A 57,671-nucleotide genomic window follows, 5' to 3' on the forward strand; every position below is an offset into this window, starting at 1 on the left:
GATATGTCCCATACGCTCTCTTCTTACTTTCTTTTCGGTAACCTCAACACCACATCTGTCACAGATGATGCCTTTATATCTTATGCGCTTATATTTCCCACAATGACATTCCCAGTCTTTAACAGGACCGAAAATTCTCTCACAGAACAATCCGCCCATTTCAGGCTTGTAAGTTCTGTAATTGATGGTTTCGGGCTGCGTTACTTCACCATGTGAACTATCCAGAATGGATTCTGGAGAGGCCAAACTAATAGTGACTCTGGAAAAGTCGTTGTTTAGTTTTTTGTTTTTTCTGAACGCCATAATTGTTGAAGGGTATGTAAAGGGCCTTTCGGCCCATTTGATTAAAATTAGTCAAGGGTAATTTCAAGAGCAAGACCTCTAAGCTCATGCACCAATACGTTGAAGGATTCCGGAATATTAGGTTTCGGAAGGTTTTCTCCTTTAACTATCGCTTCATAAGCTTTGGCTCTACCCACCACATCATCAGATTTCACGGTAAGGATTTCTTGAAGAACATGGGATGCACCAAATGCTTCCAATGCCCAAACCTCCATCTCTCCAAAACGCTGACCACCAAACTGAGCTTTACCACCCAATGGCTGCTGCGTGATCAAAGAGTACGGTCCAATAGATCTTGCGTGCATCTTATCATCTACCAAGTGACCTAGTTTTAGCATATAGGCAATACCTACAGTAACAGGTTGGTCAAATCTCTTTCCAGATAGACCATCGTACAGGTAAGTCCTGCCATAAGCTGGTAAACCTGCTGCTTCCAATTCTGCTGAAACCTCTTCCATAGTGGCTCCATCAAAGATTGGCGTAGCATATTTTTTACCGAGTTGCATACCTGCCCACGCAAGAACTGTCTCATAGATCTGACCAATGTTCATCCTTGAAGGTACACCTAGTGGGTTCAATACGATATCCATTGGCGTACCGTCCTCTAAGAATGGCATGTCCTCATCCCTAACAATCCTCGCAACGATACCTTTGTTACCGTGACGTCCTGCCATTTTATCACCCACTTTGAGCTTACGCTTCTTAGCGATGTATACTTTGGCGAGCTGTACAATACCTGCAGGTAATTCATCACCTACTTCAAGTGTGAACTTATCTCTCTTGAATCTTCCTGATATTTCGTTTCTGGAATTCACGTAGTTCTTCACCAATTTCTGGATTAGGTTATTGGTGTGTTCATCTTCAGTCCAATCATCAAGAATGATATCGGAAATTAGATTAGCTTCTTCCGGAACGTTATAATTGGATTCATCTCTGTAAGGGTTCTTCGCAGGGAATAAGTTTTGTTCAATGTTTTTGGCATTGAATTTAACTCCCTTGCTGATGATCTCATCTCCAAATTTGTGCTTTACACCCTGAGAAGTTTTGCCATCAAGCAAGGTGATCAATTTGTTGATCATTTTTGCCCTGATACCAAGTAGATCTTTTGAGTATTTGCCTTTTAGTTTTTCAACTTCGGCTTTAGATTTCGCTCTTAGATCTTTGTCTTTCTTAGGTCTGGAGAACAATTTGGTCTCGATCACAACACCATTTAAAGAAGGAGAAGCTTTCAAAGAAGCATCTTTCACATCACCTGCCTTGTCACCGAAGATTGCTCTTAAAAGCTTCTCTTCAGGAGTAGGATCAGTTTCCCCTTTTGGTGTAATCTTACCAATAATAATATCACCTTCTTTTACTTCAGCACCAACTCGGATAATACCGTTTTCATCTAGGTTTTTAACCGCCTCTTCGGAAACGTTAGGAATCTCTGAAGTCAATTCTTCTTCACCCCTCTTCGTATCCCTAACTTCAAGTTGGAATTCTTCAATGTGAATGGAAGTAAAGATATCCTCTCTTACAACTCTCTCAGAGATTACAATCGCATCCTCAAAGTTGTAACCCTGCCAAGGCATGTAAGCCACTCTTAGGTTTTTACCTAAAGCTAACTCACCTTTATTGGTTGAATATCCCTCAACCAAAACCTGACCTTTATGAACTTTCTCTCCTTTAAGTACTAAAGGGGTAAGGTTAATGGTAGTATCCTGGTTGGTTCTTCTGAATTTAATCAGGTCATATGTTTTATATTCATCGCTGAAATTCACCAAAAGTTCATCATCTGATAGATCATATTTAACGGTGATTTTCTTGGCATCAACATAATCCACAACACCATTAGCTTCGGCAATTACCAATGCTCTGGAGTCGATCGCAGCTTTTCCTTCGAGACCAGTTCCTACGATAGGAGACTCCGGTTTCAATAAAGGAACTGCCTGACGCTGCATGTTAGATCCCATCAAAGCACGGTTTGCATCATCATGCTCAAGGAAAGGAATCAAGGAAGCTGCCACAGATACAATCTGATTGGGAGCTACGTCCATATAGCTGATCTCATTTGGATCAAGTACAGGGAAGTCACCTTCGAATCTTGCTTTCACCTTCTCATTGATGAAGTTTCCTTGCTCATCTAATGGGGCATTTGCCTGGGCAATGTTATTATCATCCTCTTCTTCTGCAGTCAAGAAAACAATATCATTGGCATCCATGCTTACTTTTCCTTCTTTCACTTTTCTATATGGAGTCTCTAAGAATCCCATAGAGTTCACTTTAGCGTGAACGCAAAGAGAGGAGATCAAACCAATGTTTGGACCTTCCGGCGTTTCGATAGTACAAAGACGGCCATAGTGCGTATAGTGAACATCCCTAACTTCGAAACCTGCTCTTTCTCTTGAAAGACCGCCTGGACCTAAAGCTGATAACCTTCTCTTATGAGTCAGTTCCGCAAGAGGGTTGGTCTGATCCATAAACTGAGAAAGTTGGTTGGTTCCAAAGAAGGAATTGATAACCGAAGAAAGCGTACGGGCATTGATCAAATCAACAGGTTTGAAATCTTCGTTATCTCTAACGTTCATTCTTTCCCTGATTGTTCTTGCCATTCTGGCCAAACCAACACCAAACTGACTGTATAATTGCTCACCTACAGTCCTTACCCTTCTGTTGCTCAAGTGATCAATATCATCAACGACAGCTTTAGAATTGATCAAACCGATCAAATACTTTACAATACTGATAATATCTTCAGTGGTCAATACGATTTTTTCAGGATCGATTTCAAGACCAAGCTTTTTATTGATTCTATATCTACCTACTTCACCCAAATCATACCTCTTATCCGAGAAGAATAGACCGTGAATAACTTCGCGGGCTGTAGCTTCATCAGGAGCTTCAGTATTTCTCAATTGACGGTAAATAACTTCTACCGCTTCTTTCTCTGAGTTGGAGTTATCTTTTTGAAGGGTATTATAGATGATGGAGTAATCTGCCACATTTACATCTTCTCTATGAAGAATAATAGACTTGGCGCCTGCATCAAGAATCAATGCAATATCTTCATCTGTTAGAATGGAGTCCCTTTCTAACAATACTTCATTTCTATCAATAGAAACAACCTCACCAGTATCCTCGTCAACGAAATCCTCTACCCAAGTTCTTAGCACACGGGCAGCCAATTTTCTACCGGTAATTTTTTTAAGGTTATTTTTAGTAGCTTCAATTTCTTCGGAAAGACCGAACAAATCCAAGATTTCCTTATCAGATCCAAAACCAATCGCCCTCAATAGGGTGGTAACAGGGAACTTCTTCTTACGGTCAATGTAAGCATACATGACATTATTGATGTCAGTAGCGAATTCAATCCAGCTACCTTTGAAAGGTATAATTCTGGCAGAATATAACTTTGTACCGTTAGTGTGCTTACTTTGAGCAAAGAACACACCTGGGGATCTGTGAAGTTGTGATACAATAACCCTTTCAGCTCCATTGATGACAAAAGAGCCTTTCTCAGTCATGTAAGGAAGATTACCAAGGAATACTTCCTGTTCGATAGTTTCAAAATCCTCATTGTCCTCGTCATGGCAGAGCAATCTAAGCTTTGCTTTCAATGGAACAGAATAGGTCAATCCTCTATCAATACATTCTTCAACACTGTATTTTGGAGGATCTACCGCATAGTCAATAAATTCAAGGGTGAAATTTTCTCTAGAATCCGATATTGGGAAATTTTCGGAGAAAACCTTGAATAGACCATCCTGTCTTCTTTTTTCAGCAGGAGTATCCAACTGGAAGAAATCTTTGAAAGATTGCAGCTGGATATCTAAGAAATCAGGATAGTCTTTGACTACCTTAATAGATGAGAAACTTTTCCTTACGGTTTGATTCTGGATAGCCAAGGCAGTATATGTTTTTAGTGAAAATAAATAACAAAAAGCGACAATTTACGCTTCGAATAGTACAATTTTATACCTGTGCACAAACAGGAAAAGACCTGACTATTCAGTCAGGTCTAAGCTCATAACCTTATCCTAAAAGGAAAGGTTATCCAAATTACTTAATTTCTACTTCAGCACCAGCTTCTTCTAGAGACTTCTTCAATGCGTCAGCCTCATCCTTAGCGATACCTTCTTTAACTGCTTTAGGCGCACCGTCAACTAGTTCTTTAGCTTCTTTCAGACCAAGACCTGTCAATTCTTTAACAAGCTTAACAACAGCTAGTTTTTGACCGCCAGCAGCTTTCAAAATAACGTCAAAAGAAGTTTTCTCTTCTTCAGCAGCAGCTTCTCCAGCACCAGCAGCACCACCAGCTACCATCACAGCACCAGCTGCAGCAGGTTCGATACCGTACTGATCCTTAAGGATATCTGTCAATTCTTTTACTTCTTTTACAGTCAAGTTAACCAACTGTTCTGCAAGTTGTGTAAGATCTGCCATTTTATTACTATTTTAATTTGTTTTTTGAATGATTTGAAACGATTGATTTTATTCTTTCTCAGCAAGGGTTTTAAGAACACCAGTGATATTGTTTTGACCACTTTGCAATGCTGACAAGAGGTTTTTAGCAGGAGACTGAAGCAATCCGATAAGATCACCAAGCAATTCCTGTTTGGATTTAAGGCTAGAAAGCATTTCTAAGTTAGCTTCACCCACGAATGTATCCGAGTCGATGTAAGCTCCTTTGAAAACTGGTCTAGTTTCCTTTTTACCCAATTTTTTTCTAAAATCCAACAAAACTTTTGCTGGTAGATTTCCTGTCTCTTTTGAGAAAATGATTCCGGAGAATCCTTTTAAGGTTTTGTCAGCAAAAGAAGTATAGTCACCATCAAGGTTTTCCAATGCTTTTGCGATCAAAGTGTTTTTGTACACTTTGTATTCAACACCTTTTTCGAAACAGGTTCTTCTGAAAGCGTTTACCTGAGCTACTGTGAATCCAGAGGCATCTGTGATATAGAAGTAGGGAGTTTCCTTTAACTTCTCGGTAAGACTTTCGATTATTTCTAATTTTTCTTCTCTAGTCATGATTAAATACCTTGAATACTTCCTTTATCAACTTTAACTCCAGGAGACATTGTGCTTGACAGGTGAATGCTCTTGAAATATGTACCTTTTGAAGAAGCAGGCTTCAATTTGGAGATAGTGTTAAGCAATTCTTTTACGTTGTCCTGAATTTTCTCAGGGTCAAAAGAAACTTTACCCACACTTGTATGAATAATACCGAATTTATCAACTTTAAAGTCAATTTTACCGGCTTTCACTTCTCTTACTGCTTTACCTACTTCCAAAGTAACAGTTCCGGATTTTGGATTTGGCATCAAGCCTCTAGGTCCCAAAACCCTACCTAGTCTACCAACTTTTGCCATTACGTTAGGCATGGTGATGATGACATCAATGTCAGTCCATCCGCCTTCGATTTTAGCAATATAATCATCTAGACCTACATAATCTGCACCAGCTTCTTTAGCCTCTTCCATTTTGTCAGGGGTACAAAGTACCAAAACCTTAACATCTTTACCTGTACCATGAGGTAAGGCTACAACACCTCTAACCATTTGATCTGCTTTACGAGGATCAACGCCCAAACGAACGTCAATGTCTACAGAAGCATCAAACTTAGCGTTAGTGATGTCTTTTACGATGGAAGAAGCTTCCTCTAGGGAGTACTGCTGGCTTGGGTCGTACTTAGAAAGAGCTTCTTTTTGCTTTTTTGTTAACTTAGCCATAGTATTTTTAAATTATTCCTCCCAAGGAGCTTTACCAGAAACAGTGATACCCATACTTCTAGCGGTACCTGCGATCATTTTCATGGCAGATTCCACTTTGAAAGCGTTTAAGTCAGGCATTTTAACCTGCGCAATTTCCTTTACTTGATCCCAAGTAACGGAACCTACCTTTTTCCTGTTTGGCTCAGCTGAACCGCCTTTAACCTTCGCAGCCTCAAGCAACATATTAGCAGCTGGAGGAGTTTTTACTACGAATTCGAAAGACTTATCAGAGAAAACAGTAATCAAGACAGGCAATACCTGACCCATTTTATCCTGGGTACGGGCATTAAATTGCTTACAGAACTCCATAATGTTCAAACCCTTGGAACCAAGAGCTGGACCTACTGGAGGCGATGGATTTGCCTGGCCACCTTTCACTTGTAATTTCACATAACCAGTGATTTCCTTAGCCATTTCTTAATCTTGTTTTTCTACTTGTATAAAGTTTAATTCTACCGGTGTATTTCGACCGAAGATCTTGACCATAACATTCAATTTCTTCTTGTCTTCAAACACCTCTTCTATTGTACCCGAGAAACCACTGAAAGGACCATCCATTACTTTTACGGTCTCTCCGACTATAAATGGCGTATCTAGCTTCTCCGCAAACTCATCAATCTCCTCAACACGACCTAAGATCCTGTTGACTTCTGATTGTCGTAATGGCTCAGGGGTTTTGGAAGCTCCCCCCTGGTTTGAACCTAAGAAACCGATAACACCCGGGATACTTGTAATTACGTGATTCGCTTCACCGTGGGACAAATCCGCATTAACTAAAACATAGCCAGGAAAGAAGTTTCTCTCTCTGACTCTTTTCTTGCCATTGCGCATTTCGTAAACTTTTTCGGAAGGTATCAAAACCTCAGGAATGTATTCCTCAAGTTTCGCACGGACAATTTCATTATCCAAGTAAGACTTGGTTTTCTTCTCTTGTCCAGCTACCACCCTAAGTACGTACCACTTATGTTCAGCCATCAGTAATTTAATTCAATTAGAATAGATCGTAAAACCATTTCATAAGATTCTCGAACCCTAAATCAATTACGCCTATCACTAGTGCGAAAATGATTGAAGCAACAATTACCAACACGGCACTGTTTTGCAGAAACGAATAAGAAGGCCAAGTAACCTTGTTTTTCATTTCGTCTATAGATTCGATGACAAAACTTTTAATATTCATGGTTTACTTCATTATTAGCACGGGCAGAGAGATTCGAACTCCCATCAACGGTTTTGGAGACCGCTATTCTGCCATTGAACTATGCCCGTAGAAAATTAGGTTCCCAAAAGGAACGCAAAAGTAGCTAGATTTGGATTAAGAAACAAATGCGATCCCAAAAAAACCATTCAGGATCGCATTTGGATATATAATAATCTTGAAGATTAGTCAAGAATTTCAGTCACCTGACCAGCACCTACAGTTCTACCACCTTCACGGATAGCGAAACGTAGACCTTTTTCCAAAGCAACTGCGTTCAACAAGTTCACTTCGATAGTAACGTTGTCACCTGGCATAACCATCTCAACGTTCTCAGGAAGTTTGATCTCACCAGTCACGTCAGTAGTTCTCAAGTAGAACTGAGGACGGTACTTGTTGAAGAATGGAGTGTGACGTCCACCTTCTTCTTTAGAAAGAACGTAAACTTCAGCTTTGAAGTGAGCGTGGGGAGTTACAGATCCTGGCTTACAGATAATCATACCTCTCTTGATCTGAGACTTTTCAATACCTCTCAACAACAAACCTACGTTGTCACCAGCTTCACCTCTATCAAGGATCTTACGGAACATTTCCACACCAGTTACAGTAGATTTCAAGCCTTGAGCACCCATACCGATGATATCTACAGGCTCACCAGAGTTGATGATACCTCTTTCAATTCTACCAGTAGCAACAGTACCACGACCCGTGATAGAGAATACGTCTTCAACAGGCATCAAGAAATCTTTGTCGATAAGACGCTCTGGAAGAGGAATGTAAGTATCAACTGCATTCATCAATTCCATTACTGTTTCTTCCCACTTTGGCTCACCGTTAAGTGCACCAAGAGCAGAACCTGCAATCACCGGAATATTGTCACCGTCAAACTCGTAGAAAGAAAGCAATTCTCTTACTTCCATTTCAACTAGTTCAAGAAGTTCTGGATCATCTACCATATCCACTTTGTTCAAGAAAACAACTAGAGCTGGTACACCTACCTGACGAGCAAGAAGGATGTGCTCTCTTGTCTGTGGCATTGGTCCGTCAGTAGCAGCTACCACTAGGATAGCGCCATCCATTTGTGCAGCACCAGTAACCATGTTCTTAACGTAGTCAGCGTGACCAGGACAGTCTACGTGAGCGTAGTGTCTTTTTTCAGTCTGATACTCTACGTGAGAAGTGTTGATGGTGATACCTCTTTCTTTTTCTTCTGGAGCGTTGTCGATAGAAGAGAAATCTCTTAATTCAGAAAGACCTTTTTTGGCCAATACTGTAGTAATGGCAGCAGTCAAAGTTGTCTTTCCATGGTCTACGTGACCAATCGTACCGATGTTAACGTGCGGTTTGGAACGGTCAAAGGTTGCTTTTGCCATGCGTGAAAATCCTCTGTTTTAGTTAAAGATATAAATTAGTTAAATTATTCTGATGTTTCAGAGCCAACGACGGGATTTGAACCCGTGACCCCTTCCTTACCAAGGAAGTACTCTACCCCTGAGCTACGTCGGCTAATAACATGCCAATGCTATAAAAGCATAGAGCGGGAGACGAGGCTCGAACCCGCGACCTGCAGCTTGGAAGGCTGCCGCTCTACCAACTGAGCTACTCCCGCTTTTAAAATACTGCGCTTTCCTTAAAAGATTACGCTTCATATTTAGTGGGGGAAACAGGATTCGAACCTGTGAAGACATAAGTCAACGGATTTACAGTCCGTCCCAGTTGGCCGCTTTGGTATTCCCCCAACTGTTTATTTCACATTAAAAATTCCTAAGGATTTCCCTTTTAGTATTCTTAACGGATGGCAAAATTATACCCTTTTCGTAAACATTCAAAATTATGTCAAAAAAAATCAAAGTATTTTTTCATAACGCATTTTAATCCCATAAAAATCAAGTAATTAATTTTCCTCCAGATAGGTTGAAAGGAAAAATTCCTGGTACCTTTTTGCCAGTTCATCAGTTTCTTGCTGCCAAATCTTTTTTGCTAAGTCCAGTACGCCAGGCTCGTCAATAAATCCAAACAAGCCCATAAATGCAGCAATCCTTACATAATTGGCCCTATGACCAGACGCCAATGCAGAGAGGTTTGCAATCGCTTTATCTTTCCCCTCAGATGGCATCTTAACGAAATAATCGCCATAGTACCCCAAGAAGTAATACAAAGACTGCCCCGACATGATGTCAAGTTTCTCATGGAACCATTCCCCTTTCCCTTCAATATCATTACTTATATAGTAGTCAGACAAAGCCACGACCATCCGGATGTTTTTTTCTCCTGCAAAACGCTCCGCTATCTCATCTCTATTGAAGCTTTCCTCATTTTCCAAATAGGCACTCAGTGCTGTCCCTGCCACATAATAGGAAGGATCATTCATCCATCTTAAAAAAGCAGGGGAATATTTATCCCCATCTATTAAAGACAATAGTTCAATGGCTCCTAGCCTGACAGTATTCTTGGGGTCATTCTCTGCAATATCAAATAAGGTGGACTCCAGGTCATCAATGGCCAATAACCATTCCGGATGCTTAGCGATGTTCATTAACGCAAGTTCCCTGATGGCCCAGAAAGGATCCTTTAACCCGGCCCCCACCAAGGAGGCTACATCCATCTCCTCTCCAAACATGCTAGACAAACTATCCAGTGCTTCATACCTTGCTACTCCTAGCTCCGAAACTCTATATTGATTGATAAAGTGATTTTTCCCCCGAAACGACTTTTTCTCAGCCAATATTTCTACTGCTTCATCCACATACAGTTCCGAAACTGGGGTTCCATTCTCAATGGCAAATTGCTGCCATGCCTTATCCAAAATCAATTCTTTTTCAAACCTCTTCCCTTCTGCATACCAACTCACTTTAAAAGGCAGTCTATACAACGGCGTATTGGAAAAATCCTGTCTTTGGGCCACAGACAGCAATAAGTTGTCAGGTTGACTATAATCTACTTCATATTCCAAAACAGGATGTCCTGAAGCCAGAAACCATTGATTGAAAAACCAATTCAAATCCATCCCGGTCACTTCTTCAAGTGCAATTCTCAGGTCATGTACTTCTACACTGCTGAAAGCATGTTTGGTCAGATAGTGCTTGAGTCCGGCAGAAAAAGCATCATCTCCAAGATGCCTTCTGAGCATATGTAAAATCCTGCCTCCTTTGGCATAAGAGTGGCTATCAAACATATCTTCCCCATCTTCATAATAAAAACGGATCAGGTCAACTTGCTTTTCTTCAGCCTCTCCAAAATATTGCTCCATTTCAGACACATGATGCATGTCTGCATCATCCCTACCCTCTTTGTAATCATACCATAGATACTCTGAATAATTGGCAAAAGCCTCGTTCAGAGTAAGGTTAGACCAAGATTCATTCGTTACATAATTCCCAAACCACTGATGAAACAATTCATGGGCAATAATTCCATCCCATTCCGAATCTATGGCTTCCCTTTCATCCAGATTCAATTCCTCCATAAAAACAGAAATGGTGGTATTCTCCATCGCTCCTGAAACAAAATCCCTCACCACTACTTGGTCGTATTTTTGCCAAGGATACCTCAGCCCTAATAAATCAGAAAAGAACCCAATCATTTCTGGTGTATTTTGGAACACCTTCTTGGCTCCTTCCTCATATTCTTTTTCCACATAATAGTTCACCTGCATCCCCTCCCATTCATCCTTGACCTCCACATAATCCCCGACAATCACCGCAGCCAGATACGGCGCATGTGGCAGATTCATTTCCCAATGGTCTGTCCTCGTACCATCTCCATTCATTTTACTGGACTTTAACTCACCATTACTGATGGTCCGGTATTTGGCATCCACGGTCAGCTTGATATCCTGAGTAGCCCTTTCATTTGGAGCATCAATAGTTGGAAACCATTTGGAGTTATGCTCGGTCTCTCCCTGAGTCCATATCTGAATAGGCTTATTTGGATCCTCTCCTTTTGCATTGATAAAGTAAAGCCCTTTGGTGTCCGTAATGGCCTGACTACCTTCCCCTGAATTTTCATTAGGCTTTGCGGTATATTTGATCAATACCGTCAAGGTGTCATTTGCACTGAAGTGTTTAGACAAATAAGCGGTCACCTTTTTCCCATCATAACGAAAATTCAAATCCTGACTTGTTTCCTTCCCTATCAAGGCAAATGAATGGATGTCAAAATCCTTGGCATCCAATACCAGGGTATTCTGCGGAAAAAAATATGGCTTAAGTTCCAGTTGTGCGATTCCATTGACCCATTCATTTTGGTAATCAAAAGAAAGCTCCAAGGAAGTGTGTAAAAGATCAAAATCCCTTCTTCGGCTTTCCTGGTACTCAGAGATTTTATATTCCAGCAAAGGGATTAACTTTTCACGTTCTGAGGACAGTGCTTCCAAGGTGTCTATAGGCAATTGTTCGTTAGTTACTTCCGGCAGAAAAACAGTATTGGAACTCTTGCAAGACCAAAAAATCACAATGAAAAGGGCAAATAGTATTTTGGGTGTATCCAATCTCATGAAAATGGTTTTTAAAGATTAATCCTATATCTTAGCGCAAAATAATAGAAATGTATTCAGTAAGCATTAAAAATTCCGTATTTGAGGTAGAAAAGTCCAAGGACCGGATTTCGGTCAATGGGAATATACTCGATTGGAGTATTTCCAAAATTTCGGACAGACATTTTCATGTGCTTTACAAAGACCAATCTTTCAACCTTGAAGTTGTCGAATTGGATCTTGAATCAAAAACCATCAAGCTGAAGCTGAACAATAAACCATGCGAAATCCAGCTCAAGGACAAGTATGATCTTTTACTGGAAAAACTGGGCATGAACAATCTTCAGCAGAATTCTGCCAAGGACATCAAAGCGCCAATGCCAGGATTGATTTTTGATATCAAGGTAAAAGAGGGAGACACCGTACAAAAGGGAGATCCTGTCCTGATTCTTGAGGCCATGAAAATGGAAAATATTCTGAAATCTCCGGGTGATGGGGTAGTAAAAACCATTAAGATCAAAAAAGGAGAAAGCGTAGAAAAAAATCAGGTATTGATCCAATTTTAAACCCTACCTCTTCAGATTTCTAGGGGAAGGCCTTATATTTGTCGGGTTTATACCAATTAAAAAAAATCAGAAAAGCACCTTTTTCAATTACCATTATCTACAATGAAATACAACAGAATATTACTCAAACTGAGCGGAGAAGCCTTAATGGGAGAAAAAAATTATGGCATAGACTCCAATAGGCTGGAACAATACGCCCAGGAAATCAAAAAAGTAAAAGATCTTGGGGTGGAAGTGGCCATCGTAATAGGTGGGGGTAATATTTTCAGAGGAGTTCAGGCAGAAAAGACCGGCATTGACCGTGTTCAGGGAGATTATATGGGCATGTTGGCCACATTGATCAACGCCATGGCCCTTCAAAGTGCCCTGGAACAAAACGGTATGTTTACCCGTTTGATGTCAGGTATCAAAGTAGAAAGTGTCTGCGAGCCATTCATTAGAAGAAGGGCTATCAGACACTTGGAAAAAGGTAGAATTGTCATTTTCGGGGCGGGAATAGGAAACCCCTATTTCACTACAGATTCAACAGCCAGTTTAAGGGCAATTGAAATAGAGGCAGATGTGGTCTTGAAAGGAACACGAGTAGACGGTGTCTATACTGCTGACCCAGAAAAAGACAAAACAGCAACCAAATATTCTATCTTGTCATTCCAAGAGGCATATGAGAAAAATCTCAATATCATGGACATGACAGCATTTACCCTTTGTCAGGAAAACCATTTGCCTATCGTGGTATTTGACATGAACAAGCCTGGCAACTTACAGAAAATAGTAGCAGGAGAAGAAATCGGAACATTAATTACTTCAAAATAATCCAGAAGCAGATCATGGAAGAAATTCAATTACACCTGGAAGAAGCAAAAGAAATGATGCAGAAAGCAGTCAATCATACTGCTGCAGAACTTGTGAAAATCAGAGCGGGCAAAGCAATGCCCAACCTACTTGACGGAATCATGGTAGCTTACTACGGCGCGCCTACCCCACTTCAGCAGGTAGCATCTGTCACTACACCTGATGCCCGTACTTTATCCATCAAGCCATGGGAGAGAAACCTGATCTCTGAAATTGAAAGATCAATTATCAATTCAGACCTTGGACTTGCCCCACAGAATAACGGTGAAATCATCATCCTGACCATTCCGCCAATGACAGAGGAAAGAAGGAAGTCACTTGTAAAACAGGCCAAACAGGAATGTGAATCTGGTAAGGTTTCTATCCGAACCATTAGAAAAGACACCAATGAAGCCTTGAGGAAATTACAGAAAGAAGGTGCTTCTGAGGATGAAGTGAAAAGAGCTGAGGATACCGTACAGAAATTGACTGATCAATATTCTACAAAAGTAGATGAGCTTCTTGTCAAAAAAGAAGCTGAGATCATGACAGTATAAACTTCTCGGCATTTCAATAAGACTATAAGTACTTCCATGATATAGAAATCAGGAAGTACTTTTTTTTTACCCTATTTTTTGTTGAAAATTTGGATATTGAAGACACAATAAGATCCATTGGCCGTGATTAACAATTACAGGAGATTTGATCCAACTTTTAAAAACGCATTAACTCTTTAAGAATATGTCTAAATCAGAAAAACAGAAAATGTTAGCTGGGGAAATCTATAACAGCAGGGATCCCGAACTTTTGGAACGATATCATATTTGCAGGAGTTTAATTCTGGAATTTAACCATATTCCTTCAACAGAGCTGGTCAAGAAGTCAGAAATCCTTGATTCACTTTTAGGAGAAAAAGGAGATGGAGTATGGATAGAAGCCCCATTTTTTTGTGATTATGGTGAAAATATCCGTCTTGGAAAAAACACCTTTTTGAATTTCAACTGTCTGTTGCTGGATTGTAACCTGATATCAATCGGCAAAAACGGATTGATAGGTCCCAATGTACAGATCTACACCGCTGCCCATCCAATTGCTGCCCAAGACAGGATAGTAGCTGACCCTGAGGAAAGGTACCTGACATATTCAAAACCTGTGAGTATAGGAGACAATGTATGGATCGGAGGCAATACCCTTATCATGCCCGGGGTAACCATTGGAGAAAATGTGACGATTGGGGCAGGTTCGGTTGTCACAAAGGACATACCGGATAATTGCTTAGCTTTGGGAAACCCTTGCAGGGTAGTCAGGCAATTGTGATTTCAATTTTATTCAAGAATTAGCCCTATGAGTGATGAAAACAAAAATATCCATGACTTCGATTTTGATTTGATCTGTGAATATTTTTCACAATTTGAAAGACAGGGCCCTGGAAGTCCTGAAGTAACTTTAAAAGCCCTAAGTTTTATTGATAACCTGCACCCTGAATCCAGGATCGCAGACATAGGATGTGGTACAGGAGGTCAGACCATGATCCTGGCCCAACATGCTCCAGGATATATCACAGCCTTGGATTTGTTCCCAAAATTCATCGATCAGCTGAATACCTCGGCAGCCCAGCTCAACTTGCAGGACAAGGTAAAGGGGATTGTAGGGTCTATGGAAAATCTACCATTCGAAGAAGAGGAATTAGATTTAATATGGTCAGAAGGAGCCATTTACAATATTGGTTTTGTAAAAGGGCTGAAAGAATGGAACAGGTTCTTGAAAAAAGGAGGCTATTTAGCCGTGACCGAAGCCTCTTGGTTTACCGAAGTCAGGCCCAAAGAAATCCAGGATTACTGGGATAATGCCTATCCGGAAATTGATACCATACCCAATAAAGTTGCACAGCTCCAAAATGCCGGTTACATACCTGTGGCTTTTTTTATCCTTCCCGAAAACTGCTGGATAGACAATTACTATCAGCCCCAAACTGAAAAAATTGAGGAGTTTGTAAAAAAACACAAAGAGAATCCTGCTACAGAGGCATTTATCTCCGAAATCAAGGAAGAAATCCAGTATTACGCCCAATACAAAGCGTAGTATGGCTATGTGTTTTATATAGGCAAGAAAATTTAAGAGCTAGGATTTAAAGGGGATGGTTAGAGACCTAAATAGAAAACCATTTACGAGAAGGCCTCAATTTGTCACCATTAGAACCAAATTTCTCTCAAACTAGACAAGAGGTAGGTTCACAAGCACCTTAAAAACAAACCAATTAACGAATAAATGGTATCTTCCTTAGGAAATCACAGCTGGTTTAAACTCTCAGAGAAAGTTTCCGAAAAATACAGAAATGGCCTGCTGATCAAAAAATAACCCTGTCGAATAACCGACAGGGTATAAGGGCTGACCGTGACAAACGCTGTTCCTGCAGCCTCCCCAGTCCCCATCACCCCTTGGGAGCTGGCCGGGGATTACCGTTTGGCACGGCTTAATGTAAATATACGTAAAATTATGGCAAAAGATACGTTGTGAATTGCTTTCAAATCGACCAAAGGGAGATTCATGAGCACCTTAAAAACAAACCAATTAGCGAATAAAATGGTATCTTCCTATGGGAATCACAGCCTGAGCGCCAGTTGCACCCTGAATACCTGTGTTGTGAATTGCTTTCAAAATGGTATCTTCCTATGGGAATCACAGCGATCGGGTGGCATAGAAGGCACGCTCCAGCGTTGTGAAAACATCTAAGAGGGCCCCGATTGATCTGATCAGTCGGGGTCGTCTTTTTTTTGGAATCTTAAACTAACTATTTTTTTCCTTTAAAACATCCCCTCTACAGGGTATTTTTAGTTAATTGACTTAAGTTGTCTTAAAAAATCATTTCAAAAAAATACAATTTCAGGTAATTCATGCTCAAAAAAATCTAAATTCTGATTTTCAGATTATCCCCTTTACCAACTCCACTAACTTTTTACCTGCTTGATTGGCTACAGCGACTACCTCTTCATGGGTAAATTCCTTGGCAATCTTAGGGATACTTTCATTCGTAATCACCGAAAAAGCAATGACATTCATCCCCATATGATGCGCGGCTATAATCTCCGGAACTGTACTCATACCCACTGCATCTCCGCCGATTACCCTCAGATATCTTACCTCAGCCTTGGTCTCCAATTTAGGCCCCTGAAGGCCTACATAAACACCCTTTTGTAATCCAATACCCAAATTTTCCGCACAATTCAGCGCTTTTTCTCTCCATTCTAAATCAAATGGCTCACTCATATCCGGAAATCTCGGACCAAGTTCATCAAAGTTTCTTCCCCTAAGTGGATTATCTGGCAACAGACTGATGATATCTTCAATCAGCATCACGTCCCCCTGTTCAAAATCAGGGTTCAAACCTCCTGCGGCATTGGTGACAATAAGTTTCTTAACCCCCATTAATTTCATTACCCTGAGCGGATAGACCACTTCCTGCATGCTATAGTCCTCATAATAATGAAATCTTCCGGCCATAGCCAAGACCGGAGTTCCCTGCAGTATCCCAAAAATCAATTGGCCACTATGTCCTTCCACCGTCGAAACAGGAAAAAAGGGAATCTCCCCGTAAGGGATTATTACCTGTTGACTGATTTCTGAAACCAATCCGCCCAAACCTGAACCCAAGATTATCGCCACCTCAGGAACTGAAGGCATTTGTTGTAATAAAAATCTGACAGCTTCCTGTTCTTTTTGCATATACCTGAATAAATTTTCTTTATGCGTCAGCCGAATCGCTACAATACTCCCTTATTATTCATTTTTCATTCAACATTCCAGCCCCCCTTATGATGTCAGTACTTTCTCTCTAACATGACAAAGGATAGTTTTTATAATTCTTGGACAAGTTCTCTGATGATCAAGCTCATCCCGGGTTCCGCCTTCGCTGCTGCAGCCAGTACTTCTTCAATCCTTACCTTTTTGATATTGCCAGGTGAACATAAATCTGTAATCGCTGATATCGCAAAAACGGGTAATTCCATATGTCTGGCAACAATCACTTCAGGAATTGTACTCATGCCAATAGCATCTCCACCAATGGTTCTCAAATATTTGTATTCGGCCTTTGTTTCAAGATTTGGTCCCTGAACAGCCGCATACACTCCCTGATGGAGCTTTACATTGTTTCTCTTTCCGATCTGAAGAGCCTTTTCAATCAGTCTTAAATCATAAGGTTCGGACATATCAGGAAATCTTACCCCAAATTGATCAAGGTTTTTGCCCCTCAGCGGATTTTCGGGAAAAAGATCAATATGGTCATTGATGATCATCAATTCACCGATTCCAAAATCCGGATTCAGGCCACCTGCAGCATTGGACACAAAAAGATGTTGTATCCCTAGCAACTTCATCACCCTGACAGGAAAGGTAACTTCCTTCATGGAGTACCCTTCATAATAATGAAACCTACCCTGCATGGCTACAACAGACTTACCTGAAAGTTTACCAAAAATTAGTTTGCCTTTATGACTTTCGACTGTGGAAACAGGAAAAAATGGAATCTCTTCATAAGGGATTTCAAGTTCAATTTCGATATTATCGATCAACTGACCCAAACCGGTCCCAAGAATGATTCCAACTTCCAAGGATTCTGCGTATAAGCTATGTATATACTCATAGGCTAGTCGAATCTGTTCTCCGTAAGTGATATTTGCTTCTGTTCTCATATCGTAAAATTTCAACTAAGGTAAGCATTTACAGCTTTTGGGACATAATTTTTGAACAAAAGGGAAACTAATTGACTTTTACGATTGTAGTACAATGCAAATCAAAACCAGAAATCACCTTTCATGATCAAGATAATCGTCGGCACCAACCGAAAAAATTCGATTTCATTTAAAATCGCGGAATTATATCAGGAAAATTTAAACCAATTAGGAGCTGCTTCAGAAATCCTAAAGTTGGAAGAACTTCCCCATGATTTTTTATTTTCAGCTTTATATGAAAACAATGGTAAAAATCCGCTATACAACGAATTTCAACAAAAGGTAAAAGAGGGTGACAAGTTTGTTTTTATCGTACCGGAATATAATGGTTCATTTCCTGGGATTTTAAAGGCTTTTATAGATGGCATGACCTATCCAAACAGTTTCCGTAATAAAAAATGTGCTTTGGTGGGAATTTCATCTGGAATTGGCGGGGGTGGCATCGCATTGAGCCACCTCACCGACATCTTCCATTACCTGGGGATGCATGTACTTGCCCTCAAGCCTAAACTAGCTAAGATTGAGGAAAATATGTCAGATAACCTGCTCACCAACAGGCTGTACATGGAATTACTTCACTCCCAGGCTGAAATGTTGATTAACTTTTAGGGTTAATCAACATTATCGTGTAAAAACCTATTGTTCTTCAAGAACTCATTTTCATCTGTCAGGTTGAACCTGGAGATGCTACGCTCTGAGCTGTGCTGTACATCAGACAATTTAATCTGTTTCCTGATATAAGCAGGCGTCTCAAGCTTATCCTTGAATTCCTCAGGATTCTGGTTATAGGTTTTGACATTCTTTAAACGCTCAAAACGTTCATAGGCTTTCTGAATGGCTTTCTGCCTCAGTTGCTCATAGTAATCATTGCTGTACTGCGGAGCAGCTTCCTCTTTCTTTTCCTCAGCTTTTGGAAATTCAGGACGCTCATCTTTTTCTTCTGGCAGTTCATGGACAATTCTTCTAGCCTCTGGCTGGGCAGGAACAAACTCAAATTCATGTTCATCTTCCGCATCTTGGTCCTCGATTTCAATTGATTTGTTTGTAATCTCGGGTTTCTTCTCTTCAAAGGATGGCCTAACTGGCTCCTGAGCAGGCTTGGGGTCATTAGCGGGTGTAAAAACCGGCTTTTGAAAAGTAAAAGTGAAAGTCTGACCTGCCTCAGTCAACGCATCTTCATCTACTTTTGAAGTCTTGCCCGATTCCAGGTCAATTACTTTTTTTATCGATTCTGCCTCTTCAGCCACAACCGTATTTTGTATAGCTGGTTTTTCAACTGCTTTTGTTGGTGCTGCAGTAGTCAACTTATCCATTTCAAATCCAGTGGCAATGACGGTTACCCTGATACCTTTACCCAAATCTGAATCAATACCCTGACCGAAAATTACTTCTGCATCATCTCCTGCCCTTTCTTGGATATACTCAGTGATCTCACTCAGCTCGTCCATGGACAATTCATCTTCTTCACCTGACATGATGGAAAGAAGTATTTTCTGAGCTCCGGTAATATCAACATTATTCAACAAAGGAGAAGCAATTGCCTTCTCAGCAGCTCTGATTGCTCTTCCATCACCTTCTTCAGTTGCAGAGCCCATTACAGCAGCACCAGCATCTTTCATGACTGTTTTCACGTCCTCAAAATCAACGTTTACATCCTGGTGCACAGTGATGATTTCAGCAATTGATTTAGCCGCAGTGGTCAAGACGTTATCTGCTTTGGCAAAAGCGGAACGGATGGCAAGGTTGCCGTAGATCTCTCTTAGTTTATCATTAAGTATAACCAAAACAGTATCACAGTTTTCTCTCAGGGCTTCAATGCCCAACTGAGCTGACTGCATTTTTTTCCTTCCTTCAAAAACAAAGGGAGCAGTAACAATACCTACTGTAAGGATATCCATATCCTTGGCTATTTTGGCAATCACAGGCGCTGCACCGGTACCGGTACCACCGCCCATGCCCGCAGTAATGAAAACCATTTTGGTGTTACCGGAAAGTAATTCTCTGATATCTTCTTTGCTTTCAATGGCTGCATTTTTACCTTTTTCAGGATTGGCACCAGCGCCTAATCCTTCTGTCAGGTTTGCACCCAACTGCAGTCTCAAAGGCACCGGACTGCTTTTCAAAGCCTGGGCATCGGTATTGACTACCACAAACTCCACGTCTTTGATTCCTTGATTAAACATGTGGTTCACCGCATTAGAACCACCCCCTCCAACGCCTATCACTTTGATGATAGACTTTGAATTTTTTGGAAGATCAAATTTGTAATCTTTCATGTTATCTGACATTTTAAAATATGATGGTGAATTTTTTTTCAGAACTAAGATTAGAAGGGAAATGAAAGGCAAAGCCCTTCACCTCCCCAGTATGATAAGCCCTAGTAATTGTTTTCATCATTGATATCACTTATAATGATATCTTTAAGTTTCTTTTGGATACTGCTGAAGATATTTGCTCCAAAATCAAGTTTGGCAGCCTTCTGCTCCTGCTGTCTAGGGGTATAATTGTTTTCATATCGTTTTTTGTAGGTTTCCTCTCTTTCGTCAAAAGATTTAAACCCTGCCAATACAAGCCCTACGGATGTAGCATACATAGGACTCTTGATCTCATCTATCTTACATTTTCCAAGATGCTCGTTTGGATAACCTATTCTTGTGTCCAGGCCTGTCATGTACTCAAACAACTGAGCAACTCCGGACAGCAAGGCACCGCCCCCTGTGAGGACAATACCTCCGGCAAGTTTTTTATAGTGTCCACTTGCTACCAGTTCATTTTGCACATGCTCTATAATCTCTTCCATTCTCGCCTGAATGATAGCAGCTAGATTTTTTATGGAAATTTCTTTAGGCTGCCTGTTTCTCAAACCTGGAATGGAAACAATTTCATTTGGGTTGGCTTCTTCCGCAATGGCTTTACCAAATTTTGTCTTCAGCAATTCAGCCTGATGATGTAAGACCATACATCCTTCTTTGATATCCGTTGTGATGATATTACCTCCCAAAGGTATTACTGCAGTATGTCTGATGATATTGTCATAGAATATCGCGATATCTGTCGTACCTCCACCAATGTCAACTAAGCATACTCCGGCTTCTTTATCTTCCTCGCTCAGGACAGAAAGTGAACTGGCCAAAGGTTCTAAAATCAGGTCCTTAGACACCAGATCTGCACGCTTCACGCATCTATTGATGTTGTTGATGGCGGTAGTTTGGGCGGTGATGATATGGAAATCCGCTTCAAGCTTAGAGCCTGACATCCCTACAGGGTCTTTGATGCCATCCTCATAATCAACAGTATAATCCTGTGGCATCACGTGAATGATGGTATTGCCTGGAGGAACCACAATGTTTTCCATATCATTGGCCAATCTTCTTACATCCTCAATCGTGATTTCATCCTGATTGGGATTTCTGATGATGGCCCCATGATGCACGGTACTCTTGATATGTTGCCCTGCAATCCCCACGATTACATTGGCAATGTCTACCTCTGCCATGTCAGAAGCATCGCTCACCGCTTTTTGGATAGCATTCACCGTTTTGTCAATATTGGTCACTATCCCCCGGATAACTCCGTCGGAAACAGCCTTGCCCATGCCCAATACTTCCAGTTTTCCAAATTCATTCTTGCGGCCTACTACCGCACAGATTTTGGTGGTTCCAATGTCCAGTCCTACAATAAATTTGTCGTTTTCCATATCATCATCAATTATTCACAAACAATCTGGCCTTTATATTTTACACTTACCCTGCTATAAGTATTCCATCCTTTCGTAGGCAGAATCTGCTCATAGAAGAGGTTAATTTTGTTGAATTTCTCTTCAATTTCATTTGCATCCCCAAACTCAATGACCTGCTTCCCTACCTGTTGATGCAGCTTGATGTCACCCTTTTTTGCTATTTCCAATTCAGTGATCTGAGCTTTCCAAAAAGGGTCTTCTCCAATAAACTGAATAAGCGCCATCAGTTCAGGATATGCGGTACTTAGATCCCCAACAGACAATAATGACTCGGCATAGTTGCCATATAGGATCAATACCCGTGAAGTGTATTTTGCCGAGGTCGGCAAAATCAATCCCTCTGAAGAAATATACCCATCAGCTGCCCTTGGCCTGGTAATTCTGGCAATCGGGACATGCTGCTCAATATCCACCCTCACATTTCCTTTTTGGTCTCCAAAAGCCTCTGCATTTTTGACAAATGGATGGCTTTCTACTTTCTTTTCAATTGCATTCAGATTGAGCTCAGAAAGCATTACCCCGGTCTTCAGGTTCGGAAACTCAGCTTTCAAACTCTTCAGGATTTCATTTTCATCCACGAAATACACATCACTTACTGCTTTCACATGGATTTCAATATCATTAAACCTCCTTTCAGAAGTTTTCTTTTCGATGAATCCTATGAAAACCACCAACACCAGTACGAGCACTGAGAATAAGAAGCTTTTTTTAAACCTTACTTTCTTCATGCCTGAGCCAGTTTGCTATCGGTGAAACCAATCTATCTATATCTCCTGCGCCAATGGTTACCAACACTTCAATGTTGGAGGCCTTCAGATAATCCAACAAACCTTCTTTGGTCTGAAGAGACTTCTGTGGTGCAGTAATGTCTTCCAACAACATTGAAGCTGTCACTCCCTCAATAGGAAGTTCCCTTGCTGGATAAATATCCAGCAGCACAATCTCGTCCGCCAATGAAAGGCTTTCAGAAAAGCCTTTGGCAAAATCACGAGTACGGGTAAATAAATGGGGCTGAAAAACAGCTGTCAATTTCTTTTGCGGATACATCGCTTTTACAGAAGTCAGAAATGCCCTGATTTCTTCAGGATGATGGGCATAGTCATCAATAAAAACCCTGTCCTCTTCCTGAACCCATATTTCAAATCTCCTTTTGACACCCCTATAGGTCAATAGTCCTTTTCTGATCGCTTCTTCATCCATTCCTAAATCCAAGGCAATGGAAATGGCTGGCAAGGCATTTTCGACATTATGGAATCCCGGCATCCTCAATTCCAAGCCTTTGATCTGTTGCGAACCATTTTGATAGTCAAATCGGAAAGTTGCCGGTAAAGCCTCAATATTGACTGCATTGATCTCTCCCTCTCCAATTCCATATTGAAGAATTGTTAGATTTCTAGTCATAGAGTCCAAACCTAATTTTTTGTAAGCTTTGGTATGAATGTACAGCTTGCCATGTTCGGAAATCAATTCAACAAAAGCCCTAAAGCCTTCCATCATATGCTTATCATCACCATAGATATCCAAATGATCCGGATCAGCACTGGTCACGACTGCCACATTTGGATGAAGGTGTAGAAAAGATCTGTCAAATTCATCTGCTTCCACTACCACTGTCACCTCTTTATTGTCTTCATCATGGAGGATCAGATTGCTTTGGTAATTCTGGGTAATGCCACCCAAAAATGCCGCAATGTTTTTACCTCCTGATTTCAGTAAATGGGCAATCATGGAAGAAGTTGTAGTTTTCCCATGAGTTCCAGCCACAGCAATCGTGGGCATATCAGAAGTGATCATTCCAAGGACCGCTGCCCTTTTCATCAAGTCAAAACCTTGATCCCTGAAATAATTCAGCTGAACAGAATCCTTTGGCATAGCCGGAGTCCAAACGATCAAGGTATTGTCCTTATCAGCCTTAACATCCGTAGGAATTGTAGCCATAGTATCCTCGTAGGTGATTTTCATTCCTTCAGACTCCAAAGAAGCCGTCAAAGGAGAAGGGGTACGGTCATAACCTGATACTTTGACACCGATGTGGTTAAACCATCTTGCCAAAGCACTCATACCGATACCTCCGATACCTAGAAAGTGGACATTATGTAATTTTTTCAGATTCATCCGATGATACTTTCCAATGCTTCTACAATCTCTTTGGCCGCCTCAGGCTTAGCCAACTTTTTGATATTTTCACTCATTTGACTTGCTTTTACCTGATCAGCAAGCAGGTCATCTATTGTTGATTTCAGTTTACCGACCGCTTCTGCATCTTTCAGTACCAAAGCAGCGCCTGCCTCTACATAAGCCATCGCATTTTTGGTCTGATGATCCTCCGCCACATTTGGGGAAGGGATAAAGACCACAGGTCTTCCTACCAAACTTAGCTCAGACACTGATAAAGCTCCTGCTCTGGAAACCACCATATCGGCGGCAGCATAAGCGAGATCCATTTCTTTGATGAATTCCAATACATGGATATGCCTCAACCCTGATGATGCCACTTTGCTTTGCATATCATTGAAGTAAAACTTCCCTGATTGCCAGAGTACCTGATACCCACCCTGCTCCAAAGCCTCCATATCAGCCAATACCGCCTGATTGATCGTCCTGGCACCGAGACTTCCTCCCAGAACCAAAACCACCTTTCTTCCATGGTCCAAATTGAAATGTGCAAATGCCTTTTCTTTTTTTCCTTCCAAGAAAAGAATGTCTTTTCTCACGGGATTTCCGGTATATTGAATTTTATCCGCGGGGAAAAACTTTTCCATATGCGGATATGCAACACAAATTTTAGCAGCTCTTTTGGCCAATAGTTTATTGGTTAAGCCTGCATAGGAATTCTGTTCCTGAATCAGACTTGGAATTCCATTTCTCTGTGCCATGAACAGCAATGGACCACTGGCATAGCCACCTACACCCACCACTGCATCAGGTTTGAATTCTTTCAATAGTGTCTTGGATCTGTTCAAACTCTTCATCAGCTTGAAAAGAAAACTCAAGTTTGAAAGACTTAAATTTCTTTGAAGTCCTGCAACAGGTAATCCTTCTATCCGATAACCTGCCTCAGGCACTTTCTGCATTTCCATTTTGCCTTCTGCTCCAACAAATAGAATCTCTGTAGCAGGATGCTTTTCTTTCCAGGCATTTGCAATAGCAATTGCAGGATAGATATGGCCTCCTGTTCCACCTCCACTGATCATGATCCTATATGTTTTATTATCTTTCATCAATGTTTATGCAGTTTGAAATACTTTTCTAGGCTTATTTTCATCACCAGAACTTTCAATTGAATCAGCATGATCTCCCCTGCTGACACTTAGTATGATCCCAACAGAAAAACCAGTAAAGATCAACGATGTCCCCCCCATACTCAGCAGTGGCAATGGAAGCCCTGTAATCGGACCAAGTCCAACCGCAACGGCCATATTGACCATCGCCTGCAGCACCAGCGCAAAACTCAACCCTGCAGAAAGCAGTCCTCCAAAAGGCTTGGTGGAATTGGCCACAATCCTCATTCCTCTAAAGAGCAATGCCAGATATAAGAACAGCACTGTTGTTCCTCCTACCAGGCCATACTCCTCAATGATGATCGCATAAATAAAATCTGAGTATGGGTGAGGCAGGGTATTCCTTTGTTCTGATTTACCTGGCCCTTTACCTGTCAATCCTCCGGTAGATATTGCAATAAATGACTGCTCAGCCTGGAATGGGATTTCATCATCCGATGCAAATTTTTCAATTCTTGAAAAGAATGTCCCACCTCTTTGTCCAAGAAATACAGAGGCTGATAAAAACACGCCGCCAACCAGAATCACCGTCAAGATGAATTTAGCAGGCACTCGGCCGATGAACATCAATAAAAGACAGGTAGCGAAGAGCAAAAGCGCTGTGGACATATTGGCGAATCCTATCAGCATAGTTACCAAGCCAATGACCAGAATCATAGGAAGGAATGCTTTTTTAAAATCATCTATATTCTTCTGTCTTTTGGCCAACAAACTTGCCAATGTGGCAATCAGGGCCAGTTTGGCAATATCTGAAGGCTGGAAGGCTTTGTTGATGCCAGGTATGACCAGCCACCTGTTGGCTTCGTTGACTGAAGAACCGAAAGCATAGGTGATCAATAGTAATGGCACAGAAACAAATAGCAGGAACCTTCCGATCAATCCATAGTATTTATAAGGTATCTTGTGGGCTACCCACATCACGATAAGCCCCATAAATACCATCATCGAATGGTCTATCAGGTACTTCTCAGTATTCCCTCCTGTTTTTTTGTAAGCCAAAGACCCTGTGGCAGAATAGACTACGAGTATACTGATAATGGCGAGCAAGATCACGATGCCCCAAATGATTGGGTCTCCTTTCAAATTCCTGTCTATCCAGCTTTTGAATGATGCCATCATACCGTTGATAATTTTAACTTGTTTACAGCAGCTTTAAACTGCTCTCCTCTATCTTCATAATTTTTGAAAAGATCGAAGCTGGCACAAGCTGGTGAAAGCAGCACTACATCACCTTCTTTACCAAATTCCAATCCCCAAGAGACCGCTTCGGCAATATCTTGTGTTTCTCTTATGTCTTTAATATGACCTTGAAAGGCCGCCTTCAGCTTCTCATTATCCAAACCAAGGCAAATCAATGTTTTTACTTTATCACCAATACCAGGAATGAGAACAGAATAATCATTTCCCTTATCCACACCTCCTGCTATCCAGATCAAAGGATTGTTATATGCGCTCAATGCGTAAGCTGTTGCATCCACATTGGTCCCTTTACTGTCATTGATAAAGGTCACCCCTTGGATTGTTGCCACAGATTCCATTCTGTGTGCTGCATTTTTGAAATCCTTCAACCCTGATTTCAGATTCTCTTCACTTACACCTGCCAAACCTGCTGCTAAAGAGGCACACATGACATTCAGCATATTGTGGGTACCCTTTAGAATAATCCCGTCTTTTGAGATTTCAACTTTTTTTCCAAGCATGGAAAGCTGTATGGATTCCCCATCAAAATACCCTCCTCTTTCTTGGTTTGTTTTAAGGCTAAGTGAATAAGTTTCAGCCCTTAGTACAGTCGTATCGAGCCCAGCTTTCGTATATGGGTCCTCTGGAAATAAGATCGCTTTATCTTCAGTTGCCATGTTTTTAAACAGGGACATTTTGGAAGCGATATAATTTTCCATCTTGTAATCATATCTGTCCAAATGATCCGGAGTGATATTGGTAAGGATTCCAATATTTGGCTTGAATTGACGGAATCCGTCAATTTGAAAACTGCTAATTTCAAGCACCCACCATTCATGATCCTTTTCAACCAACTGTCCTGCCCAACTCTGACCGACATTTCCGCCTAAACCTACGTCAATACCGCCTTTTTGCATCAGGTGATAGGTGAGCAGGGTTGTAGTAGTTTTGCCATTCGTACCGGTTATAGCAATCACTTTGCAATTAGAATACCTAAAAGCAAATTCCAATTCGTCTATCACTGGAATTCCTTTTTGAAGAGCTGACTTGATGATAGACGCCTTTAATGGAATCCCTGGGCTTTTGATGATTTCGTCAGCAGAAAGGATTTCAAGCTCTGAATGCCCGCCTTCTTCAAAAGGAATCTGATGATCATTAAGGATTTTTTTTCTGGCAGCACTTATTGCTCCCATATCCGATACCCATACCGCATACCCCTTCTGCTTGGCCAGCATTGCTGCCCCTACTCCGCTTTCTCCAGCTCCCAGTATGGCTATCTTCTTATTCATTTATCTCAATTTCAAAGTTGCCAAAGTAATGATGGCCAAAAGGATACCCACAATCCAAAATCTGGTAACAATTTTGGCTTCATGGATATTTTTCTTTTGATAATGGTGGTGGAGAGGTGCCATCAGGAAGATCCTTCTTCCCTCTCCATATTTTCTTTTGGTATATTTGAAATAACTCACCTGCATAATCACAGAAAGATTTTCCACAAGGAAAATCCCACATAATACAGGGATCAATAATTCTTTTCTCAAGGTCAAGGACAAAACGGCAATTACCCCACCCAACATCAAACTTCCGGTATCACCCATAAAAACCTGGGCAGGAAATGCATTATACCAAAGGAAACCCACGCAAGCTCCTACAAATGCTGAACAGAAAATCACCAGTTCAGCAGAGTTAGGGATAAAGAATACATTGAGGTATTGGGAGAATATTGCATTACCGGAGATATAGGCAAAAATGGCTATGGTCAATCCGATTATTGCAGAAGTTCCGGCAGCTAAACCATCTATTCCATCTGTAATATTGGCGCCATTGGAAACAGCTGTGATGATGAAAATCACCAATAAAATGTACAATACCGGTGTAATATCTTCTCCCAAGAAACCTAGAAAATTCTCATAATTCAGTTCATTGTTTTTCATGAACGGAATGGTGGTCTTGGCAACTTTAACATCCTTGAAAGCTGGGGTTTCCACTACCCCCTCCTCTATGGAAACAGGGTTGGTAAATTCCCTTACCACTACATCTTCATGAAAATAGAGAGTAGCTCCCACAATGATGCCAATAGAAATCTGTCCTACGATTTTAAACCTCCCGGCCAAACCTTCCTTGTTCTTTTTGAACACTTTGATGTAATCATCCAAAAATCCAATCCCACCTAACCAAATGGTGGTGATCAACAAAAGAATGATATAAATATTATTGACATTGGCAAAAAGCAAGGTAGGAATGATAATACCAGCCATGATCATCAGTCCACCCATAGTCGGTGTTCCTTTCTTCTCAACCTGACCACTTAAACCAAGATCCCTGACAGTTTCTCCAATTTGCTTATTACGGATCCAACTGATGATATTTTTACCGAAAGTAATGGTTATGATCAGAGACAACAGTGCCGCCATACCCGCCCTAAAGGAGATATAACGGAAAACCCCTGTCCCAGGAACATCCAAAACACTGTCCAAATACTCAAAAATAGGATATAACATAATCAGTTTTTATTTAAAAGATGGAGCATATCTTTTACCACTTCCCTGTCATCAAAAGGATGCTTTACACCCTTGATTTCCTGATAGGTTTCATGACCTTTACCTGCTATAAGAATGATATCTCCTTTCTTAGCCATGATTCCTGCTGTTTTGATCGCCTCTCTCCTATCTTCTATTATCATCGTTTTCTTTAAATCTACTGGATTGACTCCGGCTTCCATTTCCCTAAGAATTGCCATGGGCTCTTCATCTCTAGGGTTATCTGAAGTCAGGATTACTTTATCGCTGAACTGTGTGGCGATTTTAGCCATCACGGGTCTTTTTGTTTTGTCCCTGTTTCCTCCACAACCTACCAAGGTAATGACCTGCTCTCCGCCTGTCCTTACCCCTTGGATAGTTTTCAGGACATTTTCCAATGCATCTGGGGTATGGGCATAATCCACAATTGCGGTAATCCCATAGAGGTAAATCCTATCAAACCTACCTGCTGCTCCCTGAACTTTGGAAAGCTGCATCAAAACTTCATCCTCATCTTCTCCTAATAAGACTGCAGATCCAAATACCCCCAAAAGGTTATAGGCATTAAACTCACCGATCATTCTGAACCAGATTTGTTTGTTGTTAATATCCAACTCCAACCCTTCAAGCGTATTCGAAAGCACTTTGGCCTTGAAATCTGCTGGATATTTGAGCCCAAAAGTCTGATGGGTAGCTTTACAGTTCTGCAGCATGACCATCCCCCTTTTATCATCAGCATTAACCAGTGCAAATGCTTCTTTTGGCAGATCATCAAACAACTTTTTCTTAGCCTTGATATATTCATCGAAGGTTCCGTGATAATCCAGATGATCGTGGGAAATATTGGTAAAGACTGCACCGGCCAGATTCAGTCCAGCTATCCTCTCCTGAATAATGGCATGGGAAGAAGCTTCCATAAAACAATGGGTACAGCCTTTTTCAACCATTTTCTTGAGTAAGGATTGGATGGCAACAGCATCCGGTGTTGTATGGGTAGCAGGTATAATTTCATCGTTGATTTTGTTCTCTACAGTAGACAACATCCCAACGTTATAGCCCATCTCCCTGAATAACTGATACAAAAGTGTGACGGTGCTGGTCTTTCCGTTAGTACCAGTCACCGCCACAAGCTTTAACTTCTCAGATGGATTTTCAAAATAATTAGACGCCATGATACCCATGGCTTTTGAGGAATTGACCACCTGAACAAAGGTGACCCCCTCTAGGATAGTTTTAGGCAGCTCTTCACAGACAACTGCTACGGCACCTTTTTCAAGTGCAAGGCCAATAAATCCATGACCATCAACCTGTGTGCCTTTCATGGCCACAAAAACAGAACCTTTGCTAACCTTACGGCTATCAAAGACAATATCTTTAACACTAACTTCCATATCACCTATGGTAGCAGTCAAAGAAACCTTATACAATATGTCCTTAAGAGCCTTCATTTATCCTAAAATCAAATTGATCACGTTATTTTGCTGAACAGGAGAACCTGGGCTGATAGATTGATTTTTCACCCTTCCCTTACCCTGGTACACTACTCTAAGTCCTTTGTTCTCCAATACATATAAAGCGTCCCTCAATGGCAGACCACTAACATCGGGAACAGTCGGGGAATCAGTAGGAGTAGTCTTCCATTGAATTGACTTAATCTGCGCCACAGACTTCACCCAATTTTCACCTTGACCGCTGTAATGATTAGATATCCCAAATCGGTTACATATCATCTGCAATTCATCTACTTTTCCGGCCTGGATATAAGGGAATTCACTGCCGTTTTGAGCCATATAATTCCCAGATGGGAATTTCTTGTTCAATTTCAGGTCCTGAGAATAAATTTTGTCTGCAATTTCCTTGAATACCGGTGCAGAGATATCTCCCCCGTAAGCATTGAATCCTTTAGGGCTATCGATGATTACAATTGCACTGTATTTAGGATTATCAGCGGGGAAATAACCGGCAAAAGATGTGTAATACTTTTGGGTATACCTCCCATCTATCAACTTCTGGGCAGTACCTGTTTTTCCAGCGATTCTATAATCAGTATTGTAGACATTTCTAGCAGTTCCGTTCTTCACTACTCCTTCAAGCAATTCCTGCAACTGTTTGATCGTTTTTTCGGAGGCTATACTTTTTCTAAGAACTTCAGTTTCGAATTTCTTCTCTATCTGATTGCCTTTGGCTATAGCCTGTACGATCATAGGCCTGACCATTTTACCGTTGTTGGCCACAGCGTTGTAAAGCGTCAGGGTATGTAAAGGCGTCAACTTGGCTTCATATCCTATGGACATCCATGGCAGGGTTGTCCCATACCAATATTTCTCACCAGGCTTTTTGAAATAAGGTGCTCCTTCACCCTTGAGCTGAAACCCAATAGGCTTATCCAATCCCGCTTTTTCTATATATGCCACAAACTTTTCGGCCACATGGCCAAAATGCTGCTCTACCAATTTTGAAATTGCCACATTAGAAGATTTTTCAAATGCCTCTTTTACAGTGATTTCTCCATAGCCACCTTGCTTTACATCCCTCATGATGCGGTCATAGAAACGATAGGTTCCATCACCCGTATCCACTATGTCATTCAGGCTAACTTTTCCTTCTTCCAATAAAGCCAACATGCTCAGCAACTTGAAGGTGGAACCTGGCTCTGTCAACCCTTGATCACCTATGGCGAAGTTGTAGTTTTCACCATAACCATAGCCATTTTTATTCTTTTGCAGGTTTGCTATCGCTTTGATATGTCCCGTAGCGACTTCCATGACGATAACTGAACCAAATTCTGCATCCTTGCTTAACAACTGTTTCAACAAAGCAGATTCTGCTACATCCTGAATATTGACATCCAATGTGGTCAGGACATCAAAACCATCATCCGGCTTCACATCAGCAGCATCAAATACCGGCTTCCAAGATCCACCTGCGATTCTTTGGAATAAGGCCTGACCATTTTTTCCTTCCAGATACTCATTAAAGCTATATTCGATTCCCACACCATAACTGTCTTCATTCAAGAACCCCACAGTCCTGCTTGCGAGGTTATTGAAAGGCCTGTATCTTTTTTCAACTTTTTCAAAAATCACTCCTCCCCCCATTCTACCGTCTCTGAAAATTGGCCAATTGGTCATTTCCTGCATGTCCTGATAACCTATCTGCCTCCTATTGAGGATCAGATATCTTCTCTTTTGAGCTCGGGCATCAGTTATAGCTCTTTTGTATGACACAGCTGACTTATCCTTGTAATAGGATGACAATAAATAGGAAAGGGAATCGATTCCTTTTTTAAACACATCCTCTTTGGCAACCATAGGATCAATCACCACTCTGTAAAATGGCAAACTGGTTGCCAATAGGCTGCCATCGGCCGCATAAATATTTCCCCTTGTAGCATTTACTTGTCTGAACTGGAAATTGATGGATTCAGATTTGGCCTGCCATTTCTCCCCTTCCACAAACTGCAAATGGACAACCTTATATAAGATTGTCCCGGCAAATAAGGCCACCACAATGAAGGCGATCCTTACCCGAAGCACTATGGAACGTTTGATATTCACTTTTTCACTTTTATTTTAACAGGTGGTTCACTGATTTCAACAATTCCCAAAGGGGCAATCTTTTTGGCTACTTCAGATTGTTTACTGCTGAGCATATACTCAGCCTCCAAAGTGGTCACATCTGCTCTCAGGTCTTCCACCTCTCTTTGCATCACTTCAATTTTCCTGATCAGGTTTTCTGCCCTATGGTTACTCCAGATATAAATCAGGGCCAATAAGGCAACATACAAGAAAGGTGGCACGAATTTCACCGGTATCCCCTCTCCCAGAATTGATCTTACATCAAGTTTCTCTTCAATCAGGGTAAAAATGCTTTTACCGTTCCCTTTTGGAGAAGAACTCTTACTTATCTTCTTTTTTAGAGTATTCTGGCGCATTTCTACAATTTTTTGGCTATTCTCAATTTGGCACTTCGTGCCCTGTTATTCCTCTGGATTTCTTCGGCATCTGCCACCACAGCTTTTCTTGTCACCGGTTCTAGAGGTCTGATCAGGTTTCCATAAAAATCCTTTTCTACCTCACCTTGAAATTTACCCTTAGCGATAAAATTCTTCACTAACCTGTCCTCTAAGGAATGGTAGCTCATGACCACCAGTCTTCCTCCGGGCTTGAGCGCGTCCACGGTTTGAAGAAGCATTTCTTCCAAGGCTCCCATTTCATCATTTACTTCAATCCGTAAAGCCTGAAACACCTGTGCGAAATACTTGAACTCCTTGCCCCTTGGAGCAAATCGCTGAAGGAGGCTTTTAAAACTTTCCGTTGTGGAAAACGGCACCATTGCTCTTTGGGAAACTACAGCTTGGGCCAAAGTCTTGGCGTTTTTGACCTCTCCATAAATCCCAAAAATCTTATGAAGCTGACTTTCCTCATAGGTGTTCAGAACATCCTTAGCTGATATGCTCATGGCAGCACTCATTCGCATATCCAACTCTCCTTCAAATCTCGTGGAGAACCCTCTTTTAGGCTCATCAATCTGATGGGAAGAAATTCCCAAATCAGCAAGAATACCATCCACTTTGTCTACTCCATAGAGCCGTAAATATTTACGAAAATCCCTAAAATTGGCCTGGACAAAAGTAAACCTATCATCTTCCGGTACATTTACCTCAGCATCAGCATCTTGATCAAATCCATACAAATGCCCTTTGTCCAAGTGCTTCAGGATTTCCCTGGAATGTCCGCCCCCACCAAAAGTAAGGTCAACATAAATCCCGTTGGGATTAATAGCCAAGCCTTCAATGCAAGGGCCTAGCATCACTGGAATATGGTAAGTATGATCTGTCATAGTTATGAAAGGTATTTATCCATTAACTTGGACAATTCTTCCTGATCGACCACAACGTTTTGTTTGTATTTCTCAGGACTCCATATTTCCACAAAACCACCGACACCAATTAGTACGGCATCTTTGTCAATTCCTGCCCATGTCATAAAAGTCTTTGGGATTAAAAAACGCCCTGCATTGTCCAACTCCACCTCAGTCATACTTTCAAAAAAGCTACGTTTGATAAGCCTTTGTACCGGATCACGATCTGAAAGTGAACTGATCTGGTGTAAAAGTTTCTTAAACTCAACCTGGGTGTACAACGCAAGACAGCCATCGTCTCCCTGACGTAGAACGAGCTCGGCACCATTGGATTCCGGAATTGCCGCCTTGATCTTGGCAGGCAAAGCCAGACGTCCTTTGGCATCGACTTTACATTCATACCGACTGTTGAACATTCCCATGGGCTTATCTTGAGTTTGCTATAAATACAAAAGTAAGAAAAGCATCAACACAATCCACCACTTTCCCCCACTTTTCTCCACTTTTTTATAAAACTATTCAAAAGTTTGAATTATCACAATATTTTCTGAAAAAAATGAAGATTTTTTTACTTGAAGATCAGGCTGTTGACAAATGAATCTTGAAAATTAAAATCGCACAAAAATGTTTAAAAAAGCCATTATTTTGGTATTTTAAGCAGACTAAATTTTTGGTCATAATCAAAAAACCAAAATTGGGGTAAAAAGTGGGAGAAATTCCCATCAATTATCAAATAATCTTTGCAGTAACAGACAACCATTATGTAAATCAGATAATTTAAAGCATTTTGAGAACAAAAATCTTCAGTCCTTGTATAATAAAGATTACCCCATCATATTTGTAGGGAAAAAATATATCCTCAACCACATCTTCAGTTCCTATGATCAGGAAAGTATCTTATTCCACCCTCACGTTACTTGCTTTCACACTGCTTTATTCTTGCGGTAAACAACAAAAAGATTTTGACATACAGGGACAATGGCATGCACAGCTTGATATATCACCGGACATCATCCCCTTTCAAATTACCTTCAAAAAAAACAAAGAAAACTGGAGTGCTGAAATCCACAACGGAGAAGAGGTCCTTGTGTATGACGAAGTCGAACAGTCAGGAGACTCCCTGGCCATCCAAATGGGTATTTTTGATTCTGTAATCAAGGCTAAAATCCTTTCTGAAGACATGATGAGTGGTGTTTTTATAAAAAATTACTTAAATGGTTACAGCATTCCTTTCACTGCGGAAAAAACAGAAAAAAACAGGTTCAGCACCACCCTAGAACCTACCGTAGATTTTTCCGGAAGATGGAAAACCCTCTTTGTAGAAAACAGTGAAAAAAGCTATGATGCGATTGGCATCTTCGAACAGGATGGCAGCAAAATAACAGGTACATTTTTAACCAAACTTGGAGATTATCGCTTCCTTGAAGGAAATGTAGAAGGGAACACTTTTTACATGAGTGCCTTTGACGGAAGCCATGCCTATTTTTTTATGGGCAGCATGGGAGCTGACGGTAAAATCGAGGGTAAGTTTAGAAGTGGCCCATCTTACCGGGAATCATTTACAGCCGAAAGAAATGAAGAATTCGAATTACCGGACGCCTATTCTCTCAACTATCTAAAAGAAGGATATGAAAAGCTTTCTTTCTCTTTCCCAGATGTAAATGGAAATATGATTTCCAATGAAGATGAACAATTTGAAAATAAAGTGACTTTGGTTCAATTATTCGGAACCTGGTGCCCAAACTGTATGGATGAGACAAAGTTTCTTGTTGAATGGCACAAAAAGAACCGTGACCGGGGTATTGAGATCATTGCTCTTGCATTTGAAAGCAAACCCGATTTTGAATATGCCAGCAATAGAGTGAAAAAGACTATTGAAAGGATGGGTGCAGAATATACCTTTCTAATAGCCGGAGAAAGCAATAAGGAAAAAGCCTCTCAGTCCTTACCTGCTCTCAATCAAGTAGTAGCCTTTCCAACTTTGATCTACATGGACAAAAAAGGGAATGTGAGGCATATACATACCGGATTTAATGGTCCGGGAACAGGCGTCTATTATGAAAAGTGGATAGAAGAACATGAAGCAGTAATCACGGAGCTATTGCAGGAAAATTAAAACTTGAAAACAAAAAAGGGAGCAAGATTTGCCCCCTTTTTTGTTTCATTCTGCAGCGCTAAGCATCTAAGCTTTTAACAGATCATTTCTTCCTTTCAATCGTAAACCTGACCAACCCTTCCAGGGAAGTTTTGTATTCAGAGGAAGGGAATCCTTCCAGAATAGCAAGGGCTTCTTCAAAATATTTATTCATCACCTCAGTAGCATAAGCCAATCCACCTGACTTTTTCACAAAGCCGATGACTTCGTTAACTGCTTTTTTATCCTCATTTTTATTTCTGATCAGGTAGATAATCCTTTTTTTATCCAACCAAGACGCATTGTTCAGAGCATAAATCAACGGAAGGGTCATTTTCTTTTCTTTGATATCGATACCTAATGGCTTGCCTATCTCATCCTCCCCATAATCAAAAAGGTCATCTTTGATCTGGAAGGCCATTCCGATTTTTTCTCCAAAATCACGCATCCTTTCAATAAGCTCTGGACTGGCTCCTGAAGTAGCAGCACCTACGGCACAACAGGAGGCAATCAAACTGGCCGTTTTCTGCCTAATAATGGTATAATACACATCTTCAGTGATATCAAGTTTTCTGGCTTTTGCGATCTGAAGCAGTTCCCCTTCTGACATTTCCCGGACTGCATTAGATACAATCCGCAACAACTCAAAGTCTCCATTATCAACACTCAAAAGTAAGCCTCTTGACAATAGATAATCCCCAACCAAAACTGCAATTTTGTTTTTCCAAAGCGCATTTACCGAGAAAAATCCTCTTCGATAATTGGCATCATCCACTACATCATCATGGACCAAAGTAGCTGTATGCAGCAATTCAATCAAGGCAGCCCCTCTATATGAAGCTTCTGTAATCCCTCCACTTACACCTGCCGTCAAAAAGACAAACATAGGACGCATTTGCTTGCCTTTTCTCCTGACAATATAATTGGTGATATGATCGAGAAGCTTGACCTTACTTTTCATAAAGTCACGGAACTTCTTCTCGAACTCCTCCATCTCTGTGGCTATGGGTGCTTGTATCTGTTTGAGGTCGGGCTTCATAAACAATTAGGGTACAATAATACAATGGATTCCAACTAGGACAAAACCCATATTCAAATATTCCATTATGGAACAAGCCATTTTTGAAAACGTTTTGAAAAATCCGGTTAAGTTTTTATAAATCCGGGCTAAAATGGGAAAAAAAATCAATAACAGGTCCGCTTTTTAGGAAAAGGAAGAATATCAACACGCTTTGGTGGTTTATCCATCCTCCTCAAGCTGTTTTTTTACTATCTTTGTCTTTGATCCAAATTTGAACTACACTTGGCTGAAGGATATATCAAACATAAATACACACCCATTCTTCCCCAAAAAGATGAATGGCCTGTGGTCAAATTAAGCAAGAGCAGAAAAGAATTTATCAAGACTGTGGCTGAAACAAGCAAAAAGGCCATTTTGGAGATCACGGGAAATAACACCGACCTTATTAAAGAAGAGCTAGAGACCACCCTTTACCGGGAAAAATTGCGCATCAAACAAAACCCCTGGGCAGTCGATCCTGATGATGAAAAGGAGTTTTGGCAAAAAGTCAAATCAACTCTCGTTCAGGTAAGCTCTGATAACACCCTTAATAAAACGCAAAAAAAGAAAAAATACACGGAAATTCTGAATGATATCACCATGCGGTATGCAGAAGAAATCGCCAGTAATTTCATCCATTCCCATTATAAGCTGACCAGAAGAATGGTCACTTTTGGTTTTGCCAGGCTGCTGAATGCAGCCAGGGTAAAGGGGATCAAGTCTCTTTTCAGTAATCAATACACCTTACAGGATAAAATTCAAATTGTAGGAGAGACTGATCAGATCCGTGAATTGGCATCCAAGGGAACTATTGTAATGGTCCCTACCCACTTTTCAAATCTTGACAGTATCCTGATTGGTTGGATCATTTCGGTTTTGGGACTTCCTCCTTTCATTTATGGGGCCGGACTGAATTTATTCAATATTGGGATTTTTGCCTATTTCATGAATGCATTAGGGGCATACAAAGTGGACCGAAGAAAGAAGAACCTTCTTTATTTGGAGACGCTCAAGACCTATTCCTCAGAAGCACTCCAGTTTGGCGTTCATAGCCTTTTCTTCCCAGGCGGAACTAGGTCAAGAAGTGGCATGATAGAAAAAAGGCTGAAACTTGGCCTGCTGAGCACCGCTGTAGAAGCCCAAAGAGCCAATTATCAAAAAGGACTAAAAGACGTTGGCGGAAAGATTTTTATTGTTCCGGTTACCATCAATTATCATTTTGTTTTGGAAGCGCCTAGTCTAATTCAGGAGCACTTATCCATAACAGGACAGGAACGGTATTACAAAGAAGTGGATGAATTTTCAACCTCTTACAAAATCTCAAAATTCTTGGTAAAATTCTTCACCAAAGGCTCAGACATCTCTGTCTCTGTAGGCAAAGCCATGGATGTATTGGGGAATTATGTAGATAATTCTGGAAACAGCTTTGATAGCCATGGAAGAAAAATCGATACAATGGACTATTTCATTTCCAATGGCAAAGTGTCTGTCGACACCCAAAGGGAAGAAGAATATACCTATCACCTAGGGAAAAGGATTGTAGAGGAATTCCATAAAATTAATCGGGTTTTCAGCTCACATTTGGTGGCCTTTACCGCCTTTCAGATGATCAAGCAAGACAATAAGAAACTGGATCTTTACAATTTACTCCGTTTACCAGAAGAAGATATTTTTCTGGTTTATGTGGAATTCAAAGAAGCGTGTATGATGGTCTTAGCGAAAATATTTGAACTCGAAGCCGCAGGTAAACTGCAGGTAGCTCCCCACATGAAACAGGACATTGATACTATCATTACACATGGTCTGGAAAATGTCGGCATGTATCACGCCAAAAGACCTTTAGTGAAAAACAAAAATGGCAACATCGAGACTCAGGATTTGACCTTATTATATTATTACCACAATAGATTAGATGGATATGGCCTTGAAAAACTCTTCTAAAGAAAAACCTGTTGGAGTAGTAGGCATGGGGAGTTTCGGAACTGCCATTGCCAATATGCTGGCAGAAAAAAGCAATGTAATTGCATTCGTAAGAAGATCCGAAGTTGAGGATGAAATCAATCAAAAACATCAAGTCGATGGCCTCGACATTCATCCAAATATTATCGGTACACAAGATCCTGAATTCCTTTGTAAATCATGCGACACCATTTTTTTCATGGTACCTTCAAGTGCTTTTCAGGAAGTAATACGCTCTTTTTCCCCCTATTTATATCCTTACCACCTGGTCATACACGGCACCAAAGGACTCTGTCTTGATCTGCCTGAAGGAAAAAAGCTGGAGGACATCGGGGTCATCAATAGGGGAAATATACTTACCATGAGTGAAGTAATCCTAAAGGAAACTGTAGCTATCAGAGTTGGTTGCCTGGCAGGTCCAAATCTCGCCAGAGAACTTTACTTGGGCCAACCTGCAGCAACAGTAGTGGCTAGTAAGTATAATGAGGTGATTTTGGAAGGGCAAAGACTGTTGAGGTCCGATAAATTTCAGGTCTACGGCAACTCGGACATTGTAGGTGTTGAACTGAGCGGAGTACTTAAAAATATCATTGCCATTGCCGCTGGAGCCCTCGCCGGTTTGGGTCTGGGAGAAAATGCAAAAGGATTACTGATTTCCAGAGGCATGGTAGAATTGGTTTATTTGGGCAATGCCCTAGGCGGAAGCCTGAAATCTTTTATCGGCCTTGCGGGAATTGGCGATTTGGTAGCCACCTGTAATTCAACCTTATCCAGAAATTACACCGTAGGATTTAGATTGGCTAAGGGAGAAAAACTGGACGAGATCATGAACAGCATGGCAGAAGTGGCGGAAGGTATCAATACGGTCCGTTTAATGAAAACTTTTGTGGAAGGAAAAGGAATGCGTGCACCAATTACGGAGAACCTCTACAAGGTATTATTTGAAGATCTTAAAATTGAAGAAGCATTACAATATCTGATGAAATACCCATTCAGTGTGGACATTGATTTCTTATAAATGGAAGCTGGAGAGTTTTTTCAAATTTGGAAACAAATCTCAGGAAATATCACATACCGGTATTTTCTGATTGCTGGAATTGCTTTCCTTTTGTTTTATGTTCTCTTCAATAAATTCTTTTCCATCAGAAAAATACAAGCCAAATTCCCCCAAAAGAAAGATTACCTGAGAGATATCACATTCTCCATGATCACTGTGCTGATCTTTGCCACAATGGCTACTTTGGTTTTTTGGGTACTGACTCCCTACACCAATCTCTATAGGGAAATTGATACATATGGAAAATTCTATTATTGGCTCACTTTTCCATTGATGTTTTTGATTCATGACACATACTTTTATTGGATGCACCGATTGATGCATTCCCCTTTATTATTTAAAAAAGTCCATTTAACCCATCACTTGTCCACCAACCCAACTCCATGGACATCTTATGCATTCCATCCTTTGGAAGCAACTATCGAAGCCGGTATCATTCCTTTGATAGCTTTTACCTTGCCTGTTCACCGGTCTGCCTTAGTACTCTTTCTTCTTTTCCAGTTTATTTATAATGTGTATGGGCATTTGGGATTTGAACTTTATCCCAAAAATTTTCACAAAACCAAAATCGGAAGATGGATCAACACCTCCACTGCCCATAATCTTCATCACAGGCAATTTACAGGGAACTATGGGCTTTATTTCTTGATCTGGGATAGATGGATGGGAACATTGAGAAAAAACTATGAGCATACATTTGAAGAAGTCACAGAAAGAAAAACCCGAAAAACTACTGTTTAAATAATTTCCTCTTTGGATTTTCAATGATTTGGATATCTTAAGCAGTCAAATTAAGGATCAGAAAAGTAAAACCCCTATGCTCAAACGCGGAATCCAAAAGTGGGACCTGGTATTTTTAATTATCAATTCCGTCATTGGAGCGGGGATTTTTGCTTTGCCGGCTAAGGTATTTGCGTTATCTGGTGTTTATTCCATTTTTGCTTTTCTCCTATGCGCCTTGGTCATGATGGTCTTGATCCTGGTTTTTGCAGAGGTCAGTTCAAGATTTGAGCAAACCGGAGGGCCGTATTTATATGTTTTAACTGCTTTTGGGAAAATCCCCGCTTTTATCATTGGTTGGCTGCTCATGCTCACAAGGCTCTTTAGCTATGCCACCTTGATCAATTTATTGATCCTTTATCTTTCCTTTTTCTCCGATACTTTCAACCTCCCCGAAGTCAGAATTGGTTTGATCTTACTGATTACAGGACTGATCACCTACTTTAATTGGATAGGAGTCAAGAATACTGCACGAGTCAGTAATGTTCTGACAGTAGCCAAACTTTTCCCATTGGCCGTATTTATCATAATTGGGCTTTTTTATATTGATTTTGACTTGATGAAGGGAGGAACACCTCCAAATTGGTCAGATTTCTCAGCCTCAACACTATTGTTAATTTTTGCTTTTGGCGGTTTTGAGGCAGGGCTGGTAAATAGTGGTGAAATAGTCAATCCTAAAAAAAACCTGCCTTTCGGACTTATAACAGCAGCAGCAATTATCGCTGGATTTTATATTCTGATCCAGGTTGTTTCCATTGGCACGCTTCCAGATCTGGCCAATTCAGACAAGCCATTGGCAGATGCGGCTACAGGATTTATGGGTTGGTATGGCGGCATGTTTATCACAATTGGAGCAGTAGTGTCCATCATGGGCACATTGAACGTTCAAATCCTGAGTGGATCTCGACTACCTTATGCCTTGAGTCTGGAAAATCAATTGCCCGCATTATTTGGAAAAGTACATCCTAAGTTTGCCACACCTTATGTTTCTATCCTCTTTTTTGCGTCTTTGGTTGCATTGGTGGCAATCATCTGGGGTTTTATGAGTTCCCTGGCTGTATCGGTCATTTCCAGATTGATTCTATATGCATTAGTAGCGGCCTCCTTGATAAAACTCAGGAAAAGCCATCCAGAAGATAAACACTTTAAAATTCCTTATGGCAATTATTTAGCCATTGCAGGGATTATTGCTACAATCTGGCTCTTATCAGGAAGTCAGGCGGAAGAGATTTGGGACACCCTGGTCTGGACAGGTTTGGGACTGGGAATTTTTGCCATTCACAGGATTTTCAGCAAACTCAGAAAGAAGAATTGAGTGATAATGGTTGGTTTTTATTAGATTTAAATCAACCTATTTCAACCATATGAACCTGCTCCGACTATTCCTTATCTCCGGATTTGCATCGGTTATTTTATCCTGTTCGAGAAGTGAACAATTTCCCCTCCCCGACTATTCCAAATGGGAACATTTTGGAGGCACCAAAGATGCAGCACGTTATTCCTCACTGGCTCAGATCAACAGGGACAATGTCAATAACCTAGAGATGGCTTGGACCTTCAACACCTATGATGCCACAGAAAGAAGTCAGATTCAGACTCAACCAATTGTTATCAATGGCATTTTATATGGTGTAAGTCCTCAGATCAATGTCTTTGCCCTGAGAGCTGATACAGGCAAACCAGTCTGGAGATTCAATCCTTTTCAGCTTCTTGGGGGCGAAAATTCCTGGGCTGGAGTCAACAGGGGCTTGACTTACTGGGAAGACGGAGCAGACAAACGTATTTTCTTCAGTGCATCCAATTTCCTGATTGCCTTAGATGCCGAATCGGGAAGACCTATTGAATCTTTTGGAGAAAAGGGCATGGTTGACCTGAAAAAAGACCTGGATACCGATTTGGAAGATTTCTTATTGGTAAGCAATACCCCTGGAATCATCTACAAGGACAAAATCATCATTGGCATGCGCCTTTCCGAAGGTCTGGACGCAGCACCGGGACATATCAGGGCCTATAATGTCAAAACGGGAAAAAGAGAATGGATTTTCCATACCATCCCTCTGGAAGGCCAATTTGGATACGACACTTGGGACCCTGATTATATCCAATTCATAGGAGGGGCCAATAACTGGGCAGGAATGAGCCTGGATGAGGATAGGGGCATTGTCTATGTTCCAACAGGATCTGCAACCTACGATTTTTGGGGAGGCTACAGGCATGGGTCCAATTTATTTGCCAACTCCCTTATAGCCCTGGATGCCAACACAGGACAGAGAATCTGGCATTTCCAGGGAGTGCATCATGATATGTGGGACAGGGATTTTCCCGCCAACCCTAACCTCATCCGTATCAAAAAGGATGGCAAATGGATAGATGCTGTAGCTCAGACTTCCAAACAGGGGTATGTGTATGTTTTTGATCGGGTGACAGGTGAACCTGCTTGGCCGATAGAAGAACGTCCAGTCCCACAATCTACCCTTCCGGGAGAAAAAAGTTGGCCTACACAGCCCCACCCCACTTTACCAGAGCCCTTCATGCGCATGGTGTACACCGAAAATGAAATCTTGCGCCTGACTCCAGAGTGGGAAGCGGATATCAGAGGCAAACTCGATAATGTAAAATTCGGCAACATGTGGCTGCCACCAAGCCATGAACATGGGATAGTCCTATTTCCAGGCATGGACGGTGGTGCAGAATGGGGAGGATCATCCTTTGACCCATTTACCCAAACACTCTATGTCAATGCCAATGAAATCCCTTGGGTGATACGCATGGGGGCCAATCCAAAATCTACCAGTCTGGGGCAGAGCGTTTACGCCAACTATTGCGCCAACTGTCATGGTATGGACCGCAAAGGCAATCCACCTGCATTCCCCTCCTTAATTGGTTTGGATAAAAAATACAATGAAGGCAGTTTGGACAACCTGATCAAAAACGGAAAAGGAGCCATGCCTGCCTTCTCCCATATTGCAGAGAATGAGCGGAAAGCCATGATCGCCTATCTCTTTGGAGAAGAAAAAGAAGATCCTAATGCTAAAAAAGAACTGGAAGGAGGTAAAGAAATGATGACCCCGCAATTTTACATGCAGGGTTATTCCCGTCTGCTGACGGAAGATGGCTATCCAGGAATACAACCTCCCTGGGGTACGCTGACGGCCATTGACATGAATACCGGGAAAATCAAATGGCAATCTGTCTTAGGAGAATTTGAAGAACTTACAGCAAAAGGATTTGCTCCTACAGGTACAGAAAACTATGGAGGTCCAGTGACTACTGCAGGGGGATTGGTCTTCATTGCAGCCACCAAGGACGAGAAAATCAGGGCTTTTGATAAAGATACCGGTAAAATCTTATGGGAGGCCAAACTTCCAGCTGCCGGGCATGCTACCCCGGCGGTCTATTCGGTCAATGGAAAACAGTATGTGGTCATTGCCTGTGGTGGCGGAAAAGGCACCAAATCCGGGGATGCTTATGTTGCTTTTGCTTTACCGGATTGACTGTTAAAGTTTTGAACCACAACCTGTCCTGAAAATCGGGAAAAGGAACAAAAGGTATTCTTTAAGACCTTAACTCTGATAACTTAGTGCGACAAAAAGGCCCGATTTTGATCAATCAAAAGACAAATTTCAGAATAAAAGAAAGCCTGATCACTCAACTTTTACAGGAAGCTGGTGAAAGCAAGGAATAAAATTTGAAGGACAATTGAAAGTTTTTGCTTTACAGAATTGAACAAAAAAGTCTGTGAATCACAACCTTTCCCTAATATCGGGAAAAGATTCAAAAGGGGAACAAAAGGAAAAGCACATACCCCAATAGCGGATGGTTAGGATATTGCAAGACGTATCGGGAAAACTTTTGTGGACTCTTTTTGGTTCAAAAAAATCATTTCGGTTTTTGTCTTGATTACACAAGAAGCAAGACGTGTCTTCGTACTTCGTACTTGGTACTTTGTACCTCTTTTTACCTCCTACCTGAAAAAGGATCACTTCAACTTAACAATCCCAATAACAGGATTCATTACCTCAGAGGCGGATTCCATGAATTCCATGGATTTCGCATAATAGAAGACATTGCTATTGAGGTCTAATGGTCTTAAAACCACTTTATCCCCCTGCTCATCGAAAAATCCTTCATCTAGATTATAACCTTTGGATTTTTTCAGATCATAGAGAAAAAACTTCCTCTTGCTTTCAATGTCATATTCACATAAGAGGTAATCCTTTGACAGGATTATACTGATGATCATTATGGCTTTATTCCCTTTGTCGTCAAAATGGGGAGCCTCAAAATCCAGTTTTATATGGGGAATTAAATTTGAATTATCGATATGAAATAAAGTATCCCTTAAGGTTTTGTCAATAGGTGGTGTAGGCGTGTAAACATAATTTCTATCCCCTACCCTTGAGATAAAGTTCCTGTTATGAAAACCCAAAATCATTCTTTGTTCCAAAACAACCTGCCGTAAGGACAAAGAGTCCGTTACTTCAAGTTGGGGATTCATAGCCAATAAAAACGTTTCATTGGAAAATCTATTTTCAACGGGCCGCATCAGCTGTTCGGTAATGGCATGAAATTCGTTCCCCAGAAAAGTTAGGTAATTCAAATTGTTTGGGAAGGTTCTTTCTTCCAAGAAAACACCTTCCTCAGAGTACACCAATAGTCTTCTTCCATCACTGATATATATCTTCCCTGAGGCTTCATCTATGGTAAATCCGAAGATAGTTTTGGTTTCTCCCGGGCCATCGCCTATCGGTATCAGGTTTTTGATATAGTTTCCTTCAATATCAAAAACCAGAATCTTGTTGTTCCGATCTTTTACAAAAACCTTTTTATCTGAAATTTTAACATCATAAACATTGATGATCAAGGCATTCTCCCTTGTTTCTAAAGGAATAGTTTCAATAGAACCGGCAATAGCTGCCAAGCTAATATCACTATCGGTACTTTGAGGAACTTTAATGATTTTCATTCCTGAATGCTCAGTTTTGGAACAAGCAAAAGTCAAAATGAGCAAAATAATTAATCCGGAAAGCTTTAGGGATTTTTTCTTCATCAAAAATTAATTTTTAAGTAATTAAACCTAAAGATTAAATTTTATAATCACAAAAATTAGGCGACTTTAATTCACGTAAAGACGCAAAGACACTAATTTCTTTACATAAGCTCATTAATTTTTTCCTCAGTCTTATGTCTTTTGTCTTGAATCTTCAAACCTTCTTCCCCAAGATATGCTTCACTATCTGCTCTGCATGTATAATGGAGTTCTCAATAAAAAATTCCCTTGTATTCAATCCCCCACAGACTACGCCGGCCAGATAAACACCGGGTACATTGGACTCCTGATTCGTCTGATCGTAGCAGGGCTGACGCTTTTCATCTAGGCTTAACTCTACGCCCAATTGATCCAAAAGGGCAAAATTGGGCACATAACCTGTCATGGCCAGGACAAAGTCATTTTCAATAGTGACTCCCCCGTTGGGGGTATTAACGACCACTTCCTTTTCCCTGATTTCTTTAACAAGAGAATGGGTAAAGGCTTTGATGGATCCTTCCTTGATACGATTTTCAATATCAGGTTTGACCCAGTATTTGACATTAGGGTCGACACTCTCATCCTTGAGGACCATGGTCACTTCAGCGCCTTTACGCCAGGTTTCCAAGGCTACGTCCACTGCAGAATTTCCTCCTCCTACAACCAATACTTTTTGTCCGATATAGGGCCAGGGTTCTTTGTAATAATGGGTGACTTTTGGGAGTTCCTCCCCGGGAACATTCATCAGATTGGGAAGGTCATAAAACCCGGTAGATAAGATGACATTTTTGGTGATGTATGTATCCTTAGAAGTGATGATTTCAAACAGATTCTGCTCTTTTTTAAGCGTCTTGACTTCTTCATATAACCTGACTTTAAGCTTCCAGGTCTGCGCTACCCTACGGTAATATTCCAAGGCTTCTGTTCGGGTAGGCTTATGGGAAATAGACATAAATGGAATCCCACCCATTTCCAACTTCTCAGAGGTAGAGAAAAAAGTCATGTTTAATGGATAATTGAAAAGAGAATTAGTCAAAACACCCTTTTCCACTATGACATAGTTAAGTCCGGCTTTTTCACATTCGATCCCACAGGCGAGCCCGATTGGCCCCCCTCCGATTATCAAAACATCTAAAATCTCTTGATTTTCCATGTTTTTACAACAGGATTAAGAATGATTCTGTTCCAAAAAATTTTCCACCTTAAAGTTGAATACAGTATCCTCATGGGTTCCTGCTACCTGATCAAACTTCCTTTCCATCATTTCTACTTCTCCCGTATGTTTCCAAAGCAGGACAGTAGAATTTATCGTACCATAATAATTCCCTACATTGATAAACTGGGCAGAAAGGAGCTTTTCCTGCTCGGGAGTTGCTCCTGTATCCGGTAAAACCTCCTGTGGATCAGTTTCTCTGGAATGCTGCCCTGTCATCAGACTTTCTGGTTCAAAGTTGGAATCTTGGATATGATGATGAAGGTTTTGCTTGGCTTTGACCAACTTGGGCCAAGGTGTTTCCAGCACTGAGTTGCTCAGCCCATATAGGCCGGGCTTAAGTCTTTGGATACCATCCGTTTTATTAGAGAGATAATAGAGCCCTTCATGATTTCCTACCAAAAGGTTGAAACCATCATAATCCCCCTTTTCCTTTTCTATTTCTTCCAGATAAGAGAGGGGATCCATATCCCCTTCCAGGTAATTCTTGACCAAATCACCGCGAGACTTGGCATATTTTTCTTTATTTCTCAGATTTCTGAAATTGGTAATGGCTGCAAATCGCCCATTGGGATGCATACCCAACCAAGTTCCTCCTGCGCGAAGGTCTTTGCCTGCATAAAAACCAGAATCCCATAACTGCAAAGGAGCCGATGGCCTTTCAAAGAATTCGTCTCTGTTGGCCACTAAGATAAATTTATACTCAGGATGGTTATCCCAATTAAACGCTAATAAACACATGCTTGCAAAATAATAAAAAAGGCCGAACTAAGTCGGCCTCTAAGTCAATTATATCGATTTTGAAACGGATAATTTAGGATAATCTGTAAATCCCTTTTCTCCTGGAGTATAAAAAGTGGATTGATCCCAATCTGCCAATGGCCCATTTTCTGCAAATCGCTCCACCAAATCAGGATTGGAAATAAAAGGCTTGCCATATGCCACTGCATCAGCCAAACCCTCCAAAATGACCTTATTTCCTTTTTCCTGATCAAAACTTGCATTGATGATCAAAGTACCTTTGTACATTGGTCTGTACCTTTTAGCAATTTCTTTTTCAGCATAAGGAATTTCAGAAACATCATTGAAGGGTTCTGACAAATGTAGATATGCCAGATCATATTGATTGAGTTTCTCAATGATGTAATCAAAGGCCGGAATTGTTTCCTCATCCAACGTCATTCCAAAAATACCATGAAGTGATGGGTTCAACCTCACGCCAATTCTATTTTCAGGCATCACTTCCTTGATGGCGTCAATCACTTCAAATAAGATCCTGGCTCTGTTTTCAATACTTCCACCATATTCATCAGTTCTTACATTAGAAGTCCTGTTGAAAAACTGGTGCAACAAATACCCATTTGAGGAATGGATTTCTACTCCATCAAAGCCTGCTTTCATGGCATTCGCTGCCGCATTTTTGTAATCCAGAATGGTTTGTTTAATTTCTTCAATAGTCATTTCCTTAGGTGTCTCAGTGTCTTTGAAACCCTCTGGTGTAAAAGACTTGGAATGTGGATTGATCGCAGATGGCGCATGAGGCAATTCACCTCCATGAAAATCAGGATGGGACATTCTTCCCACATGCCACAATTGAATAAATATTTTACCTCCTTTTTCATGCACACCTTCGGTGACTTCCTTCCATCCTTCCACTTGGGCATCAGAATAAATCCCTGGTGTATTTACATATCCTACTGCTTTTTTGGAAATCTGAGCACCTTCGGAAATGATCAGCCCTGCTGATGCCCTTTGTTGGTAGTATTTTATATGGATATCAAATGGTGCATTTTCAGGATTGATTGCCCTACTCCTTGTCATAGGAGCCATGATTACCCTGTTTTGCAATTCCAAATCACCCATTTGAAGCTTTTCCAAAAGCGGTTGTGTATTTTTCATAATCATTGGTTTATTTTTCTAATCTATGTATATACAACTATTTTCATTTAGGCTTAGTTCCAAGAAGTCGATCGCAGAATTTTAAATATGTTAATAGACTCTTGTTCAGCTCCAAAATTAAAATACGAAAAAAATCGTATTAAATTTTGGAAATACGAACTGATTCGTATAACTTTGTACGAAACGAATCGTATTAAACCTTATGAATACTAAACCCACGGAATCCGAACTGGAAATTTTATCCCTTTTATGGCAGATGAAAAAGGCCACTGTCAGGGACATCCACGAAAAATTGTCTGAAACCAAGGATACCGGATATACCACAACATTGAAAATCATGCAGATCATGCACGCCAAGGGAATCTTAGGCAGGGATGAGCAAAGCCGTACCCACGTGTACTATCCTTTGGTGGAAGAAAAAGCAACCCAGCAGAATCTTGTCAGCAACTTTATGGCCACAGCATTTGGTGGCTCTGCCAAAAACCTGGTCATGCAGGCTTTGGGACAGGGCAATCCCTCTAAGGAGGAATTAGATGAAATCCGTGCATTTTTAGATCAATTGGAAAAAGAACAATAATGGAAATCGTTGAAAACTTGATACCGGAAACTTATCTCTTTGCCTTAGGTTGGATGATCATCCATGCTTTTTGGCAAATTGCAAGCATAGGTCTTTTGTTATGGCTTGGCCTTAGGGTTTTCAATCAAAAAAGTGCTGCTTTTAAATACCGTCTTAGTTCGGCAGCCATTGCCATCATCGCATTACTTGCTGTGATGACATTCAGTTGGCACCTGGACACAAATCCAACAAGTAAACTGAGCTTAATTAGTAAAGCGGATTGGGCATACCTGAGCGCCCAATCTGATGTGATCCAGCAAATACAGGCCCCAAATGAAGGCCGAGCAGATTGGCTGCTTGTAAGCAAAAGAATTGAAAAGTACATTCCTGCATTGGTCAATATCTGGATGATGGGCGCTTTCCTGTTTTTCTTCAAAACTGCCAGCAGCCTGGCTGATCTGAGATCGCTCCATTATAAAAAACACGATTCCGTTCCAGATAAATTATCAAGGTTAGTTGAAAAAATAAGCAATCAATTGGCACTTACCAGACCCATAAAAGTCCTTTCCAGCAGGCATGTGGATGTACCGCTGACTTATGGCATACTTAAACCGGTCATCCTTATTCCTTCTGCTTTGCTCTTACACATGAGTCCCGGCCAATTGGAAGCCATTATTGCCCATGAAATAGCACATATTAGAAGGCATGACTACTTGGTCAATCTGATCCAATCCATTTTGGAAATACTCTTCTTCTTCCATCCGGTATTCTGGTGGATAAATCACGAAATCAAGAAACAAAGGGAAATGGCCTGTGATGAGTTGGCTGTGACACTTGGAGCAGACCCCAAAGATCTCGCTCATGGCTTGGCCTATGTCATCAACCATGCCCAAAATCATGTTTCTGAAATGGCAATGGCTGCAGCCAAAAAACCTAACCCTACTTTAGACAGAATCAAAAAAATAATGGGAGTCAAAACCTCCCCTACGCAACCAACTACTTTAACCACAATTACCATGATTATTACTTTAATTTTGGGCGCCACATTGATAGTAGGTGCCTATGACCAACAGGACATCCAAGAAAACGAGGATTATTTGACTGTGGAATCCAGTACCAAAACCCTAGACTTAACATTAGAATTGAATAAACCTAAGGTCTCACAGGATACTATTCCACCCAAACCAGTCCTTCCTAAAACCTCAGAGTCAATCCTTGATCCCTCTTTAAGTCCAGAGCAAATGGAAAGTTTGCTAAAACACATGGAGCCCTTAAAAGAAATGGGAATGCTTTTCAAAGAACTGGAATTCAATTGGGGTGATTTCAGTACCATGCCACATTTGGAGCTGAAGGACCTGCCAATGCCACATTTCAATTTCGAGAACATGCCCAAATGGGAAATGGATCCAGAAATCTTTCAAGGAATGCTTCCGGATTCCAAGATGTTAAAGGAATTAGCCACTATCCGACCTCCAATGCCAGATAGTCTCTTATTTTTCAAAGGAAATTTTGCCAAAAGAAACGATATGAGCAATGAAGAATGGCAGCAACACTTAAGGGAACAGAATGAAAAACTGGCCAAGTGGAAAGAAGAGCATGCTGACAAACTGGAAGCTTGGAATCAAGAAAGAATTGCCAAAACAGAAGAGTGGAAAAAGTCAATTGAGCCTAAAATCCAGGAGTTTCAGGCAAAGATAAAGGGTTGGGAAAAAGAGAATCAACCTAAAATGGAAGAATATCAAGCCAGGGTGAAGGCTTGGGAAAAAGAAAACCAGCCAAAAATCGAAGAATTCCAGAGAAAGATGGAAGAATGGCAAAAAGCCAATGAAGAAAAAATGAAGGAGTTCCAACAAAAAATGTTAGAGTGGCAGAAAGAACATCAAGCCGAGCTCCAGGAACTTCAGAAAAGAATCCGTGTAACGGATAACGAAAACTAAATCCCTAAAAAAAGGGTCTGATATTGAAATCAGGCCCTTTTTTATTGTTTTTATCTCGATTTCAACAATAGTGATTTAAAGGCTGCAAAATCATTTTTCAGCTCTTCATACTTTTTTTCTCCATTTAAAAATTGGGCCAAACGGGCAGGAAGTTCGAGATCAATACCCAAAACTTTATCCACCACAGACTTGAATTTACCTGGATGGGCGGTTTCCAGAAAAATTCCAACAAAATCACTTGGATTCATTTTGATAAAATTACGGAGTCCTAAATAGCCCACTGCACCATGGGGATCCATCACATATCCGGTTTCCTCCATCACTTTCTTCATGGCCTTTGCTGTATCTTCATCATCAAAATAAAAGCCTTTTACTTTTTCCCTAAACAAAGCCTCATCATTTCCATACAAAGCCAAAAGCCTGAAGAAATTACTGGGATTGCCCACATCCATAGAGTTACTGATGGTTGACACAGAAGGCATGGCCTTAAAATCCAAGCCGTGAAGAAAGTCAGGTACTACCCTATTGATATTTGTACTGGCCACAAAGGTATGTATTGGCAAGCCCATACGCTGGGCCAATATACCTGCCCCCAGATTCCCGAAATTCCCACTAGGTACAGAAATCGCAAGCTTTTTATTTTTCTCAGGCAGTCTGGACCAAGCATAAAAATAATATAGGCATTGGGGGATCCACCTGGCAATATTGATGGAATTTGCAGAGGTCAGGAGCATGTTATCATTTAGCTCTTTATCCAAAAAGGCATCTTTGACCATTCGCTGACAATCATCAAACATCCCATCCACTTCAAAGCAATGAATATTCCCTCCCAAAGTGGTAAACTGCTTTTCCTGCAATTCAGAAACCTTACCTTTTGGATATAAAATAATCACCTCCACTCCAGGCACATTATAAAAGCCATTGGCCACCGCTGAACCTGTATCTCCGGAAGTAGCCACCAATACCTTCACTTTTCTTTGCTCACCCTCCATTAACATGGACATGAGTTTGGAACAAAATCTAGCCCCAAAATCCTTAAAAGCCAAGGTTGGCCCATGGAACAACTCCAGGCTATAAATTCCCTCCTCCACTTTAACCAAAGGTGCATCAAAGATTAAGGTGTGATCCACCAAGTCTTTGATTTGTTCTTCATTCAAATCCTCCCCAAAAAGTGCCCCAATTACAGCATAACCTATTTCCTGAAAACTCATTGAAGGCAGTTTTTCAAAAAAAGAAACAGGCATTTCAGGAATACTTTCCGGCATATAAAGTCCTTGATCAGGTGCCAATCCTTTGATGACAGCTTCTTTCAGGGACACTTTATGGTCTGGGTTATTGGTACTATAATATTGCATAGGAATACTTGAAGACAGCTTTGCTATTATTGTTTTAAGGACTCAATGAGACTGAACATAGGCACCCTTATCATTGACTTTGGATACATAAACATCCACTTCCAAACCGATTTTTTCAAACACTTTTTTACTCTCCTTGCCTACTTTTAAAGCAATTTCCTTTCCTTCTGACAAGATAAAAATTGTCGGACCCGAACCGGAAATCCCTGAACCCAATGCTCCAATCTCCCTCACTACATTTCTCAATTCATAAAAACCTGGAATCAAAAGCGCCCTTGTAGGTTCTGCAATTACATCTTTCAAAGACCTGCTGATGAGCTGAAAATCATTCCTGAACAAACCCGCAATGAAACCTGCAATATTTCCCGATTGAACAGTCGACTCCTTTAAGGAAATCTGCTGTCTCAACACAGACCTGGAATCCATAGTCTTGAGTTCCAAATGAGGATGCAATAGCGTACAATAAAGTCCATCAGGAACAGGGAGCTTGATCACATCAAGGGGATCATAATCCTTGATCAATACAAACCCACCGAGAATGGAGGGTGCGACATTATCAGCATGTGCTGTACCACAGGCAATCCTTTCTGCTTCCATCGCAAATGGGACTAGGTCCATTTTCTCAAACGGATTGCCCAAAACTTCATTTGCGGCCACCAAGGCTGCAGCTGCACTCGCTGCAGAAGAACCCATACCGGACCCTAATGGAAGCCCCTTAAATAAACTCAACTCTATGCCCAGGTTGACCCCTAAGGAATTCAGCATGGCCTGCACTGCAACCGAACAAGTGTTTTTGTCGGCATCAAATGGTAATTTCCCTCCATCACCTTGAATCTCTACAACCTTAACCCCAGGAGTATCCACCAACTTGACAGTAACCTCGTCCCCAAGTTCATCTATTGCAAATCCAAGGATATCAAATCCACAGGAAACATTGGCCACTGTAGCCGGTGCAAATGCAGTTACTAGCTTCATCATTATCTGGTATAATTACCTAAACGGATGACATCTGCAAAAACCCCTGCGGCAGTCACATCTGCACCTGCACCAGGACCTCTGATGATCATCGGAAAATCATGGTACCGTTCTGTTGTGAAGAGAATCATATTATCACTTCCCTTTAGGGTATAAAAAGGATGGCTGCCATCAAGGGAATTCAATCCAACTTTGGCCTTGCCACTTTCGAGGACAGCCATGAAGCGCAATTTTTCCCCTTTCTTTTTCGCTTGATTGAGGATTTCTTCAAATTCTGCATCATGGGCTTTCAACTTGTCAAAAAACTCTTCAACATCTTTGGTCTTCACACAGTTTTCCGGAACCATACTTTGAATACTGATGTCCTCAAAATGAAGATCCTGTTCCGCTTCTCTTCCCAAAATCAGGATTTTCCTGGCAACATCCATACCACTTAAATCGTCTCTAGGATCAGGTTCTGTATATCCTTTTTCTTTGGCTTGTCTTACTACCTCGCTGAAAGGAATACCCTTTTCAAATTCAGAGAAAATAAAATTCATAGAACCGCTTAACACAGCTTCAATTCTGATTACTTTATCTCCACTTAGGATCAAATCCTGCAGAGTGTTTATAACAGGAAGTCCTGCTGCCACATTGGTCTCATAAAGAAATTTTACCCCTCTCTTATAAGCCAATTTTTTAAGTGACTTGTAATTATCCAATGAGCCAGAATTCGCCTTTTTGTTAGGTGTGACTATTGGAACACTTGCCTCCAAGACCCTCTCATAAATATCCGCTACTTCCTGACTTGCCGTGCAGTCTACAAAAACAGAGTTGGAGAAATTCATTTCCTCCATCTGAGAGATGAAATTCTCAAGATCCATTGGTCTGGAATCCTCTGCATCTTGTGGTTCGGGACAGTTTTTCAAATCAAAACCATCTTCATGAAAGGCCATAAACCTAGAGTTGGCAATCCCATGAACCTGTATATCCAAGTCATTTTCGCGCTGAAGTTTGTCACGCTGATTAGCGATCATTTTGATAAGCGCTTTCCCAATCAACCCTACACCGACCAAGAACAAGTGCAATACCTTATTGTCAGACAAGAAAAAGGCCTCATGAAGTACATTGAGGGCTTTTTGCAGGTCAGCTTGGGAAACAACTGCTGAAATATTTAATTCAGAACTACCTTGGGCAATCGCATAGACATTGACATTATTTCTTCCCAAAGACTGGAACATCCTTCCGCTCGCCCCTGGATTATGCTTCATGTTTTCACCCACTGCAGCCACTATAGCCATCTCAGAAACCACCACCACAGGGTCCATCTCACCATTTCTGATTTCAAAATGAAATTCTTTTTCGATGGCTTCTTTAGCTTTTGGCGCTTCAGCTGTCCTAATTGCTACACATACACTATGTTCAGATGAAGCCTGACTGATCAACACCACATTGATACTGGCATCTGCCAAGGCTCCAAAAACCCGTTTACTTACATCCACCACATCAATCAGCCCGGTCCCCTCAATATTCAAAAGAGAAATCCCTGACATAGAAGAAATCCCCTTGATCAGTTTACCAGCAGGGTGATCGCCATTAATCAAAGTGCCGGGATTTCCTGGCTCAAATGTATTTTTGATATAAATCGGAATTCCCTTTTTCATCGCCGGCTGCATGGTAGCCGGGAAAATTACCTTTGCACCAAAGTGGGACAATTCCTTGGCTTCACTGTAAGTCAGCTGGGGTATGGTAAAGGAAGTGTATACCAACCTAGGGTCAGCAGTCATTACACCTGAAACATCCGTCCAAATTTCCAAGGAATCTGCCTGAAGAGCTGATGCAAAAATGGCAGCTGTATAATCAGACCCACTTCTTCCAAGTGTTGTGGTCTCGCCTTTTTCGGTTGAAGCAATAAAGCCTGTAATGACTTTTAGGCCTGGATTATGATGAAAGAAATCCAGTATCAGGTCATTGGTCATAGGAAAATCCACTTTGGCATTACCAAAGCGATTATTGGTTCTGATGACTGTTCTGGCGTCCAAATAAATAGCAGGATAGCCCTCCACCTTCAGGGCTTCTGACAGGATATAGGCAGAAAGCCTTTCTCCAAAACTTCCTACATAATCTAAGGTCCTAGGCGAACATTCTTTGATCAGGAAAATACCATGATAAAGATCTTCAAGTTCATTGAAGCGTACTTTCACAAAAGTCAACACTGCTGATTGAAGCTGTATCGGAATCAATTCCTTAACAATATCAAAATGTCTTTCTTCCTGGGCTTTGATTTGATCGATATAACTCCTATCCCCCATCATGGCCTTCTCGGCACTTTTCAGCAAAATTTCTGTTACCCCACCGAATGCGGAAAAAACAACAGCAATCTCTTCAGATTGATTTGCTGATTTCAGAATTTCAAAAACCTTTCGGATATTTTGAGTATTGGCAACTGAAGAACCTCCAAACTTTAAAATTTTCATAACGGAATAGGCTGAATGATATAAATATAGAGAATAATGACCTTAATTGGTCCTTTTGAAAGGGGCTATATGTTGGAATAAAAACGGGATTAACCCGTAATGGCAACAATGGTAAAAAACATGGTGTAAACCATACCCATCCCACAGCACATCCCGAAATATCTCCCGGTTGGATTCCTTTTCATGAATTTGTTTGCTGTGTTGAACATCTTCTAAAACTTTACACGACAATCTTAAGGACAAAATCCCAAAAAGCAAAAACGTTTTATTGTTTTTTCAAAAAATAGACCAAAAAATTAACATTAACCCAATAAACAGAACATTCACTTAATTAATAAATAAATTACAAGCTAAAATAGCTTACTTAAAAGCATTCACAAAAACCTTATCCTGCGAATTGCCTGAAGAATTGAAAAACAAACCAAAAGTTCCTTAGATGTATAAAAGAAGCGGCTGTCCCTAATTTGGAACAGCCACTTTTTTTAATTACAACCTTCTTTTCGTCTGGTATCAATCACATAGGTAATTTTCCATCCTTCTGCTGTCTTTATCAGCTGAAAGGAATTCACTCCACAATGACTGAATCCATCATTGACATAAAATTCATACGCGGTCCAGGCAGATGCCATTTGCCCATCAATTTTTATTTGATAATCCAAAATCCTTTCATCCAGCACTGTATTAGCCGGAGTAGTAGCTATTCTGTTGACAAAATCCTGAACAGAATTGGATCCCAAAGTCGCTCCTGACTCTCCTGCAATCACTGTTTGCATACTTGCATCCGGATGAAAAGATTGCATAACTAAATCAGGATTTTTCTCCTTCATACCTACGAACATAGAGGCGATTACTTGTTTTACATTTTCTTCCTCCTGAGCCTTTGCAGGAAAGGCCAAAAAGGAAAACATCAATGATAGGATTATTAGATGTTTCATTAGTTTTTAGAAATATTACCCCCTGTACTTGTTTTCACATTCACTTCTTTCGGATTGCCTGTATAATATACTTTAGCTGCGGTGGCTGCTGAGCCCTGTATTTTTCCATTAGTTCTAAAATACACGGTTGAAGCAGTATTTGCCAAAACTTCCACATTATCTCCAATTAATTTTTTGGCATCAATCTCTGCATTGGTAAAAGCCCTGATTCCAAGACCATCTACTTTTCCCTCCACATATATTTTGGCATTTGTAGCCGCTTCAATATTGAGCACATCCGCTTCTAAGTTGGCTTCAAGATAGGCACTTGTGCCCGCATACAGATACGCCTCTTCCGCAACAATTTTGTCTTTGGCAATCACCGTTGCACTGGTAGTCGCTTCAATTCCCTGAATATCCACATATGTCACCACCACTTCAACGGTGTGGTTTCTGAAGTTACCTCTTGCCAATCTTACCTCCAATGTTCCATCTACTATAGAGGTTTCGACTTTTCCGATTTCTATTCCCAAAACAGTAATCTCGACTTTATTTTGATCTCCGCGAACCAATTCGGCTTTGATGGAATTGGAAATTTTCACAGCATCAAAAGATCCCAAGTTCCTGGTTTCTCTTTGCGTTTGGGCATGAGCTCCAATAATCAGAGAAAAGAACAATAAGAAAGTTAAATAATAGGTCGTTTTCATTTTATTAAAGGGTTTGATTACACTCCTCCGTAAAGCTTAAAGGTCATATTCCTCAATGCAGGGTTATTGACCGCATAATGCATAGCCTCTGCAATATCAGCAGGAGCTACCCATAGAGAGAAATTTGAATCCGGCATCGCAGATCGGTTTTCTGGGGTATCAATAATA

50 protein-coding genes and 4 tRNA genes (2 of these 54 cut by a window edge) are annotated in these 57,671 nt (G+C 40.9%); 14 read left to right on the top strand and 40 right to left on the bottom strand.

What is annotated here, in order from left to right; genetic code table 11:
• The 14 genes from rpoC to ACFFIP_RS08250 all read right to left on the bottom strand — a co-directional run.
• Positions 1-303, bottom strand: partial view of a DNA-directed RNA polymerase subunit beta' gene (gene rpoC, locus ACFFIP_RS08185; protein WP_382387109.1) — the 5' end (the start) only. It extends 4,008 nt beyond the left edge of the window; 303 of the gene's 4,311 nt are visible here — the first part of the coding sequence; its start codon is at positions 301-303; its stop codon lies off the left edge, out of view.
• A gap of 47 nt (positions 304-350) precedes the next feature.
• Entirely contained in the window at positions 351-4,226 is a 3,876-nt protein-coding gene (rpoB, locus tag ACFFIP_RS08190; protein ID WP_382387110.1) for a DNA-directed RNA polymerase subunit beta, read from the bottom strand.
• A gap of 154 nt (positions 4,227-4,380) precedes the next feature.
• Entirely contained in the window at positions 4,381-4,764 is a 384-nt protein-coding gene (rplL, locus tag ACFFIP_RS08195; RefSeq protein WP_382387111.1) for a 50S ribosomal protein L7/L12, read from the bottom strand.
• 48 nt (positions 4,765-4,812) lie between these two features.
• Complete coding sequence (gene rplJ, locus ACFFIP_RS08200) at positions 4,813-5,349, bottom strand: 50S ribosomal protein L10 (protein ID WP_382387112.1); 537 nt, start codon at positions 5,347-5,349, stop codon at positions 4,813-4,815.
• Between the two features lie 2 nt (positions 5,350-5,351).
• Positions 5,352-6,050 carry a 50S ribosomal protein L1 gene (gene rplA, locus ACFFIP_RS08205; protein ID WP_382387113.1) on the bottom strand — a complete coding sequence of 233 codons (699 nt, stop codon included), beginning with the start codon at positions 6,048-6,050 and terminating at the stop codon, positions 5,352-5,354.
• Between the two features lie 12 nt (positions 6,051-6,062).
• Positions 6,063-6,506: a 50S ribosomal protein L11 gene (gene rplK / locus ACFFIP_RS08210; protein ID WP_382387114.1), complete on the bottom strand. Its 444-nt coding sequence runs from the start codon at positions 6,504-6,506 to the stop codon at positions 6,063-6,065.
• Positions 6,507-6,509: 3 nt separating this feature from the next.
• Complete coding sequence (nusG, locus tag ACFFIP_RS08215) at positions 6,510-7,067, bottom strand: transcription termination/antitermination protein NusG (protein ID WP_382387115.1); 558 nt, start codon at positions 7,065-7,067, stop codon at positions 6,510-6,512.
• 16 nt (positions 7,068-7,083) lie between these two features.
• On the bottom strand, positions 7,084-7,272 hold the full coding sequence (gene secE, locus ACFFIP_RS08220) for a preprotein translocase subunit SecE (RefSeq protein WP_123949888.1): 189 nt from the start codon (positions 7,270-7,272) through the stop codon (positions 7,084-7,086).
• Positions 7,273-7,290: 18 nt separating this feature from the next.
• Positions 7,291-7,361 (bottom strand) — tRNA-Trp (locus ACFFIP_RS08225).
• Between the two features lie 114 nt (positions 7,362-7,475).
• Positions 7,476-8,663, bottom strand: a complete 1,188-nt coding sequence (tuf, locus tag ACFFIP_RS08230) for an elongation factor Tu (protein ID WP_382387116.1) — start codon at positions 8,661-8,663, stop codon at positions 7,476-7,478.
• A gap of 61 nt (positions 8,664-8,724) precedes the next feature.
• Positions 8,725-8,796: transfer RNA gene (locus ACFFIP_RS08235), tRNA-Thr, on the bottom strand.
• 30 nt (positions 8,797-8,826) lie between these two features.
• Positions 8,827-8,899, bottom strand: a tRNA-Gly gene (locus tag ACFFIP_RS08240).
• A 46-nt stretch (positions 8,900-8,945) separates the two neighbouring features.
• Positions 8,946-9,028 (bottom strand) — tRNA-Tyr (locus tag ACFFIP_RS08245).
• Positions 9,029-9,184: 156 nt separating this feature from the next.
• Positions 9,185-11,785, bottom strand: coding sequence for a M1 family aminopeptidase (locus ACFFIP_RS08250; RefSeq protein ID WP_382387117.1), 2,601 nt, complete (start codon positions 11,783-11,785; stop codon positions 9,185-9,187).
• Between the two features lie 50 nt (positions 11,786-11,835).
• On the opposite strand from ACFFIP_RS08250, the gene ACFFIP_RS08255 reads away from it, so the two are divergent.
• The 5 genes from ACFFIP_RS08255 to ACFFIP_RS08275 all read left to right on the top strand — a co-directional run bounded on the left by ACFFIP_RS08255 (position 11,836) and on the right by ACFFIP_RS08275 (position 15,243).
• Positions 11,836-12,330 carry an acyl-CoA carboxylase biotin carboxyl carrier protein subunit gene (locus ACFFIP_RS08255; protein WP_382387118.1) on the top strand — a complete coding sequence of 165 codons (495 nt, stop codon included), beginning with the start codon at positions 11,836-11,838 and terminating at the stop codon, positions 12,328-12,330.
• A 102-nt stretch (positions 12,331-12,432) separates the two neighbouring features.
• Positions 12,433-13,143 (top strand): UMP kinase, encoded by a 711-nt coding sequence (pyrH, locus tag ACFFIP_RS08260; protein ID WP_382387119.1) that lies wholly within the window; start codon positions 12,433-12,435, stop codon positions 13,141-13,143.
• Positions 13,144-13,157: 14 nt separating this feature from the next.
• The gene (frr, locus tag ACFFIP_RS08265) at positions 13,158-13,718 is read left to right on the top strand and encodes a ribosome recycling factor (RefSeq protein WP_382387120.1); all 561 of its coding nucleotides are present in this window, start codon (positions 13,158-13,160) and stop codon (positions 13,716-13,718) included.
• Between the two features lie 184 nt (positions 13,719-13,902).
• Complete coding sequence (locus ACFFIP_RS08270) at positions 13,903-14,478, top strand: sugar O-acetyltransferase (protein ID WP_382387121.1); 576 nt, start codon at positions 13,903-13,905, stop codon at positions 14,476-14,478.
• Positions 14,479-14,505: 27 nt separating this feature from the next.
• Complete coding sequence (locus tag ACFFIP_RS08275; RefSeq protein ID WP_382387122.1) at positions 14,506-15,243, top strand: class I SAM-dependent methyltransferase; 738 nt, start codon at positions 14,506-14,508, stop codon at positions 15,241-15,243.
• Positions 15,244-16,083: 840 nt separating this feature from the next.
• Here ACFFIP_RS08275 and ACFFIP_RS08280 read toward each other — a convergent pair.
• Both ACFFIP_RS08280 and ACFFIP_RS08285 read right to left on the bottom strand, forming a co-directional pair.
• A complete protein-coding gene (locus tag ACFFIP_RS08280) occupies positions 16,084-16,884 on the bottom strand; it encodes a purine-nucleoside phosphorylase (protein WP_382387123.1) in 801 nt (266 codons plus the stop codon).
• A gap of 131 nt (positions 16,885-17,015) precedes the next feature.
• Positions 17,016-17,852 carry a purine-nucleoside phosphorylase gene (locus tag ACFFIP_RS08285; RefSeq protein ID WP_382387124.1) on the bottom strand — a complete coding sequence of 279 codons (837 nt, stop codon included), beginning with the start codon at positions 17,850-17,852 and terminating at the stop codon, positions 17,016-17,018.
• Between the two features lie 123 nt (positions 17,853-17,975).
• Here ACFFIP_RS08285 and ACFFIP_RS08290 point away from each other — a divergent pair, with 123 nt between their 5' ends.
• A complete protein-coding gene (locus ACFFIP_RS08290) occupies positions 17,976-18,500 on the top strand; it encodes an NADPH-dependent FMN reductase (RefSeq protein WP_382387125.1) in 525 nt (174 codons plus the stop codon).
• Between the two features lie 2 nt (positions 18,501-18,502).
• On the opposite strand, the gene ftsZ is transcribed toward ACFFIP_RS08290, so the two are convergent.
• The 13 genes from ftsZ to mraZ form a co-directional block, all read right to left on the bottom strand.
• The gene (gene ftsZ, locus ACFFIP_RS08295) at positions 18,503-20,167 is read right to left on the bottom strand and encodes a cell division protein FtsZ (RefSeq protein WP_382387126.1); all 1,665 of its coding nucleotides are present in this window, start codon (positions 20,165-20,167) and stop codon (positions 18,503-18,505) included.
• Between the two features lie 101 nt (positions 20,168-20,268).
• Positions 20,269-21,588: a cell division protein FtsA gene (gene ftsA / locus ACFFIP_RS08300; protein WP_382387127.1), complete on the bottom strand. Its 1,320-nt coding sequence runs from the start codon at positions 21,586-21,588 to the stop codon at positions 20,269-20,271.
• Between the two features lie 11 nt (positions 21,589-21,599).
• Positions 21,600-22,358, bottom strand: coding sequence for a cell division protein FtsQ/DivIB (locus ACFFIP_RS08305; RefSeq protein ID WP_382387128.1), 759 nt, complete (start codon positions 22,356-22,358; stop codon positions 21,600-21,602).
• Positions 22,339-23,745 carry a UDP-N-acetylmuramate--L-alanine ligase gene (gene murC / locus ACFFIP_RS08310; protein WP_382387129.1) on the bottom strand — a complete coding sequence of 469 codons (1,407 nt, stop codon included), beginning with the start codon at positions 23,743-23,745 and terminating at the stop codon, positions 22,339-22,341. The genes ACFFIP_RS08305 and murC overlap by 20 nt, the downstream gene beginning before the upstream one ends.
• Positions 23,742-24,851 (bottom strand): undecaprenyldiphospho-muramoylpentapeptide beta-N-acetylglucosaminyltransferase, encoded by a 1,110-nt coding sequence (murG, locus tag ACFFIP_RS08315; protein ID WP_382387130.1) that lies wholly within the window; start codon positions 24,849-24,851, stop codon positions 23,742-23,744. Before murG ends, murC begins: the two co-directional genes overlap by 4 nt.
• Before the next feature lie 6 nt (positions 24,852-24,857).
• The gene (locus ACFFIP_RS08320; RefSeq protein ID WP_382387169.1) at positions 24,858-26,027 is read right to left on the bottom strand and encodes an FtsW/RodA/SpoVE family cell cycle protein; all 1,170 of its coding nucleotides are present in this window, start codon (positions 26,025-26,027) and stop codon (positions 24,858-24,860) included.
• Positions 26,027-27,379 (bottom strand): UDP-N-acetylmuramoyl-L-alanine--D-glutamate ligase, encoded by a 1,353-nt coding sequence (gene murD, locus ACFFIP_RS08325; RefSeq protein ID WP_382387131.1) that lies wholly within the window; start codon positions 27,377-27,379, stop codon positions 26,027-26,029. Before murD ends, ACFFIP_RS08320 begins: the two co-directional genes overlap by 1 nt.
• Positions 27,380-28,591 (bottom strand): phospho-N-acetylmuramoyl-pentapeptide-transferase, encoded by a 1,212-nt coding sequence (mraY, locus tag ACFFIP_RS08330; protein WP_382387133.1) that lies wholly within the window; start codon positions 28,589-28,591, stop codon positions 27,380-27,382. It lies immediately after the preceding gene.
• Between the two features lie 2 nt (positions 28,592-28,593).
• A complete protein-coding gene (locus ACFFIP_RS08335) occupies positions 28,594-30,057 on the bottom strand; it encodes a UDP-N-acetylmuramoyl-L-alanyl-D-glutamate--2,6-diaminopimelate ligase (protein ID WP_382387134.1) in 1,464 nt (487 codons plus the stop codon).
• The gene (locus tag ACFFIP_RS08340) at positions 30,058-32,166 is read right to left on the bottom strand and encodes a PASTA domain-containing penicillin-binding protein (protein WP_382387135.1); all 2,109 of its coding nucleotides are present in this window, start codon (positions 32,164-32,166) and stop codon (positions 30,058-30,060) included.
• Complete coding sequence (locus tag ACFFIP_RS08345) at positions 32,163-32,543, bottom strand: FtsL-like putative cell division protein (RefSeq protein ID WP_382387136.1); 381 nt, start codon at positions 32,541-32,543, stop codon at positions 32,163-32,165. Before ACFFIP_RS08345 ends, ACFFIP_RS08340 begins: the two co-directional genes overlap by 4 nt.
• A 2-nt stretch (positions 32,544-32,545) precedes the next feature.
• Positions 32,546-33,451 (bottom strand): 16S rRNA (cytosine(1402)-N(4))-methyltransferase RsmH, encoded by a 906-nt coding sequence (rsmH, locus tag ACFFIP_RS08350; RefSeq protein ID WP_382387137.1) that lies wholly within the window; start codon positions 33,449-33,451, stop codon positions 32,546-32,548.
• Positions 33,452-33,453: 2 nt separating this feature from the next.
• Positions 33,454-33,894 (bottom strand): division/cell wall cluster transcriptional repressor MraZ, encoded by a 441-nt coding sequence (gene mraZ, locus ACFFIP_RS08355; RefSeq protein ID WP_382387138.1) that lies wholly within the window; start codon positions 33,892-33,894, stop codon positions 33,454-33,456.
• Between the two features lie 458 nt (positions 33,895-34,352).
• Between mraZ and ACFFIP_RS08360 the strand changes: the two genes are divergently transcribed.
• The gene (locus ACFFIP_RS08360; RefSeq protein WP_382387139.1) at positions 34,353-35,588 is read left to right on the top strand and encodes a TlpA disulfide reductase family protein; all 1,236 of its coding nucleotides are present in this window, start codon (positions 34,353-34,355) and stop codon (positions 35,586-35,588) included.
• 82 nt (positions 35,589-35,670) lie between these two features.
• Here the strand turns inward: ACFFIP_RS08360 and ACFFIP_RS08365 are convergent, their stop codons facing one another.
• Positions 35,671-36,645 carry a polyprenyl synthetase family protein gene (locus tag ACFFIP_RS08365; protein ID WP_382387140.1) on the bottom strand — a complete coding sequence of 325 codons (975 nt, stop codon included), beginning with the start codon at positions 36,643-36,645 and terminating at the stop codon, positions 35,671-35,673.
• A gap of 264 nt (positions 36,646-36,909) precedes the next feature.
• On the opposite strand from ACFFIP_RS08365, the gene ACFFIP_RS08370 reads away from it, so the two are divergent.
• The 5 genes from ACFFIP_RS08370 (at position 36,910) to ACFFIP_RS08390 (ending at position 43,956) form a co-directional block, all read left to right on the top strand.
• Positions 36,910-38,607 carry a 1-acyl-sn-glycerol-3-phosphate acyltransferase gene (locus tag ACFFIP_RS08370; protein ID WP_382387141.1) on the top strand — a complete coding sequence of 566 codons (1,698 nt, stop codon included), beginning with the start codon at positions 36,910-36,912 and terminating at the stop codon, positions 38,605-38,607.
• Entirely contained in the window at positions 38,585-39,643 is a 1,059-nt protein-coding gene (locus ACFFIP_RS08375) for an NAD(P)H-dependent glycerol-3-phosphate dehydrogenase (protein ID WP_382387142.1), read from the top strand. Before ACFFIP_RS08370 ends, ACFFIP_RS08375 begins: the two co-directional genes overlap by 23 nt.
• On the top strand, positions 39,644-40,423 hold the full coding sequence (locus ACFFIP_RS08380) for a sterol desaturase family protein (protein ID WP_382387143.1): 780 nt from the start codon (positions 39,644-39,646) through the stop codon (positions 40,421-40,423). It begins immediately after the preceding gene.
• A gap of 76 nt (positions 40,424-40,499) precedes the next feature.
• Complete coding sequence (locus ACFFIP_RS08385) at positions 40,500-41,777, top strand: APC family permease (protein WP_382387144.1); 1,278 nt, start codon at positions 40,500-40,502, stop codon at positions 41,775-41,777.
• 49 nt (positions 41,778-41,826) lie between these two features.
• Complete coding sequence (locus tag ACFFIP_RS08390) at positions 41,827-43,956, top strand: outer membrane protein assembly factor BamB family protein (protein ID WP_382387146.1); 2,130 nt, start codon at positions 41,827-41,829, stop codon at positions 43,954-43,956.
• Between the two features lie 485 nt (positions 43,957-44,441).
• Here ACFFIP_RS08390 and ACFFIP_RS08395 read toward each other — a convergent pair whose 3' ends face one another.
• From ACFFIP_RS08395 to ACFFIP_RS08410, 4 genes are all read right to left on the bottom strand, one after another.
• A complete protein-coding gene (locus tag ACFFIP_RS08395) occupies positions 44,442-45,512 on the bottom strand; it encodes a DUF4934 domain-containing protein (protein WP_106566691.1) in 1,071 nt (356 codons plus the stop codon).
• A gap of 154 nt (positions 45,513-45,666) precedes the next feature.
• Positions 45,667-46,644, bottom strand: coding sequence for a YpdA family putative bacillithiol disulfide reductase (locus ACFFIP_RS08400; protein WP_106566692.1), 978 nt, complete (start codon positions 46,642-46,644; stop codon positions 45,667-45,669).
• Positions 46,645-46,659: 15 nt separating this feature from the next.
• Positions 46,660-47,445, bottom strand: a complete 786-nt coding sequence (locus ACFFIP_RS08405; protein WP_382387147.1) for an NRDE family protein — start codon at positions 47,443-47,445, stop codon at positions 46,660-46,662.
• Positions 47,446-47,493: 48 nt separating this feature from the next.
• The gene (locus ACFFIP_RS08410) at positions 47,494-48,603 is read right to left on the bottom strand and encodes an alkene reductase (RefSeq protein ID WP_382387148.1); all 1,110 of its coding nucleotides are present in this window, start codon (positions 48,601-48,603) and stop codon (positions 47,494-47,496) included.
• 202 nt (positions 48,604-48,805) lie between these two features.
• On the opposite strand from ACFFIP_RS08410, the gene ACFFIP_RS08415 reads away from it, so the two are divergent.
• Together ACFFIP_RS08415 and ACFFIP_RS08420 are read left to right on the top strand one after the other, a co-directional pair.
• Positions 48,806-49,180: a BlaI/MecI/CopY family transcriptional regulator gene (locus ACFFIP_RS08415; protein WP_382387149.1), complete on the top strand. Its 375-nt coding sequence runs from the start codon at positions 48,806-48,808 to the stop codon at positions 49,178-49,180.
• On the top strand, positions 49,180-51,096 hold the full coding sequence (locus tag ACFFIP_RS08420) for a M56 family metallopeptidase (protein ID WP_382387150.1): 1,917 nt from the start codon (positions 49,180-49,182) through the stop codon (positions 51,094-51,096). The genes ACFFIP_RS08415 and ACFFIP_RS08420 overlap by 1 nt, the downstream gene beginning before the upstream one ends.
• Positions 51,097-51,146: 50 nt before the next feature.
• On the opposite strand, the gene thrC is transcribed toward ACFFIP_RS08420, so the two are convergent.
• From thrC to ACFFIP_RS08450, 6 genes are all read right to left on the bottom strand, one after another.
• Positions 51,147-52,451: a threonine synthase gene (gene thrC, locus ACFFIP_RS08425; RefSeq protein WP_382387151.1), complete on the bottom strand. Its 1,305-nt coding sequence runs from the start codon at positions 52,449-52,451 to the stop codon at positions 51,147-51,149.
• Positions 52,452-52,493: 42 nt separating this feature from the next.
• Positions 52,494-53,426 carry a homoserine kinase gene (locus tag ACFFIP_RS08430; protein WP_382387170.1) on the bottom strand — a complete coding sequence of 311 codons (933 nt, stop codon included), beginning with the start codon at positions 53,424-53,426 and terminating at the stop codon, positions 52,494-52,496.
• Between the two features lie 2 nt (positions 53,427-53,428).
• Positions 53,429-55,882: a bifunctional aspartate kinase/homoserine dehydrogenase I gene (gene thrA, locus ACFFIP_RS08435; RefSeq protein WP_382387152.1), complete on the bottom strand. Its 2,454-nt coding sequence runs from the start codon at positions 55,880-55,882 to the stop codon at positions 53,429-53,431.
• Between the two features lie 482 nt (positions 55,883-56,364).
• On the bottom strand, positions 56,365-56,817 hold the full coding sequence (locus ACFFIP_RS08440; RefSeq protein WP_382387154.1) for a nuclear transport factor 2 family protein: 453 nt from the start codon (positions 56,815-56,817) through the stop codon (positions 56,365-56,367).
• Positions 56,817-57,503 (bottom strand): head GIN domain-containing protein, encoded by a 687-nt coding sequence (locus ACFFIP_RS08445; protein WP_382387155.1) that lies wholly within the window; start codon positions 57,501-57,503, stop codon positions 56,817-56,819. Before ACFFIP_RS08445 ends, ACFFIP_RS08440 begins: the two co-directional genes overlap by 1 nt.
• 17 nt (positions 57,504-57,520) lie before the next feature.
• Positions 57,521-57,671, bottom strand: the 3' end of a protein-coding gene (locus tag ACFFIP_RS08450; protein ID WP_382387156.1) for an SDR family NAD(P)-dependent oxidoreductase. It continues 527 nt past the right edge of the window; 151 of the gene's 678 nt are visible here — the last part of the coding sequence; the start codon falls outside the window, past its right edge; its stop codon occupies positions 57,521-57,523.

It is taken from the genome of Fontibacter flavus, assembly GCF_042432905.1.
GTDB classification, from domain to species: domain Bacteria; phylum Bacteroidota; class Bacteroidia; order Cytophagales; family Cyclobacteriaceae; genus Fontibacter; species Fontibacter flavus.

Excerpts from the sequence above, each read along its gene's own strand:
- rplL (WP_382387111.1), bottom strand. The coding sequence starts at position 4,764 with ATGGCAGATCTTACACAACTTGCAGAACAGTTGGTTAACTTGACTGTA.
- rplJ (WP_382387112.1), bottom strand. The coding sequence starts at position 5,349 with ATGACTAGAGAAGAAAAATTAGAAATAATCGAAAGTCTTACCGAGAAG.
- rplA (WP_382387113.1), bottom strand. The coding sequence starts at position 6,050 with ATGGCTAAGTTAACAAAAAAGCAAAAAGAAGCTCTTTCTAAGTACGAC.
- rplK (WP_382387114.1), bottom strand. The coding sequence starts at position 6,506 with ATGGCTAAGGAAATCACTGGTTATGTGAAATTACAAGTGAAAGGTGGC.
- nusG (WP_382387115.1), bottom strand. The coding sequence starts at position 7,067 with ATGGCTGAACATAAGTGGTACGTACTTAGGGTGGTAGCTGGACAAGAG.
- secE (WP_123949888.1), bottom strand. The coding sequence starts at position 7,272 with ATGAATATTAAAAGTTTTGTCATCGAATCTATAGACGAAATGAAAAAC.
- tuf (WP_382387116.1), bottom strand. The coding sequence starts at position 8,663 with ATGGCAAAAGCAACCTTTGACCGTTCCAAACCGCACGTTAACATCGGT.
- ACFFIP_RS08250 (WP_382387117.1), bottom strand. The coding sequence starts at position 11,785 with ATGAGATTGGATACACCCAAAATACTATTTGCCCTTTTCATTGTGATT.
- ACFFIP_RS08255 (WP_382387118.1), top strand. The coding sequence starts at position 11,836 with ATGTATTCAGTAAGCATTAAAAATTCCGTATTTGAGGTAGAAAAGTCC.
- pyrH (WP_382387119.1), top strand. The coding sequence starts at position 12,433 with ATGAAATACAACAGAATATTACTCAAACTGAGCGGAGAAGCCTTAATG.
- frr (WP_382387120.1), top strand. The coding sequence starts at position 13,158 with ATGGAAGAAATTCAATTACACCTGGAAGAAGCAAAAGAAATGATGCAG.
- ACFFIP_RS08270 (WP_382387121.1), top strand. The coding sequence starts at position 13,903 with ATGTCTAAATCAGAAAAACAGAAAATGTTAGCTGGGGAAATCTATAAC.
- ACFFIP_RS08275 (WP_382387122.1), top strand. The coding sequence starts at position 14,506 with ATGAGTGATGAAAACAAAAATATCCATGACTTCGATTTTGATTTGATC.
- ACFFIP_RS08280 (WP_382387123.1), bottom strand. The coding sequence starts at position 16,884 with ATGCAAAAAGAACAGGAAGCTGTCAGATTTTTATTACAACAAATGCCT.
- ACFFIP_RS08285 (WP_382387124.1), bottom strand. The coding sequence starts at position 17,852 with ATGAGAACAGAAGCAAATATCACTTACGGAGAACAGATTCGACTAGCC.
- ACFFIP_RS08290 (WP_382387125.1), top strand. The coding sequence starts at position 17,976 with ATGATCAAGATAATCGTCGGCACCAACCGAAAAAATTCGATTTCATTT.
- ftsZ (WP_382387126.1), bottom strand. The coding sequence starts at position 20,167 with ATGAAAGATTACAAATTTGATCTTCCAAAAAATTCAAAGTCTATCATC.
- ftsA (WP_382387127.1), bottom strand. The coding sequence starts at position 21,588 with ATGGAAAACGACAAATTTATTGTAGGACTGGACATTGGAACCACCAAA.
- ACFFIP_RS08305 (WP_382387128.1), bottom strand. The coding sequence starts at position 22,358 with ATGAAGAAAGTAAGGTTTAAAAAAAGCTTCTTATTCTCAGTGCTCGTA.
- murC (WP_382387129.1), bottom strand. The coding sequence starts at position 23,745 with ATGAATCTGAAAAAATTACATAATGTCCACTTTCTAGGTATCGGAGGT.
- murG (WP_382387130.1), bottom strand. The coding sequence starts at position 24,851 with ATGAAAGATAATAAAACATATAGGATCATGATCAGTGGAGGTGGAACA.
- ACFFIP_RS08320 (WP_382387169.1), bottom strand. The coding sequence starts at position 26,027 with ATGGCATCATTCAAAAGCTGGATAGACAGGAATTTGAAAGGAGACCCA.
- murD (WP_382387131.1), bottom strand. The coding sequence starts at position 27,379 with ATGAATAAGAAGATAGCCATACTGGGAGCTGGAGAAAGCGGAGTAGGG.
- mraY (WP_382387133.1), bottom strand. The coding sequence starts at position 28,591 with ATGTTATATCCTATTTTTGAGTATTTGGACAGTGTTTTGGATGTTCCT.
- ACFFIP_RS08335 (WP_382387134.1), bottom strand. The coding sequence starts at position 30,057 with ATGAAGGCTCTTAAGGACATATTGTATAAGGTTTCTTTGACTGCTACC.
- ACFFIP_RS08345 (WP_382387136.1), bottom strand. The coding sequence starts at position 32,543 with ATGCGCCAGAATACTCTAAAAAAGAAGATAAGTAAGAGTTCTTCTCCA.
- rsmH (WP_382387137.1), bottom strand. The coding sequence starts at position 33,451 with ATGACAGATCATACTTACCATATTCCAGTGATGCTAGGCCCTTGCATT.
- mraZ (WP_382387138.1), bottom strand. The coding sequence starts at position 33,894 with ATGGGAATGTTCAACAGTCGGTATGAATGTAAAGTCGATGCCAAAGGA.
- ACFFIP_RS08360 (WP_382387139.1), top strand. The coding sequence starts at position 34,353 with ATGATCAGGAAAGTATCTTATTCCACCCTCACGTTACTTGCTTTCACA.
- ACFFIP_RS08365 (WP_382387140.1), bottom strand. The coding sequence starts at position 36,645 with ATGAAGCCCGACCTCAAACAGATACAAGCACCCATAGCCACAGAGATG.
- ACFFIP_RS08375 (WP_382387142.1), top strand. The coding sequence starts at position 38,585 with ATGGCCTTGAAAAACTCTTCTAAAGAAAAACCTGTTGGAGTAGTAGGC.
- ACFFIP_RS08380 (WP_382387143.1), top strand. The coding sequence starts at position 39,644 with ATGGAAGCTGGAGAGTTTTTTCAAATTTGGAAACAAATCTCAGGAAAT.
- ACFFIP_RS08385 (WP_382387144.1), top strand. The coding sequence starts at position 40,500 with ATGCTCAAACGCGGAATCCAAAAGTGGGACCTGGTATTTTTAATTATC.
- ACFFIP_RS08390 (WP_382387146.1), top strand. The coding sequence starts at position 41,827 with ATGAACCTGCTCCGACTATTCCTTATCTCCGGATTTGCATCGGTTATT.
- ACFFIP_RS08395 (WP_106566691.1), bottom strand. The coding sequence starts at position 45,512 with ATGAAGAAAAAATCCCTAAAGCTTTCCGGATTAATTATTTTGCTCATT.
- ACFFIP_RS08400 (WP_106566692.1), bottom strand. The coding sequence starts at position 46,644 with ATGGAAAATCAAGAGATTTTAGATGTTTTGATAATCGGAGGGGGGCCA.
- ACFFIP_RS08405 (WP_382387147.1), bottom strand. The coding sequence starts at position 47,445 with ATGTGTTTATTAGCGTTTAATTGGGATAACCATCCTGAGTATAAATTT.
- ACFFIP_RS08410 (WP_382387148.1), bottom strand. The coding sequence starts at position 48,603 with ATGAAAAATACACAACCGCTTTTGGAAAAGCTTCAAATGGGTGATTTG.
- ACFFIP_RS08415 (WP_382387149.1), top strand. The coding sequence starts at position 48,806 with ATGAATACTAAACCCACGGAATCCGAACTGGAAATTTTATCCCTTTTA.
- ACFFIP_RS08420 (WP_382387150.1), top strand. The coding sequence starts at position 49,180 with ATGGAAATCGTTGAAAACTTGATACCGGAAACTTATCTCTTTGCCTTA.
- thrC (WP_382387151.1), bottom strand. The coding sequence starts at position 52,451 with ATGCAATATTATAGTACCAATAACCCAGACCATAAAGTGTCCCTGAAA.
- ACFFIP_RS08430 (WP_382387170.1), bottom strand. The coding sequence starts at position 53,426 with ATGAAGCTAGTAACTGCATTTGCACCGGCTACAGTGGCCAATGTTTCC.
- thrA (WP_382387152.1), bottom strand. The coding sequence starts at position 55,882 with ATGAAAATTTTAAAGTTTGGAGGTTCTTCAGTTGCCAATACTCAAAAT.
- ACFFIP_RS08440 (WP_382387154.1), bottom strand. The coding sequence starts at position 56,817 with ATGAAACATCTAATAATCCTATCATTGATGTTTTCCTTTTTGGCCTTT.
- ACFFIP_RS08445 (WP_382387155.1), bottom strand. The coding sequence starts at position 57,503 with ATGAAAACGACCTATTATTTAACTTTCTTATTGTTCTTTTCTCTGATT.